Below are 57,494 nucleotides of genomic sequence, written 5' to 3'. Positions count from 1 at the left end.
CTGCACCCACGGCGATTCGCATGTATTTATTCCTCCCTGTCTTCTGGCTTTGCCGATGATGTTTCATCGACAAGGCGCGTTTTTAACTCTGATAGTAAGCGATAGAGCCGCCATGCCAGCGAATCATAAGACACCTGGTTCGTGCCAATGGGATCAGCGATGTCTTCCTCTTCCCCTAAAAACTGTGGCAAAACAAAAATTTTGTCTTCCCATTCGGGTCGCATATGTTTTAACTGCTCAGCTTGTGAGCCTGTCATGGTAAAAATCCAGTCAAACTCTCCCCTCACGTCGCGGAGATCTTGGGACCTATGATGTTGTAAGTCCCCTCCATAGGGTTTCACCGCTTCTATGGCATATTCCTGAGCCGCTTGCCCAGGCCATGCCGCGAGCCCGGCCGAGTCGACCACACACTGATCATGACATAAGGCTTTCCATAATGCTTCAGCCATCGGACTTCGGCACGTATTCCCCGTACAAACAAACAGGATTCTGGGAATATCAGCCATTACTCTTTCACCTGCCTTGAGGCAGCTTTACCGAGACGATTGGCGATGGCAAGTCCTACCCCGCTATCATCTTCAGGCCATATCACCACAATCGCCCCAGGTTTCTTGTTATCAAGTTCTCGAAACCCAGTAAATAACTCATGAGCCACCTCGTCTACCCCTTCTCCCAAAACTCGGAAGAATGACACCGGGTAGTCTTGCCATTTTTGAGGAGCTAAGAGCGCGACCGGGTCAAATTCCTGTTTGAGGTGTGATAATGTCTCCTCAATACGACGATCCTCTCTCATATTAATCCAAATTACCGGAGCTTGGGGCGCATAATGACGGTATTTCATGCCCGGTGCCTTATGCGGTGTATGAGCCCCGGGCAATAACACTCTTTGCCCTAATACCGATTCTAACGTCTCAAGCCCAATAAATCCCGGGCGCAATAAGACCGGTTCAGGCAATGAACAATCGACAATCGTCGATTCCAAGCCAACAAAACTTTCTCCCCCATCGATAATAAAAGGAACCCGTCCCTGTAAATCGTGAAAAACATCTAATGCTCGCGTGGGGCTGGGGCGTCCCGATCGGTTCGCACTCGGTGCTGCAATGGGACGGCCTAGCCCTTCAATCAATTTCCGGGCAATGGGATGACTTGGGGCTCTCACGGCCACCGTTGGCATTCCTCCTCGCACCGAGAGGGGGATCTTATCATTGGATGCGACCACCACGGTTAAAGGTCCTGGCCAAAACTTTTCGACGAGAATACGGGCTGTTGACGGAACACGACCGCCCGTAACCGCTTCTAATCCATCTTGATCTAAAACATGAACGATAAGAGGATTGTCAGCCGGGCGCCCTTTCGCTTGAAATATTTTTTGGCAGGCTTGTTCATTGGTCGCATCAGCCCCAAGACCATAAACGGTTTCGGTGGGAAAAGCCACCACCTCGCCCTGCTTTAAAGCCGCAATCGCTTGATCCAATTGGTCTGCCGTTAACATGACGGTCTGCATAATCTGCCCCTTTCTTGCAAGCCCAATACCCTCTAGTCCGAATTCTGACCTAAGCCACCACGGCAATATAAAGCGTTCCCAAAATTAAGGTCACGGCAAAGACTTGTAGTCCAAAAGGCAAATACCTTCGAAAATTTAACGAGTAGCCTCGTTCCTGTGCCAACCCTTGGGCCACAACATTCGCAGACGCTCCAATAATGGTCGCATTGCCGCCAATCGCCGCTCCCATGGCTAAAGCCACCCATAATTCCATGCCATACCCAGGATAGAGGTGCAATAAATTTCGAATTAAAGGAATCATGGCCGCGACCAAGGGCACGTTATCCACCAGTGCCGACAATATAGCACTCCCCAATAAAATAATAAGGGCAAGCCCATTTCCTAATTGCTGACTTGCTAAAAACCGTGCAATATGACTAATGACTCCACCATGTTCTAAGGCACCTACCAACACAAATATGCCCACAAAAAAGCCGAGAGTTCCCCAATCCACCATGGTCCAAAATCGACCGACCCTGGGTCCCGATACGATAAGACCTAGTGTAGCGCCGCCGATGGCTATTTGGCCTGAACTCACATGGAGTAAACGTTGAAGTACAAAGGCGATAAGGACTAGCCCTAAAACCCCCAACAGCGGCATTAACCGGTGTGCTAAAGGAAATTCGCCGGGTACTTGGTAGGGATCCACCACCACGCCCTGAGGGTTTTTTTCCCATTTGAAACGCCAAGGCAAAGTGACAGCGACCCCAATCAGTAAAATCAAGGCGGGTAAGCCTAACATGGCAATAAAGGCATTAAACGATAAATTAGCTGCGGTACCAATGAGAATATTCGGCGGATCCCCAATGAGGGTCCCGAGTCCGCCCAAATTGGACGCAGCCACCATGGCCATCAAAAAGGGAACCGGATCCAAATCCATCCCTTCGGCGGCGCGAAACAAAGCCGGCGACAATAACAGAATCGTTGTCACGTTATCCAAAAACGCCGAAATCACCGCAGTGAGAATAAAAAAGACCCATAAAAGCCGCCGCGGTTCCCCCTGGGCAATCTGGCGCGCCTTTAACCCAAAGCGAAAAAATAATCCGGCTTGCCCTAAAAGGCCTACCAAGACCATCATGCCCAAAAGCAAACTAATGGTATTGATATCGATAGAGGACAATGCTTCGCGAATAGTAATGACATGCAATAAGACTAAAAGGACCGCAACCCCCAAAGCCGCCCAGGCCCGGTGAAACCAGTCGCCAATCAAGAACACATATAATAGCGCGAGGGCCCCCAGAGAAATTTGCGCTTCCGTCATCATTTTTGCCCCCTTTTCCCTGGGCGGATTCTGGGAGCGCTCTTCATCGTTAGAAAGACTCTTGCGGATGCTCCTTTAAATACGTCTCCCAGGCTTCCATGCCTCCGACCAATTTGTAAACTTTACGGTACCCTTGTTCTTCGAGCACCTCGGCAGCATATTCGCTGCCCCCTTTGCCCAGCTGGCAATATACGACCAGTTCGGCGTCCGGATCCCAGTCCCAGGGTTGATCTTCTAAATCCGTAACGGGAACATGCTGAGCACCGGGAATCGCACCAATTTGCCCTAAACGGACATCAATAACAATTATGGGATGATCGGGATCAACATGCCTTAGGCGATGCGCCAATTCTTCCGCTGTGATTTCTTGGGCCATGGATATCCTCCTATTCTCCTTATTTAACGGTATTTACCCTCTGTGACGGCTCATGCCTCAAAGCCCGGTTCCCATTTCTTAGCCGCGACAACCCTATCAATCCCCGCCAAATCCTGGGTTCTGGGCAAAACACGAAGTCCTTGCGCTTGGAACATTTTTTCCACGGCATCTGCCTGTCCCTGACCTATTTCTAAGTATACACATCCTGAAGACGCGAGTTTTGCGGGCAATTGCTCAATGAGACGGCGAATTATGCTAAGACCTTGATCACTGGCGTACAGTGCTAAGTCCGGCTCATAAGATAATTCCGGCATAAGATGTTGAGCCTGGGTGTCTGCCACGTAAGGCAAATTTGCCACCACAATATCGATAGGGCCCTTTAACGCGGATAATAAATCACTGTGGACAAAACGAATCTCCCCGTGGGAGAGGATTTTCTTGGCGTTTTCTTTGGCCACATGCAAAGCCTCTTGGCTCACGTCTGTGGCAATAATCTGCCATAAAGGTGATCCAAAATGGGCTAAGCTTACGGCAATTGCCCCACTTCCGGTGCCGACATCAACAATAGTTAAGGATTCATGAGAGGCATCTCGCAAAACCCGTTCGACAAGATGTTCGGTTTCCGGCCGGGGAATAAGGACCCGGGGATCAACGTGAAACGTGAGCCCCATAAATTCCCGTGTTCCCGTAATATAGTGAAAGGGCACGCGCTTTACCCGACGACTCACGGCGGCATGATATTTTTGCAAAAGACTTTGAGTAATTTGTCCCCGCCCTAGTAGCCACTCGGTCATAGTGGTTCCCGAAACCTGATACCATAGTTGCTCCGCTTCGGCATAAGGTTCGTCAATCCCCGCCTTTTGCAGTTCACGAGCGGCTTCTCTTACTAGGACTTTCCAATCGTCTTTCATGATTCGTGCTGTAACCGTTCTTCTTGTTCTTGAGCTTGTAAAGCTGAAATAATTTCTTCGATGTCGCCATCTAAAACCTCTTCAAGCTGGTGCAAGGTAATTCCTACGCGGTGATCGGTCACGCGACCTTGAGGAAAATTATAGGTGCGAATCCGTTCAGAGCGATCGCCAGTCCCTACTTGCTGACGTCTCTCATCCGCGATTTCTTTAGCTTGTGTCGAATCATAGAGGTTCTTCAGACGGGCCCGCAAAACCTTCATCGCCTTATCCCGGTTTTTCAATTGCGATTTTTCGTCTTGGCAAGAGACAACGATACCGGTGGGAATATGAGTAATCCGCACCGCCGACTCGGTCTTGTTCACATGCTGTCCACCCGCTCCACTTGAACGCATTGTATCGATACGCAAATCATCGGGATCAATGTTCACTTCGACTTCCTCAACTTCTGGCAAAACAGCAACCGTCACCGTTGAGGTATGAATGCGTCCACCGGCTTCGGTGACCGGAACGCGTTGAACACGGTGCACACCGCGTTCAAATTTAAGATGGCTATAGGCTCCAGTTCCTTCAATCATAAAGATAATTTCTTTATAGCCACCGATATCTGTCTCATTGACCGACAATAATTCGGTTTTCCATCCATGACGCTCCGCATACCGGACATAAAGGCGAAATAAATCCGCGGCAAATAACGCCGCTTCTTCGCCTCCCGCGCCGGCCCGGATTTCCATAATGACATTTTTGGAATCGTTGGGATCAGAAGGTGTTAAGAGGCGCTGAATCTCTTGTTCGACGCGATCCAATTGTTGGCGGGTCTTATCCATTTCCTGTTCCAACCAACCCCGTTCATCGGTTTCTTCACGCGCCATTTCCTTCAGAGTTTCCAGCTCCTCGCTTAGCGATAAATAAGACGCGTAATGATTGACGACATCCTCCCATTCCGCTAATTCCTGAGCATACTTCCGTAACAGCTCGGGATTCGACGCGACTTGAGGATCTGACAAAACTTCTTGGACTTCATGATAATGCGCCTTGGCTGCCTCTAATCGCGCCCGCGTCGTATCATCCATCCTTCCACCTTCTTTCTATAAATCTATCCCAATGTCTTGGGTTGCTTATCACGCACAAAAAAACAGAGCCACCGGCTCTGTTCGGGGATTATTTCATACCATAACGCTTCTTGAAGCGCTCGACACGTCCGCCGGTGTCGACAATTCGCTGCTTCCCGGTATATAGAGGGTGGCACTGTCCACAAATTTCAATACGTAAGTTCGTTTTCGTTGATCCGACATGATAAACGGCCCCACAAGCACAAGTCACTGTGGTTCGCTGATACGCCGGGTGAATTCCATCCTTCATGCTCTCACCTTCTTCCCGGACCACTCCAAATGCACGGGATATTCTAACAAAATTCGCGAATAAAGACAAGATGACAACTCGTTCATGATTTCTGGATGATTTTATCACATTTTCCCTCATTCACCATATTATTCCACCGAAGGCTAAAAAAGCCGAAGGAGGAATAGCTTATGGGAAATTTTGCGGGTCAGTTGCCGCGTGTACCCTTTGGTTCTCGTGTACTACGGCTAAAAAGACCCCTCTTGACAGGAACCGATGTCAAAGTGTTTCAGCGCCTTTATAATACCTTGTTAGAGCTGATGAACCCTCCCAATGGGCCCATGGGTTCCCCAATTCCCATCACAGGAGTTTTTGACCGCGAAAGTCAAAAGGCAGCAGCGAATATACAAAGTTATTTTGGAATTTGTGTCGACGGCATTGTGGGACCACAAACTTACCGAGTCATGGGTCAAGACAATCGTGCGTATGGCGGCCCCGCCTTTGGCTCGCGCAGTCTTGCAGCCCCGATCACAGGAGGCGACGTCATCGTTCTTCAAAATCGCCTCAATTGTCTTCGCTATGCTACCATTCTCAACCAAGCCGCGACAGGCGATTTTGATACGCCGACCTCCAAAGCGGTGCTGGCGTTTCAAGGAGACAATATTGTCTATCGGCACTGGGATATTGCGTTTGATGGCAATGTCGGACCCGATACGTTTGATATCTTGTGGATTACGGCTATCACCGGAGGCAGAACATTACACGAAGGCATCAACGGATTTGACACCGCCGGACTGCAAGTGATCTTGCAAAATCTTGGATTTTATTCTGGACGCATCGATGGCTATTTTGGATCCGTCACCCGTCATGCCGTTAAACACTTCCAAGAGGCATTTGGCATTACCGCCGATGGCATTTGCGGCCCTCAAACCTTTTACGCGCTAGGACGTTCTAATCCGGTATTTTGGTATTCCGCTGACGCTTTTCCCCGGGGACGAATCGGAAGTCTCTCCCATATTCAGGTCATTTCATCGACCATTGATCCCGTCAATGGTGATCAAAATCCTTATGGCGTGTTATTGGCCCCCAATACCTTTGATGATACCAACACGATACTGAAACACGGCGACCTCTTGGTATCCAATATCAACAACGCCAACGGCGTGATGGGGCTTGGAAGCACCTTGGAACGGATTGTTAATGGCCGTCCAGAACGTTTTTTTGCGGGTGCCATGGCCCCCATTGCGATCTCGACCTCCAATCTCGGCGCTACGTGGATTGCTGACTACGGCTTTGCCACCGATGGCAGTCAAGGCCTGGTACAGGTCATTTCTCCCAATGGAACCCTATTTTCAGGCGGAGATATTCATCGTGATCTTTTTGATGGTCCGTGGGGCATGCAATTTAACTTTGGCGAATTTTATGGGCTCCCGGTTGCATTCTTTTCCACCAACGTCCTGTCCGGTACTATCGACCGATTCACCGAGTTCCACCCGCCTGACTTCAACGAGGATTCCGTCACCCTCCAAATTGGGTCAGGTTTTGCCCATGTTGGGACCAATATCAATACCGTATTTGGCCCTCAAGGCATGATTTGGCTTCCCATGGGCGATGCCCTGTATATTGCCGACGGCGCCGACAACAGTATTTCCGTATTGGCTCCCGTGAGCACAGCGCAAACGGATCTCGGTTCAGGACTGAAAATTTATCAAGGGCCGCCCTTAAATAAGCCTGCAGGACTCGGGTTTAATCCCGAAAATGGAAACCTAATCGCCGTGAACCAAGGCGATAACCGAGCCATTGAAATCAATCCCCGCACCGGGCAACTCGTTTCGGCACGACTACTCGATAAAACACCAGTCAACCCTGTCACCGGAGCAGGATCCGCACTCTTTGGCGTGTATGTAGCCTTAGACAATAACGGGGAACTGCTCGTTTATTTCACCAACGATAATACCAATACGGTCAATGTCTTAACCCGTTAAGGGATCAACGTCAACGACAACCGGATTTTGTCCCGTCCTGACTTATCACATGATGGCGTAGGGGAGTTATTCAAAACTGGCATATGACGCCGGTGACTGTCACCCCTCGCCATCTCTCGTGATTGCGGCTGAATAAAAGACCGTTTTTTAAACGACCTCGGCGGAAATAGATCGTCTCATACCATTTAGATTAGAAGAAAACGAGCTCATCATAATGATGATATAGATACCGAGCAAAGCGAAAAAATAGGTGAAGGCTTTTTGGATAGTTTAAGGAATATAAGATCTTACGGATGGATATTTATAGTTATCTTGAGTCATCTATTCATGGAACCATTTCATAACCTATGCAATACGCATCCTTCCAGAGAACGATTTTTTCTTCCCATTTATATATTTTGTGCACAATTTTACTAATTTCGTCCACCGATCCCTACTCGCTATATGCTCGTTAAATAATACTTGACTATTCATGTAAAGTTATCATCCATACAAAATAAATTTAGACAAAGTTATTATTAACCGGTAAAATCGCGATATTCATCGTTTAAATTAGAGGAGATGGCATGATACAATATAACCTGTAGGAATTGACTATACAGGAAGGAGGAATTAGGCATGGCTGATCCGCAAGCCATAAATATCATGTTACTGTCTGGCGATTATGCCAAATTACAAGCAGCCGCTATGTTAACAGCTGTTGCCGCGAGTTACGGCAAACCCGTAAAAATCTTCGTGAGCATGGAAGCACTGCCCGCTTTTCACAAGGATCCCGCAATCGCTTCTCAAATTACTAAGGGCCCTGTGGCTCGAACTATTATTGAGACCGGCGGAGATTCCTTCATTGATTTATTTCGACAAGCTAAAGATTTCGGTGAGGTCATTCTTTATGCCTGTGGTCTAGTAATGGATGTCTATCACTGGAAATTGGACGACCTCGTCGATATTTTTGATGAAACCCTTGGTGTCGCCGGATTTCTTGCTAAGGTCGAAGGCGAAGCGACTTATACCTTTTAGACATTATCAACACAGCACAAAAAAGGTGGGAGCACATAATGGCTGATGAAGTAAAGATTGTTGATGCTCGCGGTTCTTTCTGTCCCGGTCCCTTAATGGAACTGATTAAGGGCATCCGCCAAGAACCGGTCGGAACGATATTTGAAGTTTGGTCCTCAGATGCCGGTTCCGCCAAGGATATTCCAGACTGGGTAGGGCGCGCCGGACATGAAGTCGTGAAAAATATTGAAGATGGCGGCATTTATAAAGTGCAAGTCAAGAAACTACGTTAAGTGTCCATGATCCAACGCATTGTTCCAATTCGATAAAGTGAGAGAGCTCGCTTGTCCCGCAAACCGTTTTTGGGCGAATTATTACAAATCTTCGGAATAAGGGGAGAAAACAATGCAGAAAGTCGTTATTTTAGGCGGTGGCGTTGGTGGCACGATCGTGGCTAACCAGGTTGCCAGACAAATGGGTTCCGAATTGAAGCATGGTGATGTGGAAATTACGGTGATTTCCGAATCTGCAGAGCACGTCTATCAACCCATGTTTTTATATATGGCGTTTGACCAAGTTGTTCCCTCAGAAGCCAAGAAACCCGAACGCGAGATTTTGGATCGGCATGTTAAACTGGTTCATGGCTCCGCCGATCGCATCGATCGCGATGGCAAAGCCGTCATTATGGCTGATGGCAGTAAGATCCCGTATGACTATCTAGTCATTGCCACAGGTAGCCGTCCTGCCCCAGAACAAATTGCTGGACTTCCCGAAGGCGGACATATTTTTTACACGGAAGAAGGCGCACTGAAACTCCGTCAAGCGTTGCACGACTTCAACGGTGGTCGCATTGTTGTAACCGTTGGCGTGCCGCACAAATGCCCCGTGGCTCCCTTAGAGTTCACGTTCATGGTGCAAGAATGGGCCAAAGCCAAAGGCATCGGCGACAAGACCGAAGTCGTTTATACCTATCCCATTGGCCGGTTGCACTCATTAGAACCGGTGGCGAAATGGGCAGCCCCAGTATTTGAGGAACGGCATATTGAATCCCATGTGTTTTTTAACCCCGAAAAAGTCGATCCTAAAAACAAAACGATTACCAGCATCGAAGGCGAAACCCTCGATTATGATCTTCTCGTTGCGATTCCGCCGCACACCGGGCAAGACGTTATTGGACGGTCCGAAATCGGCGATGCCGGCAAGTGGATTCCCACTAACCGCCACACCTTACGCATGGAAGGCGCAGACGACATCTTTGTTTTAGGAGATGCGACCAATCTGCCCATTAGTAAAGCGGGATCCACCGCGCACTTTGAAGCAGACGTTGTAGCTGCCAACCTAGTTAATCTTCTTCGCGGAGGACTGGGATCCATCCGCTATGATGGTAAGGTCTTCTGCTTCATTGAAACCGGTCTAAAATCCGCCACATACATTACCTTTGATTACAACAATCCGCCTAACCCGCCGGAGCCGACAGAAATGATTCACATGTACAAACTCGCTTATAACCGGATGTACTGGTTAACTCCCGCGGGTCTTCTGTAACGTCACAGTGGCAATATAAGGAGGCCAGCTATGGCAACCATACAGGTTTCGAATGAAACGCTCGGAGAATGGACAGCCTTACTGACTGCCTTAAGAGATAGTGCCACGCCGGCCATGGCCGAGCGCATCGGCAATATGCTGAACTCTTTAGGCCAGTTAACGCAACGGGCGGCTGAGCCAGGGGCACTGGACGCGTTAGATACCGTCATCGAAAGGCACGACACAATCAAAACCTCTCTAGACCAGTTAGCCCAGTGGCAACAAGATGGCACGTGGAAGGCGCTCACCGAATTTACGGCCCTTTTAACTGCCGTGAAAAATTCGGCTACCCCCGCTATGGCCGAACGTCTAGGTACCTTACTCGCAAATTCTGGGGATCTGGCTACCCTATTGACGGATCCCGATGCCAAAGCACTCGTAACCGAAACATTTGACCACAGTGCTGCGTTAACCGACATGCTAGCACAGCTGGGTCAATGGCACCAAGACGGGACCTGGAAGGCGCTGACCGAATTTACAGCCCTCTTAACCGCCGTGAAAAATTCGGCTACCCCCGCCATGGCGGAGAGGGTTGGCACGTTAATGTCCCAATTCGGCACATTAGCCGCTAAGGCCACGGACTCCGACGCGCTTCATGCGATTGACCATCTCTTAGATAACCAACACGTCTTATTAACCATGATGGATCAACTTATCGTGTGGCAGAAAAACGGAACGTGGAACGCATTGGTGGAGTTAACGTCGACCGCTAAGGCCATCAAAGATTCGTTAAACCCGGTGATGATTGAGCGTCTCGCCACCGTAGCCCAACAAGCCGGGAACGCTTTGAATCAAGCCTTAACATCGGGCCTTTTAGACCTCGGGCTGGACCTTTTTGCGCAATTGACGGACGCATTTGCCGAGGCTCAAACCGATTCGCGTAAGGTCACGCTGGGAAGTATGTTACGCATGCTCAAAGAACCCGAGATTCAAGTCAGTTTGAAGACGCTTTTTGGCTTGCTCCGGAGGTTGCCGACTGTTCTTGAATCAACGACGTCGTAAATTCTAAGATTGCCATGATCAAAGGCCCTCCTTAACGGGGGGCCTTTGATTCTTTATGCTCTTTCAGGGAGCACGGGTAACGTCATGATAATGAGTGCTCCTCCCTCGGCATCGTTTAGGGCTCGAACCCGGCCCCCATGTTGTTGCATAACTTCGTAAACGATCGACAAACCAAGCCCACTCGATCCCCGCCGGGCCTTATCGCCCGTAACAAAACGCTCGAAAACATGGTCTAACATCTCTTCTGGAATCCCGGGACCCTGATCTTTGACCGAAACATGAATCGTCTGCTCCTCCTGGTCTCGCACCGTGTCGATAATAATCGGCGTGTCAGCTGGTCCCCATTTCGCCGCATTATCAATGACATTGATTAAGGCTTCCACCAGGTAATCCTCAACCGCCAAAATGACGGCATCATCACGTCGGCGCCAAATCAAAGGATGATGGGTTTCTTGAGCCAACGGGGTTACACGTTCTAACGTTGTTTCAATCCAGGTGGACACGTGCACAGGACTTTTATTGCCAATTCCACTTTGGATGCGAGTCGCGGCTAGAAGCCGGTCCACGAGGCGTTTTAACCGAAGCGTTTCTTCCCATGCCACTTCGACAGCCCGGTCTAGACCCGGTCCCTCTACCATATGGTCGCGAATTGCTTCGAGAAATCCGCGAATGGACGTCAAGGGCGTCCGCAAATCGTGGGCGACATGCGCTAATAGCGTATCACGCACTTCAGCTTCTTTGCGCAGTTGCATCATTTGCAGGTGGATCCGGTCGCTCATCCGGTTGAATTCTTGAGCGAGATCACGCACTTCCTGGGGACCCTCAATCTTAGCATGCATCTCTTCTTGGTCATTTCCCCGGCCCATTTGGGATACGGTTTGCCGTAGAGCAATTAAGGGACTCGTGAGCCGTTTCGAGAAGCCATAAGCTAAAATTCCAGCCATGACAATCGAGGCGAGTTCTCCCACCAGCAATAATCCGGTTAATGACGCCGCCGTCTTATTGGAATTACTGAGGGGCGCTTCAAGGAATACGCCCCCCACCACTTGTCCATGCACAATCACCGGGATACCCGCTGTGGCTTCTGGCCGACGATTGCCACCCTCTAAAATCCCCTGGAACTCTTGACCATTAATCAGCACATGAGCCAACACATTTTGCGACCACGGAGCTTGAGGCAATTGATTATTGCCCGTTTCCAACAAGATCTGTCCTGTGTTATCCAAAACATAAACCCGGTCATTTAATGTCCCTTGGACGACATGAATTAAATAAGCGGCTTCCGGTCCATATAACGTGCCCGAAAAATAGCCTTGCATCACGCGGGATAAGGTTTGACCTTGCTGCGCCAGGCTTTTTATTTGAGACCCCACCAAATAATTACGAAACGTAATATTGGAAATCCCCAAGGCAATAGCGAGGACCATAATCGTGACCGCCACATGACTAAAGATGAGGCGAGATGATAAGCTCTTTTGCGTCCGGGACCACAGTCGTCTAAACACTACTGTTCACGCGGCTGGGGTTTAAACCGGTATCCTTGACCCCAAACGGTTTCTACATATTGATAAGGAGACGGGGTTTTCAATAATTTCTGCCGAAGGCGCGTGATATGCACATCAACTGTTCGGCCGTCTCCCTCAAAATCAAATCCCCAGACACGATCGAGTAATTGGTCCCGGCTGAAAACTTGTTGGGGATGACTCGCGAGAAACCACAATAAATCAAATTCTCTCGGGGTCAATGTGAGTTCTTCACCTCCCGCGGTCGCCAAACGCTGAGATGCATCAAGCATAAGCCCCGGAAAACGAATGACATCCATCTCTTCGGGGGCTATAGGACTTTGAGCCCGGCGCAGTACGGCTTTAACGCGGGCCACCAATTCCTTAGGACTAAAGGGCTTAATTAGATAATCATCGGCTCCTTGCTCCAGTCCTGCAATGCGATCTTCTTCGTCGCCGACAGCGGTCAACATCACCACAGGGAGCCAAACTTGCCGAGACCGGATGGTTTTTAATACCTCAAATCCATCAATACCCGGTAACATAATATCCAGAACGACTAAATCGACGTCTTGCTGTTCGAGTTTTTGAAGAGCGCTTGGCCCATCTTGCGCTTCTGTCACCTCAAATCCCGCACTTTGAAGGTAGAGGCGGCATAACTCGCGAATGTGATCCTCATCATCGACCAGCAAAATTACCGATTTATGTTCGGCTCCCGTGTCCACTTAATTCGATCCTCCTTGAGTGGCCGCAAACATGCGGAAAAATTCCGCATTCGATTTGGTTCTTCGCAAATTTTGCAATAACAGTTCGGTCGCTTCAATATCCTTAAGATTATGCGTCGCCTTACGCAATAACCACACCACATCAAGTTCTTCAGGCGTTAACAACAAGTCTTCACGCCGGGTACCAGAGCGTTTGATGTCAACAGCAGGGAACGTGCGTCTTTCAGCCAATTTGCGATCGAGATGCAGTTCCATATTGCCGGTGCCCTTGAATTCTTCATAAATCACATCGTCCATGCGGGAACCGGTATCGACTAATGCCGTGGCCAAGATTGTCAAGCTGCCGCCTTCTTCGACCTTTCTTGCCGCGCCAAAGAACCGTTTGGGTTTGTGCAATGCCGCGGGGTCCATGCCTCCTGACAACGTACGACCCGAAGCGGGAATGGTGAGGTTATACGCCCGCGCTAACCGGGTAATGGAATCCAAGAAGATGACGACATCTTGTCCCATCTCCACTAACCGTTTTGCTCGTTCCAATACCATCTCTGCCACGCGAATATGATCTTCTGGCGGTTCGTCAAAGGTTGAGCTAGCGACTTCGGCCTTTACCGAGCGCTGCATATCGGTCACTTCTTCCGGCCTTTCATCGATCAACAACACCATAAGATGCGTATCGGGATGGTTCGTGGCAATGGCATTGGCTAATTTTTTCAATAATACCGTTTTACCGGCCTTAGGCGGTGCCACAATCAAACCACGTTGTCCTTTACCGATTGGTGCCACAATATCCACTAAACGGCATGCTAAGTCATCCCGCTGGGTTTCTAAATGAAAACGAGGCTGCGGAAAAATCGGGGTCAACCCATCGAAATCCGGCCGTTCCGAAGCCTTTTCCGGAGACATCCCGTTGACGGCTTCCACGCGCAAAAGGGCAAAGTAACGCTCGCCATCTTTGGGCGGACGGGCTTGACCTGACACTTTATCTCCCGATCGAAGATCAAAACGGCGAATCTGAGACGCGGACACATACACATCTTCGCGAGACCGCTGAAAGTCGGTTGGCCGCAAAAAGCCGTAATCACCCACGATATCCAAGAGACCCTCAGCAAAAATGAAGCCGTCTTTGTGGGTTCGGGCCCGAAGAATTTCCCAAATCAGCTCGCCCTTGCGATAAGAGCGGAAATTCTCGACGTTGAGAGACCGAGCCAGTTTATAGAGGTCTAATAAAGTCATGGCATCAAGTTGAGCCATAGAAAGTTGATTTTCCCTCGTCGGACGCGGCAAATCGCGACGCGACGACGGTTGTCCGCCCGGAACATTACGCGGTCGTGTTTCCCGGGACGTCTGGACGGCTTTGCCATTGGGTGCCGCTGCTCCATTCGCTGTTGTCGGTGGTTGTGGTACCGTCTCTGGGGCCTTAGTCGCTTCTTCAGTCACTTCAGTCAATGGGAGTTTCTCACTCACAATAACTGGAGGGGGCGTTACAGCGGGCACATTACTTGCGGAACTTTGATCAGGGGATACCTCCGCGATATCCTGTTTCTCAGCCTCTTGAGCTTCAATCGCTGGTTTTTTCTCTTCGACTACCTGCTCAGATACCTGCTCAGAGGGGCTAGCCACTGCTGGAGCAGACGCCGGAGCCTCATTGGCTACTTCTCCCAGAGGTTCTTCAGGTGCCAGCGTGCCCTGCTTTAACGTATTTTCCTTAACTTGGTCACCTTCGACCGTTTCCACGGATTCCGGCTGGCTACCATCACGATTGTCTGGGGTTTCAGCAGAAGGAACCATAGTCGGCTCGATAGCCTTGTCCGCTTCGGTAGTTGCGCTTTCTACCGCATCAGTTTCGGCTTGCGTAGTCGTTGTTTTCTTACGTGTACGCTTTTTGGGTTTTACCTCTTCTTCTTCCTGACTCGTGACAGAGGTGTTTTGATCGGAGGCAGATTCGGCGGCTTTCGCCTTAGATGTCGAACGCTTGGAACGCGATTTCGTTCCCTTTGCTGCTTCTGCCTCAGTCTTTGTCGTAGACTCTGCCGTCTGAGCCGCCGAAATGGGCACGGATGAAGACTCAGGCTCTGGTACAGAACTAGACGCCTCCGTCTTTTTCTTGCGCGATTTCTTGGGTGCTTTTGCTTTTTCTGTGGTTATCTCTTGTGCCTCATCCGCGACAACACTCGGGGTCCCGGATTCAGCCGTTGTCGTGGTGCTTTCTTGAGCCACCGCGGCCTTTTTTGTACGTGAACTACGCCGCTTTGGCTTGCTCTGTTCTGTGACCATGCCTTCTTGAGTTCCTTCACCGACCATGAATCAGTCTGTCCTCCTCATTATTAAAGAATGGCTTATTTGGAAGCCATTCGGTCCATTCGATGTTGAGTCGTAATGTAGCGCACTGTTCCTGTCTTCAGACGCATCACGACGGAATAGGTCGTTGCATAGCGTTTTCCATACTGCACGCCCTTTAATAAATCTCCGTCAGTTATCCCTGTGGCTACATAAAAAGCGTCATCACCTCGGACAAGATCATCCAAGGTTAAAACATGCTGGGCATCTGTCACACCCATTTGATGCAAGCGTTTGAGCTGCGCATCATCCTCAGGGATTAAACGCCCTTGCATTGTCCCTCCAAGACACTTCACCGCCGCCGCGGCAATCACGCCTTCAGGCGCTCCTCCGCTGCCCACAAGCATATCAACGCCCGAGTGCGGGAGACAGGCGGCTATGGCCGGGGAGACATCCCCATCGGAAATTAATTTGACGCGAGCACCGGCTTCTCGTATCCGGCGAATTTTTTCTTGGTGGCGTTCGCGATCCAAGAGAACCACGGTCAAGTCCCGCACATCACGACCGGATGCTTTTGCGAGCTCACGCAAATTTTCTTCAATCGGCGCATCCAAGTGTACAACGCCAACCCCATCAGGTCCAGCTACGATTTTTTCCATATACATATCCGGGGCATGAAGCAGATGACCTTTCTTAGCCACCGCCATGACAGCAATAGCCCCCGGGATACCTTTAGCAACAAGATTGGTGCCTTCCAAGGGATCGACCGCAATGTCGACTTCTTCCCCATCACCGGCCCCCACTTGTTCTCCGATATATAACATGGGAGCTTCGTCCATTTCGCCTTCGCCGATGACCACCGTCCCCCGAATATGAACCGTGTCCAAGACAGAACGCATGGCATCAACAGCTAATTGATCAGCTCCGTTTTTATCCCCGCGTCCGATTAAGTGACCGGACGCAAGAGCTGCGGCTTCAGTCACTCGCACAAATTCTAGCGCCAGTTCGCGCTCCATTGTATGCCTCCATTATCCATAGATTTCTACGAAAACCAATTGGGAACATTCGAAGAATCACGTATTTATCTCGCGAAGAGAGTTAGATTTATGTTTGGCGGTCCGGAAATTGGTAGTTTGGGTGCAAACTTCCGGAAAAGGAATTCCTGAAGTCATCAGTAATATTGTAACCACTATTTCAGAAATTAGCCACCAAAAATTTTTTTGGATGCGGTCGTATCCTACCACAAAAACCGTTCAATTGGCAAGGTTTGGCTTACAATATTATGAATTTTTTATGATTACTATGATTAGACGGAAGAAGCAACGTCTGCCACCATTTGCCGAAATGTCGTGAGACGAAAAGGTTTACCCAACCAGCGAGCAGAGGGTGGCAATTGTTCTTCGATATCCCAGTTGCCGGACATCACAATGATTTGCACGTGCTGGTAATGAGCCTTGATATGTTCTAGAACAATCGATGCGGGTAAGTCCGGTAAGGTCCAATCTAAAATCACCACATCGGGGGCACTCATCGGCTGGTATGGAAAAGTTAGAACTTCCTGACCGCAAGAAAATGAATAGAGATGCCACATCATGTCTTCGAGTGACGACATTAACAATTCCAGTAAAGCCTTATTGTCGTCAATGATCCAGATATTCACCTAGCATTCACCTACCACCATCGAAATATTTCAAGACTTCGTCTTCGAGTACAGAAATTCCTGCCGAAAACGTCAACTCATCCAGATTTTGTAACGGTTTTGTAACAAGTGCTGGATACACTACTCATGAAAAGACATCACTCGCGATCTTTACGGAACATGTGAAGGAGGAATGATCATGCGCCCTATCGCACGCACCTTGAGCGCTGCCGTGATTGGATTTGCTGTTGGTGCTGGGGCCGTGAGTGGCGGACTCATCGCTTATGATCATCTGAATCCGTCAAACGCCATCATTTCTAAATCCAAAGTCCAAACACCCTATGCCACGGTAGCCTCTTACACGCCACCCACATTACCTTTAGGGCCGGATACGATTTCCAATGTGGTCAAACGTGACGGGCCGGCCGTCGTCAAAATCGTCGCCACAGTGCCCCAGTCTGTATCGATTTCTTCATCACCCTTCTTTAATCCTTTTTTTGGATCCATTTTTGGGAATAACATCCCCATGACTCCGCAAACGGAGGTTCAAACAGATATTGGATCGGGATTCTTTATTAACAGCCGGGGGTATCTTCTGACCAACGACCATGTCATTCATGGGGCTACCAAAATTCAAGTTTATGTACCGGGATATTCCAAACCCTTTAACGCCACAAGAGTGGGGACAGATTATGCCACCGATCTCGCGGTGTTGAAAATTTCTGCTCCCAAACCGTTACCGTATCTGGTGTTAGGCAATTCAAACCAAACCCCTGTGGGTGCCTGGGCGATTGCCATTGGTAATCCCTATGATCTCAGTCATACGGTCACCGTAGGAGTGATTAGTGCTAAAGGGCGTCCCTTGACGATTGGCAACCGTCATTACCGAAACTTACTTCAAACCTCAGCCGCGATTAATCCTGGCAACAGCGGCGGACCCTTACTCAACTTAGCCGGACAGGTCGTGGGTATCAACACGGCGGTCTCAACGCAAGGACAAGGGATTGGCTTTGCCATTCCGACGTCAACCGTGGAAGAAATTTTGCCGCAACTGATGAAATATGGCCATGTCATTCGTCCTTGGCTCGGTGTCTTTATTGGCACAGATTCCAAGAGTTTGGCTCAACAATATGGCTTGCCCACCAGCACAGGCGTCGTGATTGCTTATGTGGAACCGAATAGCCCCGCGCAAAATGCAGGATTATACGCTGGGGAAGTCATTACGGCAGTCAATGGCCAATCCGTCACGTCGGCAAGTCAGCTCAAGAGCATTATTGATAAAACCCATGTCGGGCAACATATTACCATCACGGTTAATGATCAAGGACGCATTGTGACAAGAAATGTCACCATCGGCCAAGAACCTAATGGTCCGATTACCGAGCCTTCCACAGTTCCGAGCTTCTAAGTTGAACAAACACCGCTGCTAGAGAGGCAGCGGTGTTCATGTTATGGTTTATGCTTACAACGTCCGTTCCATTTCGAGCCGTGTGGTATGGTAACCTTCCCGCTCATAGAGATGAACCGCATCCGTGTTATCCGCTGTGACATACAGCCGTGCCGTGGTAATCCCTTGCTTACGAATAAAATCATGGGCGGCCTGCATCAAAAGCTTGCCGAATCCCCGCCTGCGGTAAGGTTCTCGTAAATATACTTGATCAATCGAACCGTAAGTCCCCTGTAAATCCATCCGCAATGCCACCCATACAAATCCCGCAAAGTCCAAGCCATCTTCTAAAACAAAAATGCCGTTTTCAAAAGGTCTACGCGCTGCTGCCCGAAGACGCTGAGCTTGGTCGGCCAAAAATGCCGGCGTACACACAAACTTCGGAAAATTAATTTTGTACAGGTCACATTGCGCATTTAGCACGTCGCGATAATCTTGTTGTGGACGATATGGTCGAATTTGCATACCTTCGCCTCTCTTCAGGTTCGATTTCATTTTATGAAACATTTCGTTCTTTCGGCAATAAAATCCTGCTGACTACTCTTCAAACGGGCTAGTGAGAAACCCGCGTTCTCATGTATGATGACAGTGTCTGTTCACTGCAGAATCGAGGTGCCAGTTGTTGAAAAATTTGTCATCATCAAGATTTCGTCAAGTCTTTCATTTAACGGATTTAACCTCCCTCTCGATCTCCAGCGTCGGTCCGTTATTTAGTATTGCAGCAGCGGGAGGCGTCATGATTGAGTTAGCCGGCTCGGACGTCATGTGGGCTATTCTCATCATTGCCATACCGTTATTAGCGAGTGCGTTTATCTTTCGGTTACTGAATCAACATTTTCCCAATGCTGGGGCATCCTATCATTGGGGAAGGCAAGTCATGGGCGCCCGTTACGCCCGGTTTCAAGCAATCGTGGTGATTGTCGCCTATTTTTCTTCCCTTCCTCCGATAGTCATGCCCGCCGCACAATACACTTGGGCCTTATTTTTTCCCAATCAGAATGCGCCGGTCTTAGCACTGTTTATGATCAGTGCCTTTTGGGTGACCTTTGCCATGATTCCTTTGCTAATGGGATCAAAACCGACCGCCCGATTTACTGAACTGTTTTTGGGTATTGAAGTATTCTCCCTAGTTATTTTAATGATCACAGCCCTATGGCGCTTTCCGCTCTTACATGTCAAGGTTTTCGCTGAACCCCATATTCCCTGGACCGGGATATTTATCGCCGCCGTGGTAGCCTCGACCATCATGGATGGCTGGGAAATTGATAGTTACGCGGCAGAAGAAGCCAAAGCACCCACTAAAGACCCCGGTTTATCGGGTATCTTGGGCGCGTTATTTGCTTTCGGAACCTACGCCATCCTTTTTCCGTTAATTTTGCACGAAACCCCCTTGCGTTTGATCTCAAATAGTCCCGATCCATTGAGCGCTTGGGCATTTCGCATATTTCCCTCTGCCCATTGGATTATTTTAATTCCCATTTTAGCCTCCACCGCTGGATCCCTGTGGCTGACCACCTATATTTTAAGCCGAGTTCTCTTTGCCTTGGGCCGCGACCGGTTACTGCCACAACATTTCACGCAGATGAATACCCGGAAATCTCCCTATCTCGCCATTATTCTCCCTTTAAGCCTCGCTCTGTTGATTGTCTCTTTGGAATTGTGGGTTCCCTCTCTCGACCATTTATTTCAAGTCGTCTTATCCTCGGCGGGATTTTTCCTGACGTTAGAATTCTTTTTAGATAGTTTAAGCGCCTCGTGGTTCCTAACCAAAATCCATCGTCACCAATGGCCGCATGCGGGTGATCACCAACATCTTCCCTTGCGCATACTCTCCTATTTGACATCGAGTCTCTTGTTCGGGCTGTTAGGACTCTTTCTTGTTCTAGCCCCGGGACTCATGGGGTCCAGTATTGACTGGATCGTGGGCGGAATTGTGCTGTTCGCTGGATTCTTTGCCCTACAACACCGTGGTACTCAACCGTTTTATGTGTTTGATCCGGCAGACTTCATCGAAGTCGAATCTCCGGACAAATAACGGTCAATAAACAAGGACCGAACCCTTCTCTGAGAGTTCGGTCCTTGTCAGTATCCGGTTAATCCCGTGCCGTACGCTGGCCTAAGAAGAAATAGACCAGGGCCGCCACAAAGAAACTCACGTAATAGGATATATCACCCATATGAGGATGATGGTAAGCAAAGCTTCCGACATATAAAGCCTGATTGAAAAAGGGAATAGAGACCACAATCGCAATAATCCACGCCCAAAGTCCTGAGCGGACAAACCGTCTAGGATCATAAAACAGACCCGTATGATAACGTTCTTTGCGGATTACAAAGAAGTCCACCAATACCACAGCTGTCCACGGCGCCAACCAATAGGCAAGCAAAAACAAGAAGTTTTCAAAATCCAAATAGTAAGACTTCCTGGCAATATAGGCTAAAATTGCCCCGATAATGCCGACTAAAATCGCCGCCATCCACCGTTTAACGGGAATATTAATAACCAAGGCCGACAACGAACCCGAATAAATATTTAACACATCAGCTGTGACGGTACCAATGATCACGGCAAATAGAGCCACGGGAACCATCCAATGCGGCTCAATCCCTGTTAATAAACTAATGGGGTTGGGACTAGAAGCCGCTTGCGGGAAAATTGTGGCGAGTGCCACACCCACTAATTCCAACCAGACCCCCGCAATGAAGTTGGCGGAAGCCGCATTAAAAAACACTTTTGACGGCTTCGTGTCCGCCGGTAAATACCGGGTATAGTCCGATCCAAAAACGGTCCAGCCTAACAAGTACGATAGAGCCAAACCGACAGCTTCAATAATGCCCCCACGAATTCCCGTATATTGCCCTAACGGGGATTTCGCATCAAAGGGCAAGGCATAATTAGCGTGAGCAAATGCAAAAATCGATACTCCAATAAATACTAAGGTTAAAATAATGGCCATAAACCGTTCGACAGCATGGATCATATTATATCCATAAACGGCTACAATCACCTGGACCAGCGCCATAATCACCAGGGCCACAACGAAATTGGTATGGAACAAGGCTTCAAACGCAAATGATCCCAATACCGTGTTGACAGCAAACCACATGACCCCCGCAACCGCATTGAGGGCGCCAGGAATGAAGTTTCCATAAAATCCAAAGGGCGCCCGCGAATGAACCATTTGCGGCACACCCAAACGGGGACCAAAGGTGGACACCAAACCCAATAAAATTACACCGAGAATATTCCCTAAAATCAGTCCAATGGCGGCTTGCTCAAAATTTAATCCAAAGAGCGCCACCGCCGCTGTTCCCGTAGTTAACGTGGCCAGTTCTACGTTAGCTCCAAACCACAAGGTGAAGACAGAGGACACGTGCCCGTGCCGTTCTGTTTCTTCAATGTGTTCAATCCCAATGGGCTCAATGCGAGCCACTTCATCACCATACTGGCTGGCTTTCTTGGTTGCCGCCATCATACACCTCCGCCCATAGTGTGGGACAATATAATCCGAACGATTCCGAAAAAATTTTATAAAAATGTTCGGAACCCGTCAACAAATTTGGTTAGTAGCACAAAAAAATATGCTGCCAGTTTATGTTAAAATTCTTATCTTGCCCTGGCGTAGACGCTCGCAAAGACAAGCGGTATGATGAAGCCCATGAGGTACATGATCTTGAAAGACGTGCACAATTCATCAGTTCATAAAAATCGTACGTCGTCGCCTTAAGAACAAGCCAAAGAGCAAAAAGAGACCAGAAACGAGAAAGGAAAGGATCGTGCGCATGTCATCAAGCATAAATCCCACCGTGTTTCGCGAATATGATATCCGCGGATTAGTGGACCAAGATTTTACCTTAGAAGGTGTGAGCCAATTAGGCAAGGCTTTTGGAACATATTTGTTAGATCATGGCGTATCTCAAGCGCTTCTGGGATGGGATTCTCGCAGTTCCTCTCCGGCATTTCGCGATGCCATGACCGAAGGGTTGTTGTCTACCGGTGTAGATGTGATTGATATTGGTCAGGTTACCACCCCCATTTTTTATTTTGCTCGCATCCATTTCAATATCGATGGCGGAGTCATGATTACCGCTTCGCACAACCCCGCTGAATATAATGGCTTTAAGTTAGCGTTAGGCCCTGCCACGATTTACGGGGAGGAAATTCAAAAAGTTCGGGCCATCTTAGAAAGCGGATCCTTTCACCAGGGAGCCGGTAAACGGACAACCGCCAATCCCGTGCCCGCTTATCTTGCCATGCTCCATGAAAAAATTCAGTTGGGCCCCAAAGCCCTCCATGTGATTGTTGACTGCGGGAATGGGACGCCGAGTCTTTTTGCGCGCGATGTCATGAAAGCCTTTGGTGTGGAAAATGCGGAATTCCTGTTTTGCGAGCCCGACCCCACTTTTCCCAATCATCATCCCGATCCCGTCGTAGCCAAGAATCTGCAAGATCTTATTGCACGAGTCAAAGAAACTGGGGCGGACTTGGGTGTGGCCTTTGATGGGGATGGAGACCGGATTGGGGTCGTGGATGATCAAGGAGAAATTATTTGGGGAGACCGTCTCATGGTCCTTTACTGGCGAGAGATCCTAGCCCGTCATCCGCGGGCAAAAGCCATTGTCGAAGTGAAGTGCTCCCAAACCTTGGTGGATGAAATCGTACGCTTAGGAGGCCAACCCGAATTCTTCAAGACGGGGCATTCACTGATTAAAGCCCGCATGCGAGAAATTGGCGCCGTCTTTACCGGGGAAATGTCAGGACATATGTTTTTCGCGGATGAGTATTATGGATTTGATGATGCCTTTTATGCAACCGGACGCCTTTTAAGGATCCTCTCACATTCCGATCGCCCGCTATCCCAATTACTCCAAGATGTCCCGATGAAGCCGTCAACTCCCGAAGTGCGCATTGATTGTCCCGATGATAAAAAGATGGAAGTCGTCAACGCGTTACGGAATGCCTATCAAAACCGAAGTGATGTATCGGTGATCGATGTCGATGGAGTCCGCGTGGTTTTCCCTTACGGCTGGGGATTGGTGCGAGCATCTAATACCCAACCCGCTTTAGTCGCCCGGGCAGAAGCCGATACGCCCGAACACTTACAGACGATCATTCACGATCTCGAACACGCCTTAACCTCATTCCCGTTTATCTCTCACATTGACTGGTCAGGCAACTAATCTTGGTCTTTACTCATTTCAAAGTCCCCCGTTGGCTTACGGGGGACTTTTTCTCTTTTCCAACGCATTGCGCGAATCATCATCTTCCCTATGACCAAATAATTTTTACTCTCACGACAACGACGATAATACCCGGGAAAACAGTTAAAAGAGAATAGAGGATTTCTCCTCTCTTTGTCGAATTTTGTCGACTTAAGGAGGTGTGGTCATCATGGGTTCTCGACTAAAATCGGTCTTGTCGGCATTATATTGGGTTGTCATAGGTTTTTGGAGTCTTATGGCTATTCTGGACGCTCTTTTCTCCCATCTGTTCGGCTATGCTCACTTTATTCATCCCTGGGATATGTTAATGATGGGCGTCATTTCGGTTCTGTTGCTTGCCATTAATGCTTCGCGGCGTAAATGGATGGCTTTAGCTTTTTTGGCCACATGGTGGATGGTGGACATCATCCCCAACGCTGTCCTGCTGTCTATTGCTGCCGGTTTTTTCTTATGGAAACACAGGGCCGATAAAAGTTCGCCGCAACAGGCCATCACGGTGGGTTATCGGCCGATAACGCATTGGCCCATTCAAATCCACAGTAGGGACCGGTTTATGCACATGCATATTATTGGGCCCACGGGTTCAGGCAAATCCTCAAGTATTTTAATGCCCTTAATTCGGCAAGATTTAGAAGCCAAGCGCGGTATCACGCTGATTGAACCGAAAGGAGATCTCAGTTATACCGCTTATCAAACCGCCCTGTCCTGTCATGCAACCTTGATTTATTTTGACCCGCACAAACCCAATTGTGCCCATTATAATCCCTTAAATGGGCCCGCCGATGTTGCGGCTGAAGGACTGTCCTGGGCGCTTAACCAAATTACCGAAGCGGGCCATCCCTTTTATGCTGTCACCTCTCGTGTCTTATTAATGTATAGCGTGATGGCGGTCAAAGAAGCCTTAGGCGACGCCGCCGACCTGCATCATGTTTTAGATTTTCTTCGCGCCGAATCTTTTCGAGAAGATGTTCTTGCCCAAACAGAAGATGTCCGGATCCTGGCCTATTTTCGCGAACAAATGAAACAAATTGGTGCCCGAACTGCCCAAGAACAGCGTCAAGGCTTACTGAACCGTTTAGAATTGCTTTTGGTTAACCCTGATGTGCGCCGGGTCCTATCTGGACCCGGTGATTTCGACTGGGATAGCGTGCTCAAAGACGACATTAGTGTCATTTGTCCTTTGTCGCTGGCCCGCTTAGGAGAGTCTGCCAAAGTTCTGGGAACACTTTTATGGCATGGATTAGCCATGGCCACTTATCGCCGGCTTAAAGCGAGCACAGTCCATCCCTACTTCCTGTATCTCGATGAGTTTCATCAATATGTCACACCAGATTTGGGGGATTATTTGGCTTTAGCCCGTGGTTATTCAGTCGGAATTATCTTGTCACATCAAGATCTTGGGCAGTTAACGCTTCCCCTCAAAGAAGCCTTATTGGCCAATGCCCGCCAGCGGATTATTTTCGGGGGGATTCACGCTGATGATGCCGCGATATTTTCTCGTCTGGCCCAGCCTTACGACTTGCCTCCCGATTTACGCTATCTTCCGAGGGGCACAGCTTATGCCCAGCTGACTCAAAATGGACGCTTACAGTCTCCAAAACGGCTCCAGCTATCTCATATTCCGCTGGCGGAAGAAAGAGTTCACCCATGACAAAGCCCGGGACAACACCGCCCGTCTCTTCTGTTAAAGAGCCCCTAACCTGGCAACGGGTGATTGAAAATACTGGCTATTTATCGTTCGAACAGGCCAAGCGTCATTTTGGGCTGGTTTTGATCAATGAAACAATTCCTCAAGACTTAATTGTCTTTCATGGTGCCCTCTGGCAACCAACCCACCCGGTTTCACCGCGGCGCCCATGAACGCCATAGGCAATTAGTGAGTGAAACGTATATCCGGTTATATCCGTGGATCGCGTCATGGCAATTTGCTGGTAGTTATTACCGTCTCTACCCGGATGCCGTCATCCAGCTACCCCTTTATCCTCATCCGGTGTTATTGGAAATGGATACGGGAAAAGAAACAGCCAAACAGTGGCGGACTAAATTAACAGCCTACCGTTTGGAAGCCGTAACCAATCCCCATTTTGCGCTCTGGATTATCGCCACCGGCGGCCCCCTTCGCTTAAAACGACTGCAGGCGTGGATCAGCCAATACCAATTACCATGCTCCTGGTACCTCTGTGGTATCGACGAGATAGAGTCCAATGTGCCTTACTGGTCCTCTGTTGCCTTTTCTGCCTCATCAGTCGAGCAACAGCCAAGGACAGTCAGACACCATTATTATCTTTTGTCGAATCATCAGCCCATAAGCCCACCTGAGGCGCAGATCAAGTTGGAACAGGGGTGGATTATTGGGGCTAAAGAAATTACAACGGACGGCATGATCTACTATCTTTCGCCTAAGCCCAAAGGATTTTAGGGATAGGATAAGAAATTCGCTGATGCTGACATTGTTCTCCCTGTCGAAAAATTATAGGATAAAGAGGCAGGATTTTGCCGAGTCAAAGTGGAATGTGATGATTATTGATCATTACCGGGCAAAGAATCCGGCTCTGACTCGGAACGTGTTGTCCAAAAACATGCATCATGACGAATCGTGCAAAATCGGTATACAAGACAGGAAAATACCCAGATCTTTTCGGAAATGGGACCGTTTCATTTGAACGTTAAATAATGATTTGCACGGTATTTTTGTTTATTTTTCTTATTTTTCTCATGGAGGGAAAATGTATGGAACTGAAGGGCGATCGCCGGGGACTTCATCTTTTAGCCACGGATTTAAGCAATGAGGACGGACTCGTGGATGATCTTGTCAAAACGTTAAATGCGCGTCATAAATTTCTCGGCACAGCGGCCATTTATTTGGAAGTCAATTTGCCCCTCACCCCTTCGTTGTTCCAGCGTGTCGCCGAAGTTTTTTCCATATTTCCCAATCTAACACTGAAAGGCATTATCCAAACCGATCCCTCCAGCGTGATTCCACTGGAAGCAAAAAAACCGCCGTCGCCGCCACTCATTGTGCGCCATACGGTTCGTTCTGGACAACAAATTATGCATCAAGGCGATATCATCGTGATTGGCGATGTCAATCCGGGCGCAACCATTATCGCATCGGGAGACGTCATGGTATTTGGATGGCTCCGGGGAACGGTATACGCAGGTCAACCGGGGGACCGGGCCCGGCATATTTATGCTCTCCGTTTGCAGCCAGCCCAAATTAAAATTGGCGATGTGATTGCGCTAGGCGATGGCCACGGCGAACAACCCGAATATGCCCATATTGAAGAGGGCACGGTTGTGGTCCAACGCTGGGATGATGTCCGCTTACCCGAAGTCGTGACCCAGGAATCCAAAAATCGGCGAATTGAGCGCCGCGCTTCGCATTTATCTCATTAACATCTGAAATTAGGACGACCCCGGCGTCATACGTCAAAGCGCCGGGGGTTTTGCATTTTCGAGCTGTTCCTGCCACAAAGTTTCAGCCATAAAATCCCTGATTGCCAGATGCGTCGACTGAAAATAGAGATGGTTCCACGGGATATCTGGCCATGCAAAAGGGTGCAGGGCGGAAAGCTCAGGACTGCCGGAGGATTTTACACCGCGGATTAATGGGGAACTAAACACGGCGGTAAAAGTGTTCGGACGATCTAAGTAAATCCCCATTAAGCGCAATGGTCCTGCCGAAAGATGTAGTTCTTCTTTCAGTTCCCGTAAACAGGCATCCCTTAAATCCTCTCCCGGTTCCACATACCCTCCAGGCATGATCCATTGTCCCCATCCCGGTTCCACAAGGCGTTTGGCTAAGTAGACGACATGCTTTGGCTCGTATAACAAGATGGCAACCGCCAACCGGGGATCCAGATAATGCACGCGGCCACATTGTTGACAGACTAAACGGGGTTTGTGATCGAGCCGCATCCACTGCAATACACCTTGACAGTAACTGCAATAATGGGGACGAATGATCCATCTCTCCTTTTCATGCTTTTGATGCAATTTTCCCACATCCGGGATATGATTCTTGATTTGGATTCACTGCACGAATTTGATACCATTGAGGGTATTAAGAAGGGCAGGATTTTATATGGCTAAATATCGACAATCCAAAGTGAAACGGCAGCACCACGTTCTTCGGGAACTGGAGCCTCACTTACGCTTTTTGTCGTCCCTCCCCTCGGTTGATGGTGTCATTCCCGGGACTATTAAACCCAAATCAGGCAGTCAGATGGGGTTGTCATTTCAGTACTTTACCCCAAGTGGGTTAAAATTAATCGGTCGTTCCAGTGGCGCCGCCCAAGAGATTTTTGTTATTAGCCAACAACCGGATCAAGTGTTAGAAGCCTTGCAACACCAAGGATTTCTCCCCAAGAAGGAATAGCCATATCTTCCTTGCCTTTTACTCAAAAAGCGAACATAATATTGAAAGATATGGAGGCCAGCATGGCAAATCACGAAGAATTGTTCCAAGAAACCTTGCGGGAGCGAGGATTCCGGGTAACTCCCGACCGTTTGCATGTCTACCGGTTACTGGAATCCAGTCCATTTCCTTTGCCCATATCGACGGTTGTTGAGGAAATCCAATCTACTGGCATCAACCAAACCACGGTTTACCGGATTCTTGAATTGTTTACAGCGATCGGTATCGTCCATCCTGTACTGATTGGCCATGGATCTGTCGGTTATGAATTGATTCCGCCGTTTCGCCACCACCATCACCATCTCGTCTGCGTCGGCTGTAATCAAGTCGTGGATTTAAATAACTGTCGTTTGGAACAACGCGTGGATGAAATTGTGGAACCTTATGGGTATAAGATTCTTTATCATGACTTGGAGATTCATGGGTTATGCCCGGACTGTCAAGCCAAAGAGAAGGACAATGCGCCTAATGAGAACTAAAGGGATGGCGGGGACGCAGTAATGGCCGTAAGAGGGCGGTTGCGAGCGCCAGGCCTAATGACAACGCCGCCGCTGAAAAAATTGCGGTAAGACCAAAACGTAGTCCTTGATTAAAATGGTTTTTGAGAAATGCCACCATACTTTCATAAACCATATAACCAGGCACAAAAGAAATAATTGCGGGCACCACAAAAATGGTTACCGGCTGCTTTTTCCACAATGCTGCGACTTCGGCCAAGCTGCCTACCACAAAAGCGCCGACGAAGTCTCCCAAAAGACCCGCCCCAGGGATGAGGCTCACCGTAAGCGAAGCCATCCAGGCTAAAGCCCCAATCACTCCCGCAATCCATAACAAGGACGTCCGCACCTGATACAAAAAGCCAAAGGCCATCGTGGTCAACGCCGCAAATAGGGCTTGTTGAATCACGGCCAGCGCCCTCCTAAGTGCAAATAAATATATAAAGGCAAACTCGCCCCTGCCGCCACCGCTCCGCCAATAAGCAAGGCTTCCAGCAAGCGGCTCACGGCTGACACTAAATCTCCCGTAATCCCATCACGCACCGCCGTCGTAAAGAGTAATCCCGGCGTCAAGACCATAATGCCACCGACAAGAATGGCCCCGGGTTGAAATGTATGAAAGCGGGCGAGAAATAAGGCAGGAAGTGTAGCTACGGCCGCCGACAATAAGTCACTCAGACTGCCAGGAATTTGGGTTTTGAACAAGGTGCGCCGGGTCAGCTGAGTTAGCCCACCACTGACCGCAGCGGGCAACACGTCAACCAAGTGCCCCCCCATTAACTGGCTAATAAGGCCCGCGGCTCCGGCCGCAAACAAAATACTCGACCAGGGTGGGTAAATCGCTCGTTGCTTGGCCTTTTCTAGTTGTTCACGAAATTCGTTGAGCGGAATCGGATTTTTCGCCACGTCCCGTGACAACTGGTTAATTTCCGCGACAACGGCCAAATTGACGGAACGCCGCCGCACCCGTTTCACGAGGCTACGGCCATCCGGCCCCGCCACGAATAATGCCGTCGGCATTGCCACGACGTCGACCGGCTCAATTCGGTAGGCCTGCGCCAGGCGCACCATCGTGTCTTCTACACGAGACACTTCAGCACCACTGGTTAGCATCGCGAGCCCCGCCTCAACGACGGCCTCCAGGGCGTCCAGGGGGGCTGGCTGGGGCCCCGGTAACCGGGTTGTTGACTTGGTCATGTGAGGATGAGCCCTCCCGTCCCCGAAAAACCCAGACATTCGATAAGATAAAGCCAATGATTGTTCCAAAAGGAATCGCAATTAAATCCGCCACAATATAATTCAGGTGTTGCAATAATAACAATTTGTAGATCGCTGTTTGAACAATTAACCCACCAGCCGATACCACATTGTACCGCATCAACCCAGCGAAATGGACCCGTGCTTTGAATGTAAACCACGCATTCAACACATAATTGCTAATAATGGACGCTTCTACGGCTATCACATAAGTCAAGGTTGCTTGTAACGGCCAAAGGTGGTGTAAAATCGTCAATACACCGAGATTGACGCCAACACCACTCACTCCTATGATGCCATATCGAAGCATCCGGTCAATTAACTGCCGATATTTCATTATCATAGAGCTTAACGCAGCCGTTCTCCCGCTGGATGATGCTCCCCTTCAAGACCACTTTGAATGCGTAACTTTCCCACCATCCATAACGCTTCCATAAAAATAGCGGGAGACATCTTGCTCTTGCCTTCCCGACGCTCTTCAAAAATAATCGGCATCTCCACAACCTTGAATCCTGCTTTAAGGGCCCGGTAGGTCATTTCAATTTGAAACCCATAACCCGTCGATTCAATGGTCTCTAGATTAATGGATTCCAGAACGCGCCGACTAAAGCATTTAAAACCTCCGGTTAAATCCTTCACGTTGACTCCCAGCACTAACCCCGCATAAAGTGATCCCCCGCGGGAAATCAGCTTGCGGTACCACGGCCACCGCGTAACGCCGCCTCCTTGAACATAACGCGAGCCTAAGACCACGTCGGCTTTTTCACGCAACATGGTCTCGATAAATTCGGGAAGGTAACGCGGGTTATGGGAAAAATCCGCGTCCATTTCGAACATATAGTCATATCCCTTGTTTAAACCAAATCGAAATCCCGTAAGATACGCCGTCGCCAAACCCAGCTTGCCTTGACGGTGAATCACTTCCACACGGTTGGGATAAACCGTTTTCAAGTGATCGGCTAATAATCCCGTGCCATCTGGAGACCCGTCATCAATAATCAAGACATCAAACATCTCACCTTGTTCGATGATCGAATCTACCAACGGTCCGAGATTTCCCAACTCATTGTAGGTGGGAAGAATCACTAAGGCATGCATGCATTAGCCTCCTTGAGTATTATGCAATCCAATGCCATGTTGCAAAGATCAAAAAGAATGTCACCTGCAACATGGGGAGAAGCCACTGAAAAAATCGATTCCAACTCTCATGCTTTGCTAGTATACCCAGCATCACAAAACCGGGAAACAATATCAGCACAAGCCTCGACATCGATAATAACGGACTTCTCCCGTGAATATCCGGTGCTGAAATATCAATCAGCAACAGGATACCCCAATATGCTAACCAGTCAACAGGAAACTTTCGCCGCCACGCGAAAATCCATAAAATCATAAAAATAAGCGCGGCACATAAATCTATCATACTGAGAATTGTGCTCGGCTGCAATGGACTACCGTGCCAAATGGTCTTTATTGCCAAAAATATTCCGACCCATGGCCAAGTGATTTGACGGCCCCAATAGGACTGCGCAGCGATAAATGCTAGCGGCGAGCCAAAATCCCGCCATTGGTAGATCATGAACGCTACAATCCCCGCTGGAACCAAAAGCACACTCCACAGGGATTTTTTAATGGTCCACCCATAACTTTGATAATAGGACCATAAAATCGGAATAACTGTAAATGCGCCTTCATTGCGGGTTAAAGCCGCTAACATGCCAAAGATTCCTGCAGCCCAAAATTTTTTACGGTAGGCCAACCAAAACACGGTCGTACTCAAAAACATGTAAAGGCCTTCGGTATACGCCGCCGACATAAAAAAAGCAGTGGGAAACATAATCGCAATCCACACCGCTCGTTTCGCCAAGTCCTCGCCGTAGAGATCGCGAACCAATCCGTAAAAGCTTATCGTAAAACCAATCAGTCCCAAATTCGATACGATCAAGGCGGTGACATAAACCGGGAGAAATGTCATCCAATGTAATATCGCCGTGAGAAGCGGATAGAGGGGGAAAAAGGCCAGAGCTTGAAACCAGTAACCGTGGATCGCAATACCTGTATACCATAAGCCATCCCACCGAATCCACATCAAAAGAATAGGATTGGTCGTGACGTTAAACGTGGGAGAATAGTACTTCCACGGTAGCCGGGCCAGTCCTATCCACCCCGCCACGATTAACGCTATACGGCTAAATACTAAGATTTGAAACAGCTCTTTAGCCGACTCTTTGTCGGGCCACCAAGCCTCTTTCCATCCCTGAAACCGATTAAGAATCATACAGATGCCGCTTGCAGTCCATGATTAATATAATGGACCAAAATACTCCCCGCCCATTCCACCTGAATGGGAATTTGTAATGTATCAGCAATTTGGGATGCTGTTTGTTCATTCAACCCAAAGCGCATTTTAGAAACGCCCCAGGCACGGGCTTCCAGCCACAAATAATCAAGAAGTTGACGAATATAATGGCCATGGCTCCGAAAATATTTAATATCAATCGCATCCGTGTTGCGCACCCGGTAGAGCGCTAAAGAGTCCACCGTCAACCGTCCATCTTGAGGGGCCACCGCAACGCCGCCCACTTCAAATTGATTCTCTAAATCTTGCGGTTCAAGGGAACTCGGAATATGTAGATCATTCTCGGCCCATAGGGGATTCGTCACTTGATCCATAAATTCTCGAATACGTTCTTTATCCACCGCCCAGGCTGGTCCCGCTTCGAGGGGAGGAACATCAGGAGCTTGAAATCCTTCAAAGGTTCCCACGACCCATTTTTCCACCGGTTTAAACTCGGATTCCTCCTGCAAGACAGTAGCCCACAATTGGTCGTTTTCACTGGCCAGCGCCCGTACGACATGAGCACCCAATTTTCGCGCTTCTTCGAGTTGGAAGGATGCAAAGTCTTTTAATGTCTCCCGATCCTGATTGGGGGATGCCAGTCTGACATGACCAAGATATGCCTCGTGCCTTTTCGGCAACGTAATGACTGCTGTCCCGACAATTGCATCATGATCATCAATTGCTAAATACAAACCACCTTGCGTGAGACTGAGAAGTGTACTCACTTCCTTCAGTAAACCCTCATCTTGAATACTCCGTAAAAACTCTTCAACCTTCGCCTGATCCTCTAATGAGGCACGGACATACCTTAACAAACGTGGCCCTCCCTTTCACACCATGTCCCCATTGTAGCGTTACACTGCATGGACTTCAACTAGCAAGCCTTTTATGATGGGCCACGGTTTAACCTTTGAATATATAATACTAAATCGCGCGTTTCGTCAGGATTCAAAGTCCCCGGGGCACTTGCGGGCATGCGTTGTTGAATAAACGTGCCTAAGGCTTGTGATGTCGGATATTTTTGTAAGACACGCCCGTCGCTCAAATTAGGCGCTCCTCCTGATCCATCTCCACCCGGACCATGGCATGTTGCGCATAAATTCGCAAACAGCACTCTGCCCGCCTGCTCTTGACTCACTTGCTGCGCTTTGATGACCAGATCTCGTGTGGTCAGCATATAGCTCCCTATCCCCACCATCAGTGCCGCAAAGGCTAAAGCCGTTATTTTTTGCGTGATGTTCATTAATTGCAGCCTCCCGTAATCGTTTGGTGTGCGGCGCTGGGTGTAAGATGGTCAGAAAACCCACTAGATAGCCAATGCAAATACAAATTTAAATACTTCATTGTCCGGCTTGACGAGGATAATCGGTTTCCCCCCATTGCAGCGATGCAATGATTAATTTGTCCATCTAACGTTCTCACGTGACCATTTCTTACGAGAGGAAATGCCGAAGCGGCGCCAATCAGTGTCGGAATAATGTGCCCCCTAGCATACGTCGTGGTCGTGCCTTGATCCACATGACAGGAGTTGCAAGTTAGACCCCGGGATGACAACGCGGGGCTCATAAAAATTTTTTCTCCTTGCAATATATCAGCTCCCAACGCGCCGGAAGGTACAGCTAAACTGACGAAAGCATTTTTGTTAGAGTCCATCAAGGTGGTTAAGGGTATCGCTAACATTTGCCCATTTTGATTCGGTTGATACAGGGTTTTTCCGACAATTAAGGGATAGTCGGCAGCAAAAGCTCCAGCTAGATAGCGCGCGGCAATTTCCTTGCCAGTTGTACTATTTAAAACATAGAACATTCCCATCGTATCTCCCACAAAGAGGTGATGATCAAAGATGGCAGGTGATTCGGCAATGGGGGCTGCGGCCTTAAACGACCAATCCAGATGACCGGTTCGGGCATTAAATGCATATTCTTTATGGGTAATCGGCGAGCCAATAAAAACCGTACCATGATCCATCACGGGAGCCGAAACTTCAATGTTGGTGGGCAACAATCCCCCACCTAAACGCCTTTTCCACAGTAAGCGCCCATCTTGACTGTCAAAAGCAAATAATACCGAACGCGGGTGGTGCCACGTGCCCGCCGTCCCCTCTAAAAAGAGCCGGTGATGCCACAGGGCCAAAGAACAGTCATCCGATCCAGCAAAGACTGCTGGCACAGGTGTTTTCCATTGAATCCGGTGCGTTTGGATATTGACCGCATACAAGGCATAGGGATGAGCCCCAGAGATATAGAGAAAATGCCCATCTAGCACCGGAGAAGACATACTGACATATGATCCAATATTCACCGTCCATAACAAGGTGCCGGACTTGGCGTTAAAGGCATAGACCTTGCCATTTCCATTGGCGACATAAAGAGTGCCTTGGTGGTAAACAAACGTGGGCATATTTTCTCCCGGCGTGTTATATTTCCAGATTACCTGGCCTGTTAGGCTGTTAAGGGCATAAATGGCATTAGGCCCGGTTCCGCGAATAATATGACGCGTATGCAAATGATTGACAAGGGCTTGCTCCTTGGGATTAAATCCTTGCGTGCCACTGCCTACGAACACCATACCATGAGCGACAACGGGCGTCGTCATCGACATATTATTAAGCTGAGTCGTCCATAATTTTTGCCCGGTTTGGGCATCCACCGCATAAATTAAATCGTTATGGCGATAGGCCAAATTACCGCCGTCTCCTGAAATATAGACAATGCCATTCGCGATAGAAGCCTGCTGCAATGGTTCTTTAGCCGTAAAAGTCCAGTTAGCCGTCCAATTTTTCACATTTGCCGTTTCGTACACCGCGTTATTGCGAGAATTCATTGCATATTTGGTAAAGGACTGGGGACCGATATTTGTCGTCGGTTTGGGCGGCACGTCCTGCGCCTTAGCTATAGCGTATCCTACACCGGATGCGATAATTATTGCTATAATTCCTATTCCCCAGTATCCTCTTTGGCTCATGCCATTCGCTCCTCTTCCATTGTGTCATGATTTTGGGCACACTCACATTATTGTGCACTGTAACATAATTCTTCATAACATGACATGTTTCATCACAATGAATAGAGCGTAGGCAGAAATAAGGCGGAAAGAGAATAGAAAATAGTCCGGACATCCGGAACACGGTTAATCAGGTTTTCGCAGTAATCGGGAAAAGAAGGGAAGTCTGCCCGGTTTTTTGGCGACTGTACGTTGACGGCCTTCCGTTTCTTGAACAATATCATTCGCAATATTTTGGATGGCTCGCGCCAACGCCGACTCCGGAAACTGTAACATGAGCGGCTGTCCTTCATTGGCTGCGCGGACGGGATAGGCGCCATCACTGGGTAATTGATAACTGACGGCACTTTGGAGCACCTGGGCAATATCGGTGGTTTCGACTCCTGTTTTCGATCCGCTACGGTTGAGAACAATCCGCACTTTGTCCTTAGCGTAATGAAACCCGTCGTAAAAAACCTGAAGCGCTTGTCCAACTGTGCGCAACGTTACCACATCCGGAGTACAAACCGTTAAAATCGTATCAGAAAAATCAAAAGCCGCGACATTAATATCGGTGTAACCCGGTGCGGTGTCAACAACCACGTAGGCATGAGTTTCGCGTAATAATTGCAGAACTTGCACAATGTGATCGGCCCGAATATCGTCCGCTTCTTCGGGATTATTGGGTGCGGCCAAAATGTACACATTATTGGCCACGCGTTTGAGCGCCCGTTTCACCATATCCGCTTCAATGTGGGTTGTTCCCTTAACCAAATCATATAAGGTCACTAGGGGCGCGTCCCCGACCATGGGCGCCACATCCCCAAATTGAATGTCCAAATCCACGATGGCGACAGGTTGACGACTGGCTTTGGCGAGGGCAATAGCTAAGTTCACACTCAGTGTTGTCTTGCCAACGCCCCCTTTAGACGAAAACACCACAATAACACGCCCATCATGGTGCACTTCCCCTTCGAGTGGCGTGGCCACCCGTGACAAAATGGCTGCTAAATCTTGCTGCCAACTGTCGAGGCTGATAAAGTCTTTGGCTTTAATCGCCAAAGCACGGCGGGCAGCTCCAGCATCCGTCGGAGAAGCTAGTACAACAATCGGATAGGGGAGGCTCGCAATTTGTTCGAAAAGCCCTACATTTTGTATTAACAGCTCATCGTCGATGAGTAGGACACCCGGATTTTCTGTAGCGCATTCATCCAGTGCTTGTCGCAAGTCGGTCGAGCTGCCATCCAGTACGGCCCCGGGAATATTCTTCACCGCCCCTACCAATTTGGCACGCAGTCCCTCCTGACTTGCCACATACACTGTGAACAATACTTATCCCCCCTATCACCAAAACTCCTGATTTATTCTACTGAATACTACACAATTATGGGAGATAATTCTTTTTATCCCAAGGAAATTATTTACATAGAAACAATTCGTTCGTACACTATATTTAATTCCATAAATATTAACGCATTTTGATTGTCATTCCACTAGCACCGTTTCCTAAGAATAGGAGATTGCAATTTACATGAAAAAGTCGTGGAAGCGTATCGGCCATGATCATCAAGGTCAGGCTCTTGTCGAATTTGCACTCGTGGCACCTCTCTTACTGCTGTTTCTATTTGCCATAATCCAAATGGGTTTTATCTTTAGCGGCTTTATTTCCATTGAACAAGGTGCTCGTGCTGGCGTCCGGGCAGCATCTTTAGGCGAGAACTCGACACAAATCGGCTGTGCGATTTATAGTCAAATCAACTCTGGATTGTTTCCCAATAACGCCGTGGTAAAGTGGACAGCAAATTTTTATAGTAGTAACGCAAATTCATCTTCACCGGCATCATCTTCTAACTCTTCCTCATCTTCATCTTCATCTTCATCTTCATCTTCATCTTCATCGCCCTCACCATCTCCCTCTACATCTTTACCTACCGTCGAAGTTAACGTATCAACATCATATCCTTTATTAATTAAATTACCAGGGTTTGGATCATCAGTGTTGATGAATCAGCACTACACAATGATTCAGGAAGGGGGAAATTCCACAGCTACGGAATCAGGATCGTTTTCAAAGACACTGCCACCTTCGTCATGTTCCTAAGTCTCTCTCGTTAGTGCACCTTCATGACATCCAAAGAATCATTGACCGAAATTTGTTGAGCGACGCTCTCCGGCAGTTCCAGTACCCAATATGTTCCCCGGACTACCGGACCAATCGTCCATGGTCTAAGCACAACACAACGCAGTACCACAAAATCCTTGTTTAAATAAACCACACACAAGGGGTACCGCATAAAAAACATATGCACCGAATTTGTATGTGGAAATAACATCCCATGACCTATTGCGAGTGATGTAGTACCCATAAGGCCTTTGAATCTCTGCCAGAATGATCGGGCCACAATCACGTGAGAACCGATAACTTCCCCACTACGCATATTACTTATGGAAACCTCTCGTGAAAGAAAAATATTCTTGTCCATTCTCATGCTTATCCATGAAAGAGATGAACAATTGAGAGCATCGCTGGACCTAAAATCACAACGAAAATAGCTGGGAAAATGAAGAAGACCATCGGGAAAATGATTTTCACCGGTATCAACGCGGCTTTTTCCCTGGCCTGTGCTGCGCGTGCCTCTTTAATGTCACGGGCTTGGACCCGTAAGGCTCCTGCTATTCCGCTCCCCGTTCTATCAGATTGTGCAACAAGACCAGCAAAACGCTTCAGTTCACGGGATTTGGTGCGTTCCGCCAACGCAGCCAACGCTTCAGCGCGTGTCATCCCTAACTGAATATCTGACATCACCCGGGTAAACTCTTCTTTGGCAGGCCCATTATCGATATTCGTGACCAATTTGCGCATGGCCGCATCAAATGCTAATCCCGCTTCAACACTCACACTCAGTAAATCAAAAACTTCAGGTAACGAGCGTTCTAAGGCCTTTAAACGATTTTGAGCTTGTGTATTAACCCGAACGCCCATGAAAACATAGCCTAACCCCGCCATACCTAAGGGAATCGCAATCTGTTGCCACTGCGGCGCACCAGAATTTAACCTCACTAAAAAAATACCCAACGCTAATAATAATCCCGATATTGCTAACCGGTACAACGCAAAGATTTCCGGACTTAGCTTACTTCCAGCCTGTCTAAGACGTCTGGCTAATTCATTTCGTACTTTTGCAGGGGTCAGTGCACGGGATATCGTGGAAAACATCTTGCGCATTATAGGAGCGATAACGCGTTGAACAAAAGGAACTTCAAGCTCATCCGCAGGCGGTTTTCTCACTAATTGATATGATTGCAGACGTTCATTTAATGTTTTCTGCCGATTAGCCACCCGTAAATCCCGAACCCATAAGGAGATCGTAACTACAGCTAATGCTAATAATGCAGCGATTGTCACGTTTAACCAAAACAGCATGCCAACTCGACTCCTAACTCGTCTATTGTGGATTAGAGCTCTGGTGAACGAACAAGCCGGTTAATCACGAAGCCCCCCACCGCTACTGACACTGCAGCTGAACCCAGCATAATCAGTCCCGTGGTTGTATGAAATAGAGGATCCATATAGGCCGGATCCAAGAACCATATGGCTAATCCTAGGATAAACGGTAATGCCGTCAATACCCATCCGCTCATCCTCCCCTGAGCCGTTAATGCCCGCACTTCTTGAGCCAGTCGTTGACGGGCTACAATAGTTTGCACGATATTTTCGAGAATGTCCGCCAAAGATCCGCCAATTTCACGTTGGATATTGATTACCATCACCGCTAACGCCAAATCCTTCGATGGAATGCGGGTGGTCAACTCATTCAAAGTTTGTTCAAGGCTAAATCCAAAGGATTCTCGTCGAAGAACTCGGGAAATTTCTGAGCCTAACGGATCAGGCGTTTCTTTAGCCACCAAGGCCATGGCTTGAGTTAAGGACGTACCGGCTCGTAAAGCTCCGGATATGCCCCGCAAAAAATCCGGTAAGCTTTGTTCCGCAAGATGCAAATACCGTTGTTTCATAAGCCGGAAATAGAGAAGCATCCCGCCTACACCAATTAGCCCTAATATCGCTGCGCCAATTGGTCCTCGAACAATAAAACCAATAAGAGCGGGAACGGCAAAAGCTCCAACAAGGAAAATAATATATTCGCTCATTCGCAATTTCAGTGCTGCAGCATTTTGCCCTTGGCTCCATGTATTGCGGATTGCCGAAAACAAATCAAAAGGGCTATGTTTATTCGGCGTCGATACGCCGATCGATCCCATGGCATAGAGACGTCTTTGAGTAATGTGATATGCTCGAGTCGAACGATATCCCACGACAATCAACAAGACTGCTAAAGGCCATGTTACAGCTAGCCACAACGTCAGAGCTGTCATGACTCTATCACACCCCCATCCCAAATATGCTCGGCGATAAATCGACACCTTGGGAACGAATGCGGTCGTAATTCTTCGGTCGAATGCCATTGGCCCGGAACACGCCCACCACGCGCCCGTCCTCATCCACCCCGGTTTGATCGAATTGGAAAAGATCTTGCGTCGTGATAATCCCACTTTCCATTCCCACGACTTCGGTTATCCGAATAATCCGGCGAGATCCATCTAGAAGCCGTGCTTGTTGAATAATGAGATCAATAGCAGAGGCCACCTGTGTCCTGATGGCTGTCAGAGGCAAATCCGCGCCAGCCATAAGCACCATGGTTTCAATACGGGCAAGACAATCCCGAGGACTATTAGCGTGAACAGTCGTCAAACTTCCCTCATGACCTGTATTCATCGCTTGCAACATATCTAAAGCCTCACCGCCTCGAACCTCACCGACAATAATGCGGTCAGGACGCATACGCAAAGCATTGCGAACAAGATCTCGAATCGTGATTCCTCCACGTCCCTCAATATTGGCCGGGCGAGCTTCCAATGTCACTTTGTGGTCTTGCTGTAACTGAAGTTCCGCCGCGTCTTCAATCGTGACAATGCGCTCGGATTCAGGAATAAACGCTGATAACGCATTCAATGTTGTGGTTTTACCAGAACCAGTTCCACCAGATACCACGATATTTAATTTGCCATGCACAGCGGCTTGAATAAATTCGGCCATTTCGCTCGATAACGTGCCCATCTGGACCAACTGGGACAGAACAAAGGGGTCCTTGGAAAATTTTCGAATCGTGATCGAATCGCCTGATACGGCGAGAGGCCGTAAAATCGCATTGAGCCGGGATCCGTCAGGAAGCCTTGCATCCACCATTGGACTTGACTCATCAACGCGCCGGCCCGTAAACGATAACATTTTTTCTAATACCGAACGTAGGTGAGCTTCATCGCGAAAAGTCACATCCGTTTTAATCAATGATCCATGGCGTTCAATATAGACTCGCGACGGCCCATTAATCATAATTTCGGAGATGTCTGGGTCATCTAACAGCGCTTGGATGGGACCATAACCTAAAATTTCATCGACCAAAATTCTGACCAACGCATCTTTTTCTAAAGGCGAAATGTCCTTGTCAGCTTCAACAATGTTTAAAATAATGCCCCGTAACTCATCGCGCGATAGTTTCTCCGGATCCATCACCTGAGTCAATAATGCGTCTTGTACACGGCTTTTGAGTGCAAGAAAATTTGTTCCTAAGTAATCAAATTCTCCCGTTTTATTATTTTGTGTGGTTTTTATTGCTTTAAAGGCTTGTGAAGCCCCTGAAGACATTCCATTAATCCGGTTGCGTAGTGACATCTTCTCTTACTCCTTTTACCAACAAAGCCACTCTCATCTCACAACACATCTTTGCGAACCGTTCTACGGCTCGCGCCTTCAAATTCTTCCAGTAGAGTCTTCGCAATATTTTCAATGGATATTGCAAGAGGATTAGATGGATCGACAACGACCAAAGGTTTCCCCGTGTTAGCGGACCGAACAGGTGTCACTCCTCCACTCGGCATCCAATAAGATACGGGAATTGGTAATACCTGACTAATTTGATCAGATGTCATACCAGTACCTGCCCGGTTGATTACCACGCGAATCCTACCTTGTTCTGGATATAATGTTTGCAATACTTTTAGTGATCGGGCTACGTTACGCAAAGTGATCATTTCTGGCGTTGCTACCATCATTAAGACATCGACAAGATCCATAGCCGACAAATTTTGATCAGACAAGGCAGCCGATAAATCACACACGGTAAAAACATGAGTTGCCTTAAGATGCTGAAGTATATCCTTGACGTGATGTGATTCCACTAAGTCCGCATATTGCGGATGCAAAGGTGCCAATAGCAAATTTAACGGCAATCCATCGACAGCTATGAGTGAACGCGACAACTTGTCTTCCTCAACCTCTTTTGGTGAACCTTCAACAAGTTCACGAATCGTCACATCTGGACTATCGTGAACCATTGGACCTATGTCGCCAAATTGTAAATCTAAGTCGACCAACGCGGTCGGTCGTTCAGATAAAAGCGCTAAACTCCAAGCCAGATTGACTGCCAACGTTGTCTTCCCGACTCCTCCCTTGGCTGAATATACCCCAATAATGCGATGTAAAGACATAGGATGTTCTTCCGATTTATTCAAGGATTTCAACAACGGAGGTAACAAAGAAGGGATAGCCTCCTGCGTTATCACATCGGCCGCATGAATAGCTAGGGCCCGACGAGTAGACTCTACGCTCGGCGTATGAATGATTAAAATCAAAGGAAACGGCTCACGGGCCAGACGATCTTGAAGGCCCCAACTGTCACTCAAGAGACTTTCATCAACAATCATTGCATCCACCGGTTCAACGCTGGCAATATCCACTGCTTCCCGGATGCTTTCCGTAGAGCCCGCGATATTAACGAACGACAGTTGTCGCAACATAAAATCGATCGATTCCATAACAGGAGAAATCGCGGCCACGAGTACGCTGACCATCACCACACATCCTTACAACAAATTAGGGAACTGGCGTATCAAGATTATTTAATCCATAAGGAGTGGGACGTTGCGCCTTAGTATGCGGAGACTCTAGAGCTGCGGTAAAGCCCGATGAATTTTGTTCAGCAAATAATAGAGATTCAATACGAGAAGGTGTCATTGCGACAATCAAATTGGGGCTTTGCCCGATCATAGGAGCCGATGGCGGGGTCATAGAACCGTTCACCGCTAACACTTTGACGTGGTTCATAAAATCTTCAATAACTTTTTGCCCATTTTTCTCGGTAATCGTAATAAATAAAGCAATGTTATCGCCTGGCATAATTAAACCATCGACCGCATTGGTTGACGACAAGGGAACATCTACGGCCATATCTTGAGGATTTATGCGGGCGGCTAAAACATTGGCTGTTTTAGGGAAAAATACTTCGCTGGAAACTAGAGGAACTCCCGGTGATATCGCTTCGGTTGTCCACGCTCCATTCAGAGCCTGAAGAGACGAATAAGACCCCGCAGGTACTGCAGAAGCCGGATACGTTTTCACTGTGACCAGCGCTGACGTAATGGGTTCATAAGCCGGAATAGTTTGAGATGCCACAAGAACTTGCACGGTAGGAACGTGAGTTTTCGCATTGGCCTGTTGAATGGCTATTTGGACGTAACGTGCCGAAACATAGGCCGCTATGCCAATAATCACAATGCCCGCTAGCAGCCAACGATTTATCCGAAAAAACGTTCCCATCCGCTTTGCTATAGCCATTTTGGATCCTCCTACATCGTCACATACAAGGAGGTGCGACTATCGTGAATATCATTCATTTAGTCGCACCTCGCAAAACTATGAGGCATTCGTAATATTATTAGCAATGTTGTTTAATTGATGTTTTACAGAACTGCCTAAGAAGTGAGGATTTTTCATAACTCGACGAAGCACGACTGTGGATAACTGTCCCTTCCAATGATGACACCCTTCTCAACGTTCTGACACGGGTTCGGAAAGGATGATTCTCGCGCCATGGCAATACGATGCCCGGCGAACGACCCCGGATCGCTCGCCTCACCGCCGAGGCGTGATAGGAGCGGAATGCTATGAAACGGTGGAAGCCAGCACCGTCGCGGCCAAGGCAATGACTGCGAAGAGATGATGGGTATGCACCTTTCGTCGTCCGCGCACGCGGACGGTGCGGAGATTCAGTTGTTCCTTCAGGTAGCTGAAGGCCCGTTCCACGCTCGTCCGCAAGTTATAGAGGGCATCCCATGTCGCCGTTCCGCGCACGATGCGCCCCACTTCGCGGGGATTGTCAGCAATCGCCATTTTCTGGACATAGCCATAGTTCGAGGGGGAACACCATGCCATGCCCATGGGACACTCGACATGTCCTGTCGCATGGGGACATCGAAACTTTTGGGTCTCCGTGGTCGCATCATAGCCCGCTAACGTCAGCGGGTAACCCATGGAACAGGTTGGACGCCCCAGGGTGTTGCGACCCTCGGGTGCCTCACCCCCGTGGCGATTGAGCGGGATAATGGGAATCAGTCCTTGCGCATGGAGATCCTGATACAGGGTCGCCTGATCGTACCCGGCATCGAAAATCGCCACCTGCTGCCCCATGTTCCGGTCGGTGGTGATCTGGACCAGCGGTCGGGCCATGTTCACGTCATGCACCATGGCTGTCGTGGTCAGCGCAGCCAACGGAAAGAGGCTCCCGGCCGCCACCGACAGATGCAACTTGTAGCCGAACCACCGATATTTCTGGCCCTTGGGCCCGGTCTTCATCCCCCAACTAGCCCGCTCGAGATCTTGCGCGTCGGCATGCCGACGCGTTTTCTCATAGGCGGGGATGTCGGACGCATCATACGCCGCCACGTCATCCGGTACGAGATGGCGTTCCCGTGCCGTCTCAACGAGTTGGGCATGGATGACTTGAAGGCTCGTACAGCGACTCAATTGGTTAAACAGACGCGAGAAGGTCGCCGCCGAGGGGACATCGGATTTCCCGCGATAGCCGACAATCCAGCGGAACACGGGATCGCGGCGCAGGCGAGCCCGTAAGGCTTCGGTGGTGGGAATTTGCTCCACCGCTTTCGCTATATAAGCGCGGATCATGGTCGGTCGATCATGCTGTTCCGGGCGGCCCGTGCGGGCCGGTGGTGGTAATGCCGCCAATGCGGGGCTGAGGGGTACCTGATCTAAAATTCGCTGCAACTGGTCATCCCATTCGGTATCTTTTATCCAATCCTGCAGGGAAAAGAACGATGCTTGGCGAATAGAGTACATGGTGAGTTCCTCCTCTTGGCTTGTTTGGTTGGGTAACTAAAACTTCGCCAGGGATGGTAGGAACTCCTTTTTGCGTCCGATTCAGGGGGAAATATTTTCTCTCAGGCTACAGACCCCTTGGGAGTCGCGGGTTTTGAGTTATGAAAAACCCTCAAGTGTAATGCTACGATTACAACCACGGCAATAAGGGCTAAGATTAAAGCATACTCGACAAGAGCCTGCCCATCTTTATCTTTAAATCGCGTGAAAAGAGCCATCAAAAACGCCTGTAAATTTGCCAAAATAATCCTCCCATTTCTCGTAAACTTTTCGTAGAACTTCAACGCCACTTAGCAAGAGACAATATTTTCCTGCTTAATTTCAACATTCGACGCAAAATTCCTGATTCCTTCTTTATTCATCCCACTTTTTGCGTTTTCGCTGACTTTTTAAAGGGTTTTTTAAAAATACCGAATCAAGTGTTAGCAATTATGTGAGGAGAATATCGTGCCCAAATTACCTGAACATGTAAAGAATATTTTGTTGATTTTTTCACTCCACGAATTGTTGGTACTGCGAACCGCTCTGATACCGTACCCTCATTCATCCCTTTGGCTTCTTTCCCATACGAACAACTTTTCTTCTCATGCGGTACTGTGGTTCCTCTGAAACTAACGGAAAAACAGACCGATATAGCGTTGTTACTGTTTGCATTAAATCCAGCAGCGGTTTTCTACTCCACAATCTACCCTGAACCTCTCCTTGTCGGACTATGGCTGCTGAGCTTAATATTCGCCCAACGCCAATCCTATTGCTGGGCCGCTATAGCTGCTGCTTTTGCATCCCTAGCACATCCTACCGGTGCCCTAATTGGAATCGTTCCGCTTAGGTTTTTCACTAACTCCTTGCTCACCAAAAATTGGAATTCTAACCCCAAATATTTGATCTGGGGAAACGGGGTTATCATAGGTTTGAGCAACTTTATGGTCTATTCTCTAATCCACTGGCATACAATGCTGGGACTCTGGATTGGTGAAAAAACATGGCACTTTCAATGGATTGGGCCATGGAGACAATTTACCCTCATTCCCACTCAGGATGTCTTTGCAATGATGTTTTGGATATTATTGTCTATGCCTTTTATATTAGGATTAATATTGTTAATCCATCAATCCCCCGAACCGATCATGAGACTACCATTGATACTATTTACCGGCACAATTCTTGTTGTATCGCTAAGCTTTTATGCTGACAACCAACCCTTTCATAGCACCATTCGTTTGATGAGTGTTGATTTTCCTGTTTACAATGGATTATCTAATATAAACAACCGATATGTTCTTCGAACCATTATCGTTCTTTGGGTTGGTGCCGCAATTTATGGATCGATTCTTTTTACTCACCAATGGTGGTGGCAATAATCAACTAAATAATAGTTGAGCACAATCGTTGACTTTGTCGTTCACGATCCAAAATTTGATACAAGCCGGGCACTATATGACAAAGATAAATTGGTTGTATTGTCCGATGACACGGTACTACTGATAGAATAACGGTGATCAATAGTGAAACTAAATCCAATGCCCGGCTCACCGTGTGTGTCATGTACAGAATCAATCGTGGCGGTCACAAAACCGTAAATCTCTACGGTTTTAGCACTATCATTTGGACAGTTCTGCTTTGAGCTGGCATTTTGATCATAGGTATAGGGATAAGCTACGGGAAGCACTACAGTTTGCCCTGGAGTAACGAAATGTAATTCATGTTTCCACTTATTGGTGCCAGAATTACCCTTAATAATTTCACCGACTTGCAGCGAGGAATATGTTTTATTATTGTACCAACCAAATCCACCATCGCCAAAGATTCCGCTTTTGCTACATCCGGTTCCTGAAGTTTTACCAGATTTATGATAGGCAATGACGTTGGACGAAGCAATTCCCGAGGTCCACGACGGTACATATCCTGAACCGTCTCCTCTGTATGCTGCATATACCGCTCCATCGCTCCAATAATTTCGCCAATTTCCCGTAGCAGATAAAGGATTACTCACGGGTAGCAATAAGGGGAGCACTAAGCCATTTGAAATTTGAAATTGAATTACGTCCTCAGCTGTAGCTTTTGGTGTGATTTTCGCGGTACCTACACCTAATGCATTGCCAAAGTTCATAGTCGTGGTCCCTGAAGATGTGACTTGTACATAAATGGGACTGTTAATGGTGAGCTGAATACTGCTCAGATCGGAACTTACTTTATCCTGAGTGTTAAGAGAGCCAATGTAATATGTCACTGTGCAGGTATTTAAGGAGTTGCTATGCGCTATCGCTGTCCTTATATTCTTTTCGTATATTTTTTGCGCTAATGTCGTAGGATTTGTTAAAGAAATATCAACATAGCCCTGTGTTGCCGAATTAGATGAGGATATTTGTGCATTTATTTCGGTCGCCAGTGTTTGTGCAGCAGCTAATGCAGCGGCACTGGAAGCCGACTGTGCTTGATTACGCAATGCAGAAACTTTACCATAATCGATCGTCACAGCAGCCGCACCAATAATTAATCCCATAAAGAGGATAACGATGGGCAATGATTGGCCTTTGGTATCCCGTAAACCCCTTGTATTCATAATCATCATATTTACTCCCGTACCTATCCTTTTATTTGAATATACGCACATGATGCATCACCTGTAAATCTTTTACAGGATAAATCCTGGATTTTCTCCAAACTTTTTTCACTTTGTGCTTTATCCTCGAAACCTGTAGAATATAAGCAAAATGGGGCGGAAGGACATCTCGGAGTGCGCAAATGCAAAGGGATCATTTTTTTATTGGCTGGGATAATGTTTTTCAGCGTTTTTAACAGTCCAATTTGGGCGTCTAGTGCCATTCGCTTGGTCGTAACGCCCAAACCTCTTCAAGCACCTAGCGAGACCACGTTTATTGTGGTGAGCCAGAAGGTGATTCCTGGAACTATCGAACTCGAATTTGATAATCATACCCATATCGTGTTGCCATTAAAAAAAGAGGCGACGCATGAATATGCTGCCTCCTATCTCATTCGCTCTCTAGGTCATTTATCTGTTACGGTGGACGATCGCCACCATCATCCCTTGCTTTATGAAAATTACGTAGTGTCCAAAGCTCCCTCACATTTTCTCAGCAAAGTGGTTATTGCCGTCATTTTTTTCGGAATCTCCATATGGTATTGGCGCCGAGCTCAGCGTTATACCGGTCCCCAACAAAAATAACAGGCCATTTATTTAAACCGTATCGGTCGTCACTTGAGATTCCAAATGACTTGGAGACGTAGCCACATCGCTTAACCAAACCCATGCCAGATAGGCAGTGACCAACGCTTTTCCATTCGTTCGCCCGACCAACCGAAACAACCAAATCAAACGCGTCTTTAAGCGTTTAGGCAACAACGGATAACGCACTAAGGACCGCGATGCTAACGCAGCCCCTAACCATACGGCATGCGTCACGCCCGAGACTTGACCCGGAACAGCTTCCGGCACTAATTTGGTCCACTGATTTTCTAGCATTGCCCAGATATGTTTTCTAGCGCGGCGACGTCCTTCCTTGTTTTTCGACCAAGAAAGCCGCAAACTCCACCACATTAGACGCCAAAGACTGGCATGCGACTTGAGTCCTTTCATGGTTCTCATGGTTGCTCCCCCATATCAGTTTTCTCTCATGAATGAAAGATAATGAGACCGTGATAGGGATTGATTCAACCAGACCTAATATAACTATTCGTAGTGTGACCAAATTATGCTGGTGTATGCATCCAGTCCAAGAAATTTTTTCCCCAACCTCCACATCGCCAACTTGTTGTTTGCTAACGCACTAGGTCCCCGTGCTAGCGTTTCGATTCACAGAAAAAATGAAAACGCGGTATAATACCTAGTGAAATGCTCGGAAATAACCCCCAAAGTCCTGCTGCTAGGCATTATGCAGGAATTCAGACGAATTCAGACGAAGGAGGCTTTTTGAATGGCTACAACGGTTACCAAAGACCAAGTCTTAGAAGTCCTCAAAGAGGTCACCGATCCGGAAATTGGCGTGAACGTGGTTGATTTGGGTTTGGTCTATAATGTCGAGGTGCACGATGACGGCGTAGTTCAAGTCGAAATGACATTAACGGCCCCAGGTTGCCCGCTCCATGACACCATTACTAGAACGGCCGAAATGGCAATCGAAACGATCGATGGAGTTAAAGAAGCCCATGTTGATATTGTCTGGAATCCTCCATGGACTCCTGATATGCTGACCGATGAGGGCCGTCGTCTCCTTGGCTTCTAAAATTTTTGTGAGGTGAATTTATGTTAGATCAAGCCCGGGTAATGCGCGCTTTAGAAAATGTCTATGATCCCGAGTTACATCAAAGTATTGTCGCCTTAAATATGGTTCGCAATGTCGCCATTGAACCCAGTGGCCGTGTGGCTCTTGATATTGCCCTCACGGTTGAAGGCTGCCCACTGCATCAAAAAATTACGGATGATGTCAATCATGTTTTACGTCAAGATCCGGAAATCACCGATGTGGCCGTCAATTTAAGTGTCATGAACGAACAAGAACGGAAAAAAGCCTTTCAAAAGGCATTCGAATCGGCACAACAAAACCGGGCACAAGGTGCCACGTCGGCAAAACCCAATGTGACCCCTCCAACTACCTCTTCCAATACCCGACAAGCTCCGGTGATTGGTCCCTTACCGGGACAAGGTCCCGCAGAAGGCATGATGTCTGATGCGAACAAGACGGTCGTTATCGGTATTGCCAGTGGTAAAGGTGGAGTAGGCAAATCCACCATCACGGCCAATTTGGCCGTGGCCCTCAACAAGCTCGGAGCTCGCGTTGGCATTATCGACATGGATATTTATGGATTTAGTCAAGGGCGCATGTTTGGCGCTAAGGACAAGGCCCGCGTCAACGAACAAGAAAAAATCATTCCTTGGCAAGTTCATGGTGTCTATTTAGTCTCCATGGGCATGTTTGTGGAAGAAGGACAGGCTATCGTCTGGCGTGGACCCATGTTAGGGAAAATGATGCAACAGTTTTTTACCGATGTGGCCTGGCCTGAACTGGATTACTTGCTCATCGACTTGCCACCGGGTACCGGCGATGTGGCATTAGATATCGCACAAAAAGTGCGCAAAGCCAAATTAGTCTTAGTCACAACGCCCCAAGAGGTTGCCACCTATGTAGCCCACCGGGCTGGAGATGTCGCCAAAAGAGCGCATCAAGAAATTATCGGTGTAATTGAGAACATGTCCTATGTCCTGTGTCCACATGGGGACCGCATGAATATTTTCGGTTCAGGTGGTGGCAAAGCCTTAGCGGATTTGTTCCGTGTTCCCTTACTCGGTCAAATTCCCTTGGAATCTACCGTGCGTGAAGGAGGAGACGAAGGCGAGCCGGTCGTCGTATCTGATCCCGAGTCTTTATCTAGTCACGTGTTTCTCGATATTGCCGCGCGCATTAAGCACCGCATCGAAGAAGAAGCCGCAGGTTAACCTGCGGCTTCTTTCTTGTTAGCCAGCTCGGCAATCCACACCAAGTCGTAACCGTTTAGGGGGCTGAAGTTCCTTCCCGTCCATAGTTATCTTCTAATCGCACCACATCGTCGAGTTCCGGCGTTGAGACTTCCATCACTTCGAGATCTGTGAGCGCAGTGAGACGATGTTTCGTCAAAGGAGGCACTTCAACCGCTTCTCCTGGGCCCATGCGTCTTAACTCATCGTTAATTAAAATCTCTGCCTGGCCTGCCACAACATACATACTTTCATGTTTCACATGATGATACTGCAAACTTAAAGACTGTCCTTGATTCACATGAATCACTTTACCCACATAACGGTCAGTAACGGCCCACCATAGTTCGTAACCCCATGGTTTTTCAACCCGCTTCATAACGTCCACCTTCATTTTATCGTCACATGCCCTTGCCGATTATACCACTTGACCCTCCTTTTTGGCAGAAATGCTATACAACAACGGTTTTTGATAGACATCAACAATACTGAACCCGGCTTGCCTCAAGAGACGGACCATTTTGGGTAAAGCAATGAAATGAGGATCAGGCCAGAATTCTGTAATAACGAGTTTCCCGTCCCGGTTTAACACCCGACCCGCTTCTTTAAGTGCTTCCACCCGGTGGGAAGTGGGGATCTCACCTAACATCGCCACCATAATGACCCGGTCCATGCTGCCATCCGTCCACGGCATCTCTAAGGCATTCGCTGTGGCGAGTCCCGTTCTGGACATCAATCCATGTTGGCTAAGACGCTGCTCCGTTTTCGCAACGGCATCACTTTGAATATCAACCCCAAAGGCCTGTCCGCCTTCCCCGACCCGTTTTGCAATTTCTTCCAAAATAACGCCCACACCCGTGCCTATTTCAAGGACACGCAACCCCTCTAAATTCCCTGCCAAACGCAAGGCATCGCGGGGACCAAAATAGGAAACCCGCAGCGGATTGGTTAGAAAAAACTGTTCAATTTGCACTGGCATCGGTTTGGGACGCAATTTCCCATTAACCCGCACGGCAATAAAACCTAATCCTAACGCACCTAAAAGTCCAAGACCCCACTCACGTTTCATTGGCACCGCTCCTTCTTCACCGATCAGGGTGACGCATCACACACCCTCATCTCTATTTCCATTATCTCTTCTTTCAGTAATGATAAATCATCATAGCCATTCTCTACCGTGAATTTTTTCGTTTCACTCTGCCTTAGGCATAATAAAAAATAACAAGCCGGTGACATTCCGGCTTGTTAAAACAGTTTGAGACAACCTTAGTCGTTATTGTATAAAGGATTGCGCGTGCGCCGCCAATTGACAAAGGTTCGGATGACATCCCAGTTTACGCGGTCCTTGTATTTCTCAATCACACCAAATAATGATTGAATCAAGGTATCAGAGAGTAAGTGGGGTACAAGACCCAGATCAATTAATTTCGTATGCCGCGCATTAAAATAATGGGTTAACGCTTCTGTTCGTGGATCTTCCACCAGTTCAACCTGAACTTCTCCCGGATAGGTTTTGGCCACTAACTCCGCCAATTCTTTAATCGAAAATTCTTCCGTAAACTGATTAAACACTCGATATTCGCCGCGCTCGGGCGGGTTTTCGGCAGCAATTTCAATGCAACGAACGGTGTCGCGAATATCTAATAATCCACGTTTTTGTTCGCCTACTCCGTAAACCGTCAAAGGATGTCCTAACACCGCTTCGATACAAAACCGGTTAAGCACTGTCCCAAAGACCCCATCGTAATCCAAACGGGTAGCTAAATCAGGATGAAGAACGGTTTGTTCGGTTTCTACCCCATAAACAATGCCCTGGTTCAAATCCGTGGAGCGAAGACCAAAGTTTTTACACGCAAAGAGGATGTTATGACTGTCATGCACTTTCGATAGGTGATAGAAAGAACCCGGCTGCTTAGGATAGGGCAAAATGTCCTTTCGTCCATTATGCTCGACTTCTAAAAAGCCTTCTTCAATATCAATATTGGGTGTGCCATATTCACCCATAGAGCCGAGCTTGACCAAGTGAATGTCCGGGTTTAAATCCGCAATCGCATAAATCACGTTGAGGGTCCCGACAACATTATTAACCTGCGTGTACACGGCATGTTCACGGTCAATCATCGAATAGGGGGCGGAACGTTGTTCCGCATAATGCACTATCGTGTCAGGCTTAAATTCTTCAATCATGCGATATACAAAACCGGCATCGGTCATGTCGCCTACATACACGTTAATTTTACGGCCGGTTATGTCTTTCCACGTTTTGACCCGTTGCTGGAGCGACGCAATGGGAACGAGACTTTCTGCGCCCAATTCATAGTCATATTGGCGGCGAACAAAATTGTCTGCCACAGCAATATCGTGGCCTTGATGTGAGAGATAGAGGGCCGTCGGCCAGCCTAAATATCCATCTCCCCCTAAAATCAAAATTCTCACGCAATATCCTCCTACGTTAATAACAATTTACGAAATTCTGCCCAAAACATTATAATATGACATTTGATTCCTGCCAAATAAAGAATATTGCTCAGATGCTGTCTAAATCATAGATACGGCCTCGTTCCGGCAGCCAGCGTTTAGTGCCTGGGGGAGGCCATAATCTATCGGGCTCTTGCGAGTGCAACGGAAAGACCACTTTGGGATGGATGATTTCAAGCAACTCACGTAAACCATCGGGACTGGCATGACCCCCAGTGCCAATAGACCAAAAAGATGTGTGGACATAACGTAACCAATCTTGCAATACAGGCCATAAGGGATCAAAGGCGCCTAATGGAGCACCATTGGCATGCACAAAGACCGATCCGGGACCTAGGGGCAGGTCTAACATCAATGGCCAATCACTCGGGATGAGTTGCAACACATAATGGTCCGGATTTTTCGTGATGTCGGGCAAAAGCTCTTCACTAAACGCGCGCACATCGAGCCCCATGGCCTGAAGAAATGCTGCGGTCGGCTCAGACCATAAAATGTCTCGGTGATGTGCCTGGGCAATCTTGATAAAAGCTTGGATGCGTTCAAGATTGCGGGGATAGACCGTTAAGAGGACAAGGCCTGGTGTGTTCTTTAAAATCTTAGAAAAGTCCTGGTCCACCTCGTATTCTGTGCGGATAGGATCTTTAAACCCAAAGGACAGGGTCGTGCCTTCAATGACAAGAGCCGTACATCCCTCAACTTTGTGCGCAAAACCCAAACTTTTTTCGGGATGCCTACCGTGTAAACGAATATCTCCGGTAAAAGCTACCAACCCACTATTTGTGGCTACGCTATATCCTGAAGCCCCAATAATATCGTGGTCAACATCATAACGAGTGACTGTAAAGGGGCCAAAGTTCAAGGGTTTCTCCGCTTCTAACGGGCGCAAGGAAGGCCAATGTCCCTCAAAAGCTTCGCCTGCCTCGCGCGCTGCACGCATGATCTCGATGGTATCCGGCGATGCCCAAATGGGAATGTGGGGATCGATATAACCCGTAAGGCCAATGTGATCGAGGTGCGCGTGAGTAATAAAGACCGCCGTTTTGTGGTCATTCCCCACTTTTAATTCATCCACGCCTTTGGCCAAATCGGGATCGTAGATATGAGATAGCCAGGGGGCATCACCGGTTCGGAGGCGATCAGATAACGCATGCGAAAGACGCGGTACAATACCCTGCCGATACAATCCTCCACCAGGATTAAATTCCAAACCAAAATCTAACAGCACCCGCCATCCGTCTTGCTCAATGACTATTTTGCTCGAACCAATAACTCCGACCCCGCCAAAAAATTGAATGGTCGCCATATTATCCGTTTGTCCCTTCCTTACACCGTTGTACCCAGGTTTGAATGGGGGAATACAGTTCTTCTAGCGCCGTAACCTGATAGGTAGCAGGTCCTGGAAAAATGCGGCGAGGACTAATATGCCCCGTGATCCATCCATGCTGAATCCCTGGCACAATATCGTTATTATAATGGTCCCCAATACTAAAAATCTGGTCCGGTGCATAATCATCATGGGTAATTTCCGAAACCAGCGTGACGAGTCCTTCAGGCTTCCCTGCTGCGGTTTTGATCACATCGAAGAGCCCTGTTAAACCGAGCTGTTCTAATAAGGGCCAGGCCGCTTCATCAGGACTATTACTGGCCACGGCCAAAATGACCTGGCCTTTAAGATCATGAAGAAATGGCTTGAGACCGAACGGGAGTTCCAGAGGGCACTGCCCGCTTAGCATGTAACGTCTGGTAGCCATAAACGCCTCCTGCCACTGGTCAGGATCTAATGTCTCGCCAAAGGGCTCCATAAGACGCACGACCGCTTCCCAATTATCGGAGGCTTCCACGGGTTGTTTGCCTGTCAAATGGTCTTTTACCCGTTTTAAGTAGGCTTGACCCACCTCTGGGGGTAAAAACCGGCTTACTTGCTCAGCATAATACCAGTACGGGGCATCGCCTCGGTATAATGTTCCATCCAAATCAAAAATAATTACGGGTTTTGCCAACACCTCAAGCCTCCTTGGAGTAGAGTCCGATATCGTGTGTGGGTATGATGGGAATCAAGCCCCGACACGCGGAGCAGGAATCGGCGGGCCATCTGTCGAACTGCTCGGTATTTCGTGGGCGAGCCGTGCGATGTCGCCGGGCGGAACGACTCGGTATTTTACATGGGCCTGCACGCGATGCAGCGGTTCGCTTAGTGTGTGTGAGTGAGTTCCGCCCCGCGCACCGCCCACATGAGCCGGTTCGGCCGGAGACTCGGATACGTGAATGCCAACAGGCACGGAATCATCTAGACATCACCAGCCACAAGATCATGGGAAAGGGAGGATAGGCGCCATGACGCGGTTCATGGGATTGGATCTGCATAAGAATTATATTCATGGCTATGTGTTTCAACCAGGCCAAAAAGGCACGCATTTCCGGTTTCTCAACACTCCCGACGAGTGGGCCCGGTTTGTCGCGACGCAACTCACGCCGGAGACCGCCGTCGCCATCGAAGCCACCGGAAATGCGTTCACAATCTATGATCGCTTGGTGGACTACGTCCGTCAAGTGGTGGTCATTCATCCGGCCGGGCTGAAGGGCCTCGGCGGCGGGCGGCACACGGACCGGATTGACGCAGAACGTCTGGCACAATTGATGGCGCTGGGTACCTACACCTCCGTGCAGGTGTGGGTGCCGCCCGCCGAGGTGCGGGCAATCCGGGCGTTGATTACCCAAGTCCGCGCTTGCCAGCAGCAGGAGACCGCGTGGCGGAACCGGGCGCGAAATCTGTTGATCCGTACGGGCTATGCGGTCCCGCGGACGGTGGCCTTGCGGGAGTGGTTCGCCGCCCAGGGGGCGGAACTCGACGAGACGCTGCAAATCGTTTTCACCAGTGCGCTGACGATGGCCGAGCAGGCGCAGCAGGAAGGGGATCGCTTGCGGGGCGAGATTCTCCGGCGCTTGGCGGGGTACCCCGAGATGGCATGGCTCTGGAGCGTGCCTGGCCTCGGGGCCTGGACGGCTGCCGTGGTGTGGGCCTGGCTGGGCGATCCTCAGCGGTTTCGGTCGGCCCGCCAAGTCGGGCGGTATGCCGGATTGGATCCCAGCGTCCATCAATCCGGCGAAGCCGATTGGCGCGGACATATCAGTCATCAAGGGCCGGCGATTCTGCGGCAAGTGCTGGTTGAAGCAGCTTGGTGGGCGATTCGGGCGAAGGACACTCCCCTGCGAACATTTTATGCCCGCGTCGTCCCCCGACTCGGCAAACGGCGAGCCATTGTGGCGGTAGCGCGCAAGCTTCTCCTGGCCGCCTGGCGCGTGTGGCACGAGCAACGGCTGGCCCACGAAGTCGACCGGCGACGGTATCAGAAAAAACTTAGTGCCATTCGCGCCATCCTGCGCACCGTGCCGTCGTATCCGTTGACCGACCGATGGCAGATTCTGACCGGTGCAGAAGGTTCTGCTCCGGACCGCGCGGCGACGTAGGCTCGGGGACAACCCGTTTTGTCGACCTAAGTGGGGGCCCGGGCCGGGCCTAGAACTCATTCTCGCGGACAACCGCCCTCGGGCCAGGCGACCCTGACGGGCGGCTAAGGCCGGCCTGGCCCTGCGGGCGGTTGTCCGCGTCAGACACCTCAAGCCCGGCCCGAGACAAGAATTTTCACCCCGGGGCTTGACTCCCACCATACGTGTAAAAGCGTTCCCTTGGTTTGCGAGTCGTTAGGCGACGACCGCTGGTCCCGCATGAGGCGGCCCATCCGCCGCCGCTTCAGACCGTTTCGCCTGCCAATACGGTTCGAGGTTCAGGTACCGCGGGCCGGTCGTCCACACCTCATGCTGCTCGAGCAACAGCGCGCCGACCAGGCGGATCGCCGACTCCCGGTTCGGAAAAATCCGAATCACCCGTTCTCGACGCCGGATCTCGGCATTGAGCCGCTCGACGCCATTCGTCGTGCGTAATCGCTGGCGCAGCGACGCGGGGAGCTGCAACACCGCCAGCGCGTCCTCGAGCCCGTTCTCCAGAATCGCCACGGCTCGGGGAGCCCGCTCGGCAAAGTCCTCGAGCAGTTTGGCCCACAAGGTCTCGACCGTGGTCCGGTCGGGAGCTTCGAACAGCGCACGGAGACGACCGTGGAGTTCCTCCTGCACCGCTTTGGGGGCGGCATCGAGGACATTTCGCGTCAGATGCGTTTGGCACCGCTGCCAACTGGCCCCTTGGAATTGCTGTTCGATAGCCTGCCGCAGCCCGCGGTGACTATCCGAGACAACGAGTTCGACGCCCGTTAAGCCCCGATCCTTGAGGTCGGTAAACACGGTGGTCCACGTCTGCTGGGACTCACTGTCCCCGATCCAGAATCCGAGAATTTCTCGGTACCCCGCCGCATTAATGCCGGTCACCACACACCCGCTCCGGGACCGCACGGCCCCGTTCTCGCGGATTTTCAGGACCAAGGCATCCACAATCAGAAAGGGATACCGTGTCTCTGCGAGGGATCGGGTTCGCCATTGCTGGACCGCCGCCTCTAAACCTTTCGCGAGGTCCGACACCGTGGACTTCGAAAACGCGGTGCCACACAACTCTTCGGTGATCCGCCGAATTTTGCGGGTCGACACCCCATTCACCACCATTTCCATCAACGTTAACACCAGCGCTTTTTCGTGCCGTTGGTAGCGGTCAAAGAGCGTCGGACTAAACTCGCCGTCCCGCGTCCGCGGGACCTCTAGCGTCACCGTGCCGACGCGCGTCGTGAGGTGCCGGCTCCGCGACCCATTACGATATCCGCGCCGGTCTTCGGTCCGTTCATACCGGTCGGCCTGAAGATGTTCCGTCACTTCCGCTTCCAACACCTGATTTAAGACCTGTTGTACTAAGAGAGCCAAGGCATTGTCTTTTTGTCCCATAAGGGCTTGGATTGTTTGATCATCCAGTGTAATCTGATGGTGAGCCATTGTGTCATCCTCCTAAGATTTGTGAGTTGTCTCGCTTTCAAATCTACCAAGGAAACGCAATGGCTTTGAAATTTTTAAG

General features: G+C 48.9%; 61 protein-coding genes (1 of these 61 running past the window's edge). 20 read left to right on the top strand and 41 right to left on the bottom strand.

Going from position 1 to position 57,494, the window contains the following annotated elements:
- From rpiB to rpmE, 8 genes are all read right to left on the bottom strand, one after another.
- Positions 1-22 carry the 5' end (the start) of a ribose 5-phosphate isomerase B gene (gene rpiB, locus B8987_RS10695; RefSeq protein ID WP_084661518.1) on the bottom strand. The gene continues 425 nt to the left of window position 1, outside the view, so 22 of the gene's 447 nt are visible here — the first part of the coding sequence; it begins with the start codon at positions 20-22; its stop codon lies off the left edge, out of view.
- 4 nt (positions 23-26) lie between these two features.
- Positions 27-506 carry an arsenate reductase/protein-tyrosine-phosphatase family protein gene (locus B8987_RS10690; RefSeq protein WP_084661517.1) on the bottom strand — a complete coding sequence of 160 codons (480 nt, stop codon included), beginning with the start codon at positions 504-506 and terminating at the stop codon, positions 27-29.
- Positions 506-1,504 carry an L-threonylcarbamoyladenylate synthase gene (locus B8987_RS10685; RefSeq protein ID WP_084661516.1) on the bottom strand — a complete coding sequence of 333 codons (999 nt, stop codon included), beginning with the start codon at positions 1,502-1,504 and terminating at the stop codon, positions 506-508. The genes B8987_RS10690 and B8987_RS10685 overlap by 1 nt, the downstream gene beginning before the upstream one ends.
- Before the next feature lie 49 nt (positions 1,505-1,553).
- Positions 1,554-2,807, bottom strand: a complete 1,254-nt coding sequence (locus B8987_RS10680) for an ArsB/NhaD family transporter (RefSeq protein WP_242940662.1) — start codon at positions 2,805-2,807, stop codon at positions 1,554-1,556.
- Between the two features lie 46 nt (positions 2,808-2,853).
- Positions 2,854-3,180 (bottom strand): rhodanese-like domain-containing protein, encoded by a 327-nt coding sequence (locus B8987_RS10675; RefSeq protein ID WP_020376134.1) that lies wholly within the window; start codon positions 3,178-3,180, stop codon positions 2,854-2,856.
- Between the two features lie 50 nt (positions 3,181-3,230).
- Positions 3,231-4,091 carry a peptide chain release factor N(5)-glutamine methyltransferase gene (gene prmC, locus B8987_RS10670; RefSeq protein WP_084661514.1) on the bottom strand — a complete coding sequence of 287 codons (861 nt, stop codon included), beginning with the start codon at positions 4,089-4,091 and terminating at the stop codon, positions 3,231-3,233.
- Positions 4,088-5,161: a peptide chain release factor 1 gene (gene prfA / locus B8987_RS10665; protein WP_084661513.1), complete on the bottom strand. Its 1,074-nt coding sequence runs from the start codon at positions 5,159-5,161 to the stop codon at positions 4,088-4,090. Before prfA ends, prmC begins: the two co-directional genes overlap by 4 nt.
- Before the next feature lie 88 nt (positions 5,162-5,249).
- On the bottom strand, positions 5,250-5,450 hold the full coding sequence (gene rpmE, locus B8987_RS10660; protein WP_028962076.1) for a 50S ribosomal protein L31: 201 nt from the start codon (positions 5,448-5,450) through the stop codon (positions 5,250-5,252).
- Positions 5,451-5,620: 170 nt separating this feature from the next.
- Between rpmE and B8987_RS10655 the strand changes: the two genes are divergently transcribed.
- The 5 genes from B8987_RS10655 (at position 5,621) to B8987_RS10635 (ending at position 10,996) form a co-directional block, all read left to right on the top strand.
- The gene (locus B8987_RS10655) at positions 5,621-7,414 is read left to right on the top strand and encodes a peptidoglycan-binding protein (RefSeq protein WP_084661512.1); all 1,794 of its coding nucleotides are present in this window, start codon (positions 5,621-5,623) and stop codon (positions 7,412-7,414) included.
- 618 nt (positions 7,415-8,032) lie between these two features.
- Entirely contained in the window at positions 8,033-8,431 is a 399-nt protein-coding gene (locus B8987_RS10650) for a DsrE family protein (protein WP_084661511.1), read from the top strand.
- 38 nt (positions 8,432-8,469) lie between these two features.
- Positions 8,470-8,703, top strand: coding sequence for a sulfurtransferase TusA family protein (locus tag B8987_RS10645; RefSeq protein ID WP_020376129.1), 234 nt, complete (start codon positions 8,470-8,472; stop codon positions 8,701-8,703).
- Between the two features lie 112 nt (positions 8,704-8,815).
- Complete coding sequence (locus B8987_RS10640; RefSeq protein ID WP_084661510.1) at positions 8,816-9,955, top strand: NAD(P)/FAD-dependent oxidoreductase; 1,140 nt, start codon at positions 8,816-8,818, stop codon at positions 9,953-9,955.
- Positions 9,956-9,985: 30 nt separating this feature from the next.
- Positions 9,986-10,996, top strand: a complete 1,011-nt coding sequence (locus B8987_RS10635) for a DUF1641 domain-containing protein (RefSeq protein ID WP_084661509.1) — start codon at positions 9,986-9,988, stop codon at positions 10,994-10,996.
- A gap of 53 nt (positions 10,997-11,049) precedes the next feature.
- On the opposite strand, the gene B8987_RS10630 is transcribed toward B8987_RS10635, so the two are convergent.
- The 5 genes from B8987_RS10630 to B8987_RS10610 form a co-directional block, all read right to left on the bottom strand.
- The gene (locus tag B8987_RS10630) at positions 11,050-12,501 is read right to left on the bottom strand and encodes a sensor histidine kinase (RefSeq protein ID WP_084661508.1); all 1,452 of its coding nucleotides are present in this window, start codon (positions 12,499-12,501) and stop codon (positions 11,050-11,052) included.
- A complete protein-coding gene (locus B8987_RS10625; protein WP_084661507.1) occupies positions 12,501-13,223 on the bottom strand; it encodes a response regulator transcription factor in 723 nt (240 codons plus the stop codon). The genes B8987_RS10630 and B8987_RS10625 overlap by 1 nt, the downstream gene beginning before the upstream one ends.
- Positions 13,224-15,524 (bottom strand): transcription termination factor Rho, encoded by a 2,301-nt coding sequence (gene rho / locus B8987_RS10620; protein ID WP_084661506.1) that lies wholly within the window; start codon positions 15,522-15,524, stop codon positions 13,224-13,226.
- A gap of 35 nt (positions 15,525-15,559) precedes the next feature.
- Positions 15,560-16,516, bottom strand: a complete 957-nt coding sequence (gene glpX, locus B8987_RS10615; protein WP_076006120.1) for a class II fructose-bisphosphatase — start codon at positions 16,514-16,516, stop codon at positions 15,560-15,562.
- Between the two features lie 290 nt (positions 16,517-16,806).
- Complete coding sequence (locus B8987_RS10610) at positions 16,807-17,160, bottom strand: response regulator (RefSeq protein ID WP_084661505.1); 354 nt, start codon at positions 17,158-17,160, stop codon at positions 16,807-16,809.
- Between the two features lie 178 nt (positions 17,161-17,338).
- Here B8987_RS10610 and B8987_RS10605 point away from each other — a divergent pair, with 178 nt between their 5' ends.
- Positions 17,339-18,547, top strand: a complete 1,209-nt coding sequence (locus tag B8987_RS10605) for a S1C family serine protease (RefSeq protein ID WP_020376121.1) — start codon at positions 17,339-17,341, stop codon at positions 18,545-18,547.
- Between the two features lie 54 nt (positions 18,548-18,601).
- Here B8987_RS10605 and B8987_RS10600 read toward each other — a convergent pair whose 3' ends face one another.
- A complete protein-coding gene (locus B8987_RS10600; protein ID WP_020376120.1) occupies positions 18,602-19,051 on the bottom strand; it encodes a GNAT family N-acetyltransferase in 450 nt (149 codons plus the stop codon).
- 157 nt (positions 19,052-19,208) lie between these two features.
- On the opposite strand from B8987_RS10600, the gene B8987_RS10595 reads away from it, so the two are divergent.
- Positions 19,209-20,621: an APC family permease gene (locus tag B8987_RS10595; protein WP_176213229.1), complete on the top strand. Its 1,413-nt coding sequence runs from the start codon at positions 19,209-19,211 to the stop codon at positions 20,619-20,621.
- Between the two features lie 58 nt (positions 20,622-20,679).
- Here the strand turns inward: B8987_RS10595 and B8987_RS10590 are convergent, their stop codons facing one another.
- Positions 20,680-22,062 (bottom strand): purine-cytosine permease family protein, encoded by a 1,383-nt coding sequence (locus B8987_RS10590; RefSeq protein WP_242940661.1) that lies wholly within the window; start codon positions 22,060-22,062, stop codon positions 20,680-20,682.
- Positions 22,063-22,369: 307 nt separating this feature from the next.
- Between B8987_RS10590 and B8987_RS10585 the strand changes: the two genes are divergently transcribed.
- The 5 genes from B8987_RS10585 to minC all read left to right on the top strand — a co-directional run bounded on the left by B8987_RS10585 (position 22,370) and on the right by minC (position 27,205).
- Positions 22,370-23,767, top strand: a complete 1,398-nt coding sequence (locus B8987_RS10585) for a phosphomannomutase/phosphoglucomutase (RefSeq protein ID WP_176213228.1) — start codon at positions 22,370-22,372, stop codon at positions 23,765-23,767.
- Positions 23,768-23,978: 211 nt separating this feature from the next.
- On the top strand, positions 23,979-25,460 hold the full coding sequence (locus tag B8987_RS10580; protein WP_084661502.1) for a type IV secretory system conjugative DNA transfer family protein: 1,482 nt from the start codon (positions 23,979-23,981) through the stop codon (positions 25,458-25,460).
- Entirely contained in the window at positions 25,457-25,669 is a 213-nt protein-coding gene (locus B8987_RS10575) for a hypothetical protein (RefSeq protein ID WP_084661501.1), read from the top strand. Before B8987_RS10580 ends, B8987_RS10575 begins: the two co-directional genes overlap by 4 nt.
- Entirely contained in the window at positions 25,620-26,228 is a 609-nt protein-coding gene (locus tag B8987_RS10570; RefSeq protein WP_176213227.1) for a hypothetical protein, read from the top strand. The genes B8987_RS10575 and B8987_RS10570 overlap by 50 nt, the downstream gene beginning before the upstream one ends.
- A 311-nt stretch (positions 26,229-26,539) precedes the next feature.
- The gene (gene minC / locus B8987_RS10560) at positions 26,540-27,205 is read left to right on the top strand and encodes a septum site-determining protein MinC (RefSeq protein ID WP_084661498.1); all 666 of its coding nucleotides are present in this window, start codon (positions 26,540-26,542) and stop codon (positions 27,203-27,205) included.
- A gap of 33 nt (positions 27,206-27,238) precedes the next feature.
- Here the strand turns inward: minC and B8987_RS10555 are convergent, their stop codons facing one another.
- The gene (locus B8987_RS10555) at positions 27,239-27,805 is read right to left on the bottom strand and encodes an NUDIX hydrolase (protein WP_139793525.1); all 567 of its coding nucleotides are present in this window, start codon (positions 27,803-27,805) and stop codon (positions 27,239-27,241) included.
- 88 nt (positions 27,806-27,893) lie between these two features.
- Between B8987_RS10555 and B8987_RS10550 the strand changes: the two genes are divergently transcribed.
- Positions 27,894-28,187 (top strand): DUF2103 domain-containing protein, encoded by a 294-nt coding sequence (locus tag B8987_RS10550; protein WP_020376111.1) that lies wholly within the window; start codon positions 27,894-27,896, stop codon positions 28,185-28,187.
- A gap of 62 nt (positions 28,188-28,249) precedes the next feature.
- On the top strand, positions 28,250-28,705 hold the full coding sequence (locus tag B8987_RS10545; protein ID WP_176213226.1) for a Fur family transcriptional regulator: 456 nt from the start codon (positions 28,250-28,252) through the stop codon (positions 28,703-28,705).
- Here the strand turns inward: B8987_RS10545 and B8987_RS10540 are convergent.
- From B8987_RS10540 to B8987_RS10500, 9 genes are all read right to left on the bottom strand, one after another.
- Positions 28,692-29,132 (bottom strand): threonine/serine exporter family protein, encoded by a 441-nt coding sequence (locus B8987_RS10540; protein WP_020376109.1) that lies wholly within the window; start codon positions 29,130-29,132, stop codon positions 28,692-28,694. The two genes, B8987_RS10545 and B8987_RS10540, sit on opposite strands and share 14 nt — an antisense overlap.
- Positions 29,129-29,920 (bottom strand): threonine/serine exporter family protein, encoded by a 792-nt coding sequence (locus B8987_RS10535; protein WP_076006128.1) that lies wholly within the window; start codon positions 29,918-29,920, stop codon positions 29,129-29,131. The genes B8987_RS10540 and B8987_RS10535 overlap by 4 nt, the downstream gene beginning before the upstream one ends.
- Positions 29,850-30,317, bottom strand: a complete 468-nt coding sequence (locus tag B8987_RS10530) for a GtrA family protein (RefSeq protein WP_084661495.1) — start codon at positions 30,315-30,317, stop codon at positions 29,850-29,852. Before B8987_RS10530 ends, B8987_RS10535 begins: the two co-directional genes overlap by 71 nt.
- An 11-nt stretch (positions 30,318-30,328) precedes the next feature.
- Complete coding sequence (locus B8987_RS10525) at positions 30,329-31,078, bottom strand: polyprenol monophosphomannose synthase (protein WP_020376106.1); 750 nt, start codon at positions 31,076-31,078, stop codon at positions 30,329-30,331.
- A 19-nt stretch (positions 31,079-31,097) separates the two neighbouring features.
- The gene (locus B8987_RS10520; RefSeq protein ID WP_020376105.1) at positions 31,098-32,258 is read right to left on the bottom strand and encodes a hypothetical protein; all 1,161 of its coding nucleotides are present in this window, start codon (positions 32,256-32,258) and stop codon (positions 31,098-31,100) included.
- Positions 32,255-33,136 (bottom strand): hypothetical protein, encoded by an 882-nt coding sequence (locus B8987_RS10515; RefSeq protein ID WP_084661494.1) that lies wholly within the window; start codon positions 33,134-33,136, stop codon positions 32,255-32,257. Before B8987_RS10515 ends, B8987_RS10520 begins: the two co-directional genes overlap by 4 nt.
- A gap of 71 nt (positions 33,137-33,207) precedes the next feature.
- A complete protein-coding gene (locus B8987_RS10510; RefSeq protein ID WP_084661493.1) occupies positions 33,208-33,564 on the bottom strand; it encodes a c-type cytochrome in 357 nt (118 codons plus the stop codon).
- Positions 33,564-35,285 carry an outer membrane protein assembly factor BamB family protein gene (locus B8987_RS10505; protein WP_084661492.1) on the bottom strand — a complete coding sequence of 574 codons (1,722 nt, stop codon included), beginning with the start codon at positions 35,283-35,285 and terminating at the stop codon, positions 33,564-33,566. Before B8987_RS10505 ends, B8987_RS10510 begins: the two co-directional genes overlap by 1 nt.
- A 165-nt stretch (positions 35,286-35,450) precedes the next feature.
- Positions 35,451-36,623, bottom strand: a complete 1,173-nt coding sequence (locus B8987_RS10500) for a CpaE/TadZ family protein (RefSeq protein ID WP_242940706.1) — start codon at positions 36,621-36,623, stop codon at positions 35,451-35,453.
- A 211-nt stretch (positions 36,624-36,834) separates the two neighbouring features.
- On the opposite strand from B8987_RS10500, the gene B8987_RS10495 reads away from it, so the two are divergent.
- Entirely contained in the window at positions 36,835-37,404 is a 570-nt protein-coding gene (locus B8987_RS10495; protein WP_084661490.1) for a TadE/TadG family type IV pilus assembly protein, read from the top strand.
- Positions 37,405-37,414: 10 nt separating this feature from the next.
- On the opposite strand, the gene B8987_RS10490 is transcribed toward B8987_RS10495, so the two are convergent.
- The 8 genes from B8987_RS10490 to B8987_RS10455 all read right to left on the bottom strand — a co-directional run bounded on the left by B8987_RS10490 (position 37,415) and on the right by B8987_RS10455 (position 44,774).
- Entirely contained in the window at positions 37,415-37,741 is a 327-nt protein-coding gene (locus B8987_RS10490; protein ID WP_176213225.1) for a DUF192 domain-containing protein, read from the bottom strand.
- Between the two features lie 53 nt (positions 37,742-37,794).
- Positions 37,795-38,727, bottom strand: a complete 933-nt coding sequence (locus tag B8987_RS10485) for a type II secretion system F family protein (RefSeq protein ID WP_084661488.1) — start codon at positions 38,725-38,727, stop codon at positions 37,795-37,797.
- A 32-nt stretch (positions 38,728-38,759) separates the two neighbouring features.
- Positions 38,760-39,677 (bottom strand): type II secretion system F family protein, encoded by a 918-nt coding sequence (locus B8987_RS10480; protein WP_084661487.1) that lies wholly within the window; start codon positions 39,675-39,677, stop codon positions 38,760-38,762.
- Between the two features lie 7 nt (positions 39,678-39,684).
- A complete protein-coding gene (locus B8987_RS10475) occupies positions 39,685-41,034 on the bottom strand; it encodes a TadA family conjugal transfer-associated ATPase (RefSeq protein WP_020376096.1) in 1,350 nt (449 codons plus the stop codon).
- A gap of 38 nt (positions 41,035-41,072) precedes the next feature.
- On the bottom strand, positions 41,073-42,212 hold the full coding sequence (locus B8987_RS10470) for a CpaE/TadZ family protein (RefSeq protein ID WP_084661486.1): 1,140 nt from the start codon (positions 42,210-42,212) through the stop codon (positions 41,073-41,075).
- 22 nt (positions 42,213-42,234) lie between these two features.
- A complete protein-coding gene (gene cpaB, locus B8987_RS10465) occupies positions 42,235-42,975 on the bottom strand; it encodes a Flp pilus assembly protein CpaB (protein WP_084661485.1) in 741 nt (246 codons plus the stop codon).
- A gap of 327 nt (positions 42,976-43,302) precedes the next feature.
- The gene (locus B8987_RS10460; protein WP_020375712.1) at positions 43,303-44,493 is read right to left on the bottom strand and encodes a transposase; all 1,191 of its coding nucleotides are present in this window, start codon (positions 44,491-44,493) and stop codon (positions 43,303-43,305) included.
- 101 nt (positions 44,494-44,594) lie between these two features.
- Positions 44,595-44,774, bottom strand: coding sequence for a Flp family type IVb pilin (locus B8987_RS10455; protein ID WP_084661484.1), 180 nt, complete (start codon positions 44,772-44,774; stop codon positions 44,595-44,597).
- A gap of 354 nt (positions 44,775-45,128) precedes the next feature.
- Here B8987_RS10455 and B8987_RS10450 point away from each other — a divergent pair, with 354 nt between their 5' ends.
- Positions 45,129-45,893: a hypothetical protein gene (locus tag B8987_RS10450; protein ID WP_084661483.1), complete on the top strand. Its 765-nt coding sequence runs from the start codon at positions 45,129-45,131 to the stop codon at positions 45,891-45,893.
- A gap of 41 nt (positions 45,894-45,934) precedes the next feature.
- On the opposite strand, the gene B8987_RS10445 is transcribed toward B8987_RS10450, so the two are convergent.
- Complete coding sequence (locus tag B8987_RS10445) at positions 45,935-47,104, bottom strand: pilus assembly protein TadG-related protein (protein WP_176213224.1); 1,170 nt, start codon at positions 47,102-47,104, stop codon at positions 45,935-45,937.
- A 165-nt stretch (positions 47,105-47,269) separates the two neighbouring features.
- Here B8987_RS10445 and B8987_RS10440 point away from each other — a divergent pair, with 165 nt between their 5' ends.
- A complete protein-coding gene (locus tag B8987_RS10440) occupies positions 47,270-47,719 on the top strand; it encodes a hypothetical protein (protein WP_084661481.1) in 450 nt (149 codons plus the stop codon).
- A 12-nt stretch (positions 47,720-47,731) separates the two neighbouring features.
- Here the strand turns inward: B8987_RS10440 and B8987_RS10435 are convergent, their stop codons facing one another.
- Positions 47,732-48,139, bottom strand: a complete 408-nt coding sequence (locus tag B8987_RS10435) for a hypothetical protein (RefSeq protein WP_020376088.1) — start codon at positions 48,137-48,139, stop codon at positions 47,732-47,734.
- A 328-nt stretch (positions 48,140-48,467) separates the two neighbouring features.
- Between B8987_RS10435 and B8987_RS10430 the strand changes: the two genes are divergently transcribed.
- Together B8987_RS10430 and B8987_RS10425 are read left to right on the top strand one after the other, a co-directional pair.
- Complete coding sequence (locus B8987_RS10430) at positions 48,468-48,776, top strand: metal-sulfur cluster assembly factor (protein ID WP_020376087.1); 309 nt, start codon at positions 48,468-48,470, stop codon at positions 48,774-48,776.
- A 20-nt stretch (positions 48,777-48,796) separates the two neighbouring features.
- A complete protein-coding gene (locus B8987_RS10425; RefSeq protein WP_020376086.1) occupies positions 48,797-49,987 on the top strand; it encodes an Mrp/NBP35 family ATP-binding protein in 1,191 nt (396 codons plus the stop codon).
- A 55-nt stretch (positions 49,988-50,042) separates the two neighbouring features.
- Here B8987_RS10425 and B8987_RS10420 read toward each other — a convergent pair whose 3' ends face one another.
- The 5 genes from B8987_RS10420 to B8987_RS10400 form a co-directional block, all read right to left on the bottom strand.
- Positions 50,043-50,399, bottom strand: coding sequence for a cupin domain-containing protein (locus tag B8987_RS10420; RefSeq protein ID WP_076006145.1), 357 nt, complete (start codon positions 50,397-50,399; stop codon positions 50,043-50,045).
- 24 nt (positions 50,400-50,423) lie between these two features.
- A complete protein-coding gene (locus B8987_RS10415) occupies positions 50,424-51,074 on the bottom strand; it encodes a class I SAM-dependent methyltransferase (protein ID WP_020376084.1) in 651 nt (216 codons plus the stop codon).
- A gap of 197 nt (positions 51,075-51,271) precedes the next feature.
- Complete coding sequence (locus B8987_RS10410) at positions 51,272-52,441, bottom strand: NAD-dependent epimerase/dehydratase family protein (protein WP_084661480.1); 1,170 nt, start codon at positions 52,439-52,441, stop codon at positions 51,272-51,274.
- 91 nt (positions 52,442-52,532) lie between these two features.
- Positions 52,533-53,786 (bottom strand): MBL fold metallo-hydrolase, encoded by a 1,254-nt coding sequence (locus B8987_RS10405; RefSeq protein WP_084661479.1) that lies wholly within the window; start codon positions 53,784-53,786, stop codon positions 52,533-52,535.
- 1 nt (position 53,787) lies between these two features.
- Positions 53,788-54,483, bottom strand: a complete 696-nt coding sequence (locus B8987_RS10400; RefSeq protein WP_176213223.1) for an HAD family hydrolase — start codon at positions 54,481-54,483, stop codon at positions 53,788-53,790.
- A gap of 334 nt (positions 54,484-54,817) precedes the next feature.
- Between B8987_RS10400 and B8987_RS10395 the strand changes: the two genes are divergently transcribed.
- Positions 54,818-55,951, top strand: coding sequence for an IS110 family RNA-guided transposase (locus B8987_RS10395; protein ID WP_084661477.1), 1,134 nt, complete (start codon positions 54,818-54,820; stop codon positions 55,949-55,951).
- Between the two features lie 234 nt (positions 55,952-56,185).
- Here the strand turns inward: B8987_RS10395 and B8987_RS10390 are convergent, their stop codons facing one another.
- On the bottom strand, positions 56,186-57,415 hold the full coding sequence (locus B8987_RS10390) for an IS256 family transposase (RefSeq protein ID WP_084661476.1): 1,230 nt from the start codon (positions 57,413-57,415) through the stop codon (positions 56,186-56,188).
- Between the last annotated feature and the right edge of the window lie 79 nt (positions 57,416-57,494).

This window comes from Sulfobacillus thermosulfidooxidans DSM 9293, from assembly GCF_900176145.1.
GTDB classification, from domain to species: Bacteria; Bacillota; Sulfobacillia; order Sulfobacillales; family Sulfobacillaceae; genus Sulfobacillus; species Sulfobacillus thermosulfidooxidans.
The sequence above is the reverse complement of the archived record's forward strand: the minus strand, read 5'-3'. Positions and strand labels throughout refer to the sequence as shown.

What these genes read in the sequence shown, in the direction of transcription:
- B8987_RS10590 (WP_242940661.1), bottom strand. Translation starts at nt 22,062, where the DNA reads ATGATGGCGGCAACCAAGAAAGCCAGCCAGTATGGTGATGAAGTGGCT.
- B8987_RS10420 (WP_076006145.1), bottom strand. Translation starts at nt 50,399, where the DNA reads ATGAAGGTGGACGTTATGAAGCGGGTTGAAAAACCATGGGGTTACGAA.
- rpmE (WP_028962076.1), bottom strand. Translation starts at nt 5,450, where the DNA reads ATGAAGGATGGAATTCACCCGGCGTATCAGCGAACCACAGTGACTTGT.
- B8987_RS10475 (WP_020376096.1), bottom strand. Translation starts at nt 41,034, where the DNA reads ATGTCACTACGCAACCGGATTAATGGAATGTCTTCAGGGGCTTCACAA.
- B8987_RS10550 (WP_020376111.1), top strand. Translation starts at nt 27,894, where the DNA reads ATGGCTAAATATCGACAATCCAAAGTGAAACGGCAGCACCACGTTCTT.
- prfA (WP_084661513.1), bottom strand. Translation starts at nt 5,161, where the DNA reads ATGGATGATACGACGCGGGCGCGATTAGAGGCAGCCAAGGCGCATTAT.
- B8987_RS10570 (WP_176213227.1), top strand. Translation starts at nt 25,620, where the DNA reads ATGGTGCCCTCTGGCAACCAACCCACCCGGTTTCACCGCGGCGCCCAT.
- B8987_RS10480 (WP_084661487.1), bottom strand. Translation starts at nt 39,677, where the DNA reads ATGACAGCTCTGACGTTGTGGCTAGCTGTAACATGGCCTTTAGCAGTC.
- B8987_RS10685 (WP_084661516.1), bottom strand. Translation starts at nt 1,504, where the DNA reads ATGCAGACCGTCATGTTAACGGCAGACCAATTGGATCAAGCGATTGCG.
- B8987_RS10600 (WP_020376120.1), bottom strand. Translation starts at nt 19,051, where the DNA reads ATGCAAATTCGACCATATCGTCCACAACAAGATTATCGCGACGTGCTA.
- glpX (WP_076006120.1), bottom strand. Translation starts at nt 16,516, where the DNA reads ATGGAGCGCGAACTGGCGCTAGAATTTGTGCGAGTGACTGAAGCCGCA.
- rho (WP_084661506.1), bottom strand. Translation starts at nt 15,524, where the DNA reads ATGGTCGGTGAAGGAACTCAAGAAGGCATGGTCACAGAACAGAGCAAG.
- B8987_RS10690 (WP_084661517.1), bottom strand. Translation starts at nt 506, where the DNA reads ATGGCTGATATTCCCAGAATCCTGTTTGTTTGTACGGGGAATACGTGC.
- B8987_RS10505 (WP_084661492.1), bottom strand. Translation starts at nt 35,285, where the DNA reads ATGAGCCAAAGAGGATACTGGGGAATAGGAATTATAGCAATAATTATC.
- B8987_RS10650 (WP_084661511.1), top strand. Translation starts at nt 8,033, where the DNA reads ATGGCTGATCCGCAAGCCATAAATATCATGTTACTGTCTGGCGATTAT.
- B8987_RS10445 (WP_176213224.1), bottom strand. Translation starts at nt 47,104, where the DNA reads ATGATGATTATGAATACAAGGGGTTTACGGGATACCAAAGGCCAATCA.
- B8987_RS10675 (WP_020376134.1), bottom strand. Translation starts at nt 3,180, where the DNA reads ATGGCCCAAGAAATCACAGCGGAAGAATTGGCGCATCGCCTAAGGCAT.
- B8987_RS10585 (WP_176213228.1), top strand. Translation starts at nt 22,370, where the DNA reads ATGTCATCAAGCATAAATCCCACCGTGTTTCGCGAATATGATATCCGC.
- B8987_RS10575 (WP_084661501.1), top strand. Translation starts at nt 25,457, where the DNA reads ATGACAAAGCCCGGGACAACACCGCCCGTCTCTTCTGTTAAAGAGCCC.
- B8987_RS10635 (WP_084661509.1), top strand. Translation starts at nt 9,986, where the DNA reads ATGGCAACCATACAGGTTTCGAATGAAACGCTCGGAGAATGGACAGCC.
- B8987_RS10535 (WP_076006128.1), bottom strand. Translation starts at nt 29,920, where the DNA reads ATGACCAAGTCAACAACCCGGTTACCGGGGCCCCAGCCAGCCCCCCTG.
- B8987_RS10495 (WP_084661490.1), top strand. Translation starts at nt 36,835, where the DNA reads ATGAAAAAGTCGTGGAAGCGTATCGGCCATGATCATCAAGGTCAGGCT.
- minC (WP_084661498.1), top strand. Translation starts at nt 26,540, where the DNA reads ATGGAACTGAAGGGCGATCGCCGGGGACTTCATCTTTTAGCCACGGAT.
- B8987_RS10605 (WP_020376121.1), top strand. Translation starts at nt 17,339, where the DNA reads ATGCGCCCTATCGCACGCACCTTGAGCGCTGCCGTGATTGGATTTGCT.
- B8987_RS10655 (WP_084661512.1), top strand. Translation starts at nt 5,621, where the DNA reads ATGGGAAATTTTGCGGGTCAGTTGCCGCGTGTACCCTTTGGTTCTCGT.
- B8987_RS10460 (WP_020375712.1), bottom strand. Translation starts at nt 44,493, where the DNA reads ATGTACTCTATTCGCCAAGCATCGTTCTTTTCCCTGCAGGATTGGATA.
- B8987_RS10645 (WP_020376129.1), top strand. Translation starts at nt 8,470, where the DNA reads ATGGCTGATGAAGTAAAGATTGTTGATGCTCGCGGTTCTTTCTGTCCC.
- cpaB (WP_084661485.1), bottom strand. Translation starts at nt 42,975, where the DNA reads ATGGCTATAGCAAAGCGGATGGGAACGTTTTTTCGGATAAATCGTTGG.
- prmC (WP_084661514.1), bottom strand. Translation starts at nt 4,091, where the DNA reads ATGAAAGACGATTGGAAAGTCCTAGTAAGAGAAGCCGCTCGTGAACTG.
- B8987_RS10490 (WP_176213225.1), bottom strand. Translation starts at nt 37,741, where the DNA reads ATGCGTAGTGGGGAAGTTATCGGTTCTCACGTGATTGTGGCCCGATCA.
- B8987_RS10485 (WP_084661488.1), bottom strand. Translation starts at nt 38,727, where the DNA reads ATGCTGTTTTGGTTAAACGTGACAATCGCTGCATTATTAGCATTAGCT.
- B8987_RS10680 (WP_242940662.1), bottom strand. Translation starts at nt 2,807, where the DNA reads ATGATGACGGAAGCGCAAATTTCTCTGGGGGCCCTCGCGCTATTATAT.
- B8987_RS10580 (WP_084661502.1), top strand. Translation starts at nt 23,979, where the DNA reads ATGGGTTCTCGACTAAAATCGGTCTTGTCGGCATTATATTGGGTTGTC.
- B8987_RS10545 (WP_176213226.1), top strand. Translation starts at nt 28,250, where the DNA reads ATGGCAAATCACGAAGAATTGTTCCAAGAAACCTTGCGGGAGCGAGGA.
- B8987_RS10470 (WP_084661486.1), bottom strand. Translation starts at nt 42,212, where the DNA reads ATGGTCAGCGTACTCGTGGCCGCGATTTCTCCTGTTATGGAATCGATC.
- B8987_RS10435 (WP_020376088.1), bottom strand. Translation starts at nt 48,139, where the DNA reads ATGAGAACCATGAAAGGACTCAAGTCGCATGCCAGTCTTTGGCGTCTA.
- B8987_RS10530 (WP_084661495.1), bottom strand. Translation starts at nt 30,317, where the DNA reads ATGAAATATCGGCAGTTAATTGACCGGATGCTTCGATATGGCATCATA.
- B8987_RS10390 (WP_084661476.1), bottom strand. Translation starts at nt 57,415, where the DNA reads ATGGCTCACCATCAGATTACACTGGATGATCAAACAATCCAAGCCCTT.
- B8987_RS10510 (WP_084661493.1), bottom strand. Translation starts at nt 33,564, where the DNA reads ATGAACATCACGCAAAAAATAACGGCTTTAGCCTTTGCGGCACTGATG.
- B8987_RS10415 (WP_020376084.1), bottom strand. Translation starts at nt 51,074, where the DNA reads ATGAAACGTGAGTGGGGTCTTGGACTTTTAGGTGCGTTAGGATTAGGT.
- B8987_RS10640 (WP_084661510.1), top strand. Translation starts at nt 8,816, where the DNA reads ATGCAGAAAGTCGTTATTTTAGGCGGTGGCGTTGGTGGCACGATCGTG.
- B8987_RS10425 (WP_020376086.1), top strand. Translation starts at nt 48,797, where the DNA reads ATGTTAGATCAAGCCCGGGTAATGCGCGCTTTAGAAAATGTCTATGAT.
- B8987_RS10395 (WP_084661477.1), top strand. Translation starts at nt 54,818, where the DNA reads ATGACGCGGTTCATGGGATTGGATCTGCATAAGAATTATATTCATGGC.
- B8987_RS10525 (WP_020376106.1), bottom strand. Translation starts at nt 31,078, where the DNA reads ATGCATGCCTTAGTGATTCTTCCCACCTACAATGAGTTGGGAAATCTC.
- B8987_RS10405 (WP_084661479.1), bottom strand. Translation starts at nt 53,786, where the DNA reads ATGGCGACCATTCAATTTTTTGGCGGGGTCGGAGTTATTGGTTCGAGC.
- B8987_RS10430 (WP_020376087.1), top strand. Translation starts at nt 48,468, where the DNA reads ATGGCTACAACGGTTACCAAAGACCAAGTCTTAGAAGTCCTCAAAGAG.
- B8987_RS10520 (WP_020376105.1), bottom strand. Translation starts at nt 32,258, where the DNA reads ATGATTCTTAATCGGTTTCAGGGATGGAAAGAGGCTTGGTGGCCCGAC.